The 57,671-nt window shown below is 60.0% G+C and carries 50 protein-coding genes and 3 pseudogenes (2 of these 53 cut by a window edge); 22 read left to right on the forward strand and 31 right to left on the reverse strand.

Annotated elements, in window-relative coordinates:
- A protein-coding gene (hemB, locus tag KGB28_RS31230; protein WP_223449292.1) for a porphobilinogen synthase crosses the window boundary here: on the reverse strand, positions 1-947 show its 5' portion. Its footprint begins 28 nt before the window's first position; only the first 947 of its 975 coding nucleotides appear in the window; its start codon is at positions 945-947; its stop codon lies beyond the left edge, outside the window.
- A gap of 243 nt (positions 948-1,190) precedes the next feature.
- Complete coding sequence (locus KGB28_RS31235; RefSeq protein WP_223449293.1) at positions 1,191-1,901, reverse strand: glutathione S-transferase family protein; 711 nt, start codon at positions 1,899-1,901, stop codon at positions 1,191-1,193.
- A gap of 368 nt (positions 1,902-2,269) precedes the next feature.
- On the opposite strand from KGB28_RS31235, the gene KGB28_RS31240 reads away from it, so the two are divergent.
- Positions 2,270-2,941, forward strand: coding sequence for a histidine phosphatase family protein (locus KGB28_RS31240; RefSeq protein WP_223449294.1), 672 nt, complete (start codon positions 2,270-2,272; stop codon positions 2,939-2,941).
- 138 nt (positions 2,942-3,079) lie between these two features.
- Here the strand turns inward: KGB28_RS31240 and mnmH are convergent, their stop codons facing one another.
- From mnmH to KGB28_RS31265, 5 genes are all read right to left on the reverse strand, one after another.
- Entirely contained in the window at positions 3,080-4,183 is a 1,104-nt protein-coding gene (gene mnmH, locus KGB28_RS31245; RefSeq protein ID WP_223449295.1) for a tRNA 2-selenouridine(34) synthase MnmH, read from the reverse strand.
- The gene (selD, locus tag KGB28_RS31250; protein ID WP_223449296.1) at positions 4,183-5,217 is read right to left on the reverse strand and encodes a selenide, water dikinase SelD; all 1,035 of its coding nucleotides are present in this window, start codon (positions 5,215-5,217) and stop codon (positions 4,183-4,185) included. Before selD ends, mnmH begins: the two co-directional genes overlap by 1 nt.
- A 90-nt stretch (positions 5,218-5,307) precedes the next feature.
- Positions 5,308-6,264 carry a zinc-binding alcohol dehydrogenase family protein gene (locus KGB28_RS31255; protein WP_223449297.1) on the reverse strand — a complete coding sequence of 319 codons (957 nt, stop codon included), beginning with the start codon at positions 6,262-6,264 and terminating at the stop codon, positions 5,308-5,310.
- 26 nt (positions 6,265-6,290) lie between these two features.
- Complete coding sequence (locus KGB28_RS31260; RefSeq protein ID WP_079246732.1) at positions 6,291-6,464, reverse strand: DUF1427 family protein; 174 nt, start codon at positions 6,462-6,464, stop codon at positions 6,291-6,293.
- A 106-nt stretch (positions 6,465-6,570) separates the two neighbouring features.
- Positions 6,571-7,350, reverse strand: coding sequence for an AraC family transcriptional regulator (locus KGB28_RS31265; RefSeq protein WP_223449298.1), 780 nt, complete (start codon positions 7,348-7,350; stop codon positions 6,571-6,573).
- Positions 7,351-7,497: 147 nt separating this feature from the next.
- On the opposite strand from KGB28_RS31265, the gene KGB28_RS31270 reads away from it, so the two are divergent.
- Positions 7,498-7,725, forward strand: coding sequence for a DUF6555 family protein (locus KGB28_RS31270; protein WP_223449300.1), 228 nt, complete (start codon positions 7,498-7,500; stop codon positions 7,723-7,725).
- A gap of 33 nt (positions 7,726-7,758) precedes the next feature.
- Positions 7,759-8,037: a hypothetical protein gene (locus KGB28_RS31275; protein WP_223449302.1), complete on the forward strand. Its 279-nt coding sequence runs from the start codon at positions 7,759-7,761 to the stop codon at positions 8,035-8,037.
- 27 nt (positions 8,038-8,064) lie between these two features.
- Here KGB28_RS31275 and KGB28_RS31280 read toward each other — a convergent pair whose 3' ends face one another.
- The 4 genes and pseudogenes from KGB28_RS31280 to KGB28_RS31290 all read right to left on the reverse strand — a co-directional run bounded on the left by KGB28_RS31280 (position 8,065) and on the right by KGB28_RS31290 (position 11,609).
- A complete protein-coding gene (locus KGB28_RS31280; RefSeq protein WP_223449304.1) occupies positions 8,065-8,226 on the reverse strand; it encodes a metallothionein in 162 nt (53 codons plus the stop codon).
- A gap of 183 nt (positions 8,227-8,409) precedes the next feature.
- Positions 8,410-9,231, reverse strand: a complete 822-nt coding sequence (locus KGB28_RS31945) for a methyl-accepting chemotaxis protein (protein WP_411740616.1) — start codon at positions 9,229-9,231, stop codon at positions 8,410-8,412.
- Positions 9,232-9,267: 36 nt separating this feature from the next.
- A pseudogene (locus tag KGB28_RS31950) lies at positions 9,268-10,233 on the reverse strand (cache domain-containing protein); the annotation flags it as partial.
- A gap of 59 nt (positions 10,234-10,292) precedes the next feature.
- Positions 10,293-11,609 carry a Na+/H+ antiporter family protein gene (locus KGB28_RS31290; protein ID WP_223449307.1) on the reverse strand — a complete coding sequence of 439 codons (1,317 nt, stop codon included), beginning with the start codon at positions 11,607-11,609 and terminating at the stop codon, positions 10,293-10,295.
- 126 nt (positions 11,610-11,735) lie between these two features.
- On the opposite strand from KGB28_RS31290, the gene KGB28_RS31580 reads away from it, so the two are divergent.
- Both KGB28_RS31580 and KGB28_RS31295 read left to right on the forward strand, forming a co-directional pair.
- Positions 11,736-11,861, forward strand: coding sequence for a hypothetical protein (locus KGB28_RS31580; protein ID WP_263297002.1), 126 nt, complete (start codon positions 11,736-11,738; stop codon positions 11,859-11,861).
- Between the two features lie 309 nt (positions 11,862-12,170).
- The gene (locus tag KGB28_RS31295) at positions 12,171-13,847 is read left to right on the forward strand and encodes an MFS transporter (protein WP_223449309.1); all 1,677 of its coding nucleotides are present in this window, start codon (positions 12,171-12,173) and stop codon (positions 13,845-13,847) included.
- A 147-nt stretch (positions 13,848-13,994) separates the two neighbouring features.
- On the opposite strand, the gene KGB28_RS31300 is transcribed toward KGB28_RS31295, so the two are convergent.
- The 4 genes and pseudogenes from KGB28_RS31300 to KGB28_RS31315 form a co-directional block, all read right to left on the reverse strand.
- Positions 13,995-15,311: a sensor histidine kinase gene (locus tag KGB28_RS31300; protein WP_150759591.1), complete on the reverse strand. Its 1,317-nt coding sequence runs from the start codon at positions 15,309-15,311 to the stop codon at positions 13,995-13,997.
- Entirely contained in the window at positions 15,308-15,976 is a 669-nt protein-coding gene (locus KGB28_RS31305) for a response regulator transcription factor (protein WP_150725790.1), read from the reverse strand. The genes KGB28_RS31300 and KGB28_RS31305 overlap by 4 nt, the downstream gene beginning before the upstream one ends.
- 3 nt (positions 15,977-15,979) lie before the next feature.
- Entirely contained in the window at positions 15,980-16,300 is a 321-nt protein-coding gene (locus KGB28_RS31310; RefSeq protein WP_223449311.1) for a PepSY domain-containing protein, read from the reverse strand.
- Positions 16,300-16,473 (reverse strand): annotated as a pseudogene (locus KGB28_RS31315) (peptidase); the annotation flags it as partial. The gene KGB28_RS31310 and the pseudogene KGB28_RS31315, both read right to left, overlap by 1 nt.
- A 204-nt stretch (positions 16,474-16,677) precedes the next feature.
- Here KGB28_RS31315 and KGB28_RS31320 point away from each other — a divergent pair.
- From KGB28_RS31320 to codA, 4 genes are all read left to right on the forward strand, one after another.
- Complete coding sequence (locus KGB28_RS31320) at positions 16,678-17,757, forward strand: patatin-like phospholipase family protein (protein ID WP_223449313.1); 1,080 nt, start codon at positions 16,678-16,680, stop codon at positions 17,755-17,757.
- Between the two features lie 75 nt (positions 17,758-17,832).
- Positions 17,833-18,189: a 6-carboxytetrahydropterin synthase QueD gene (queD, locus tag KGB28_RS31325; protein WP_008049817.1), complete on the forward strand. Its 357-nt coding sequence runs from the start codon at positions 17,833-17,835 to the stop codon at positions 18,187-18,189.
- A gap of 123 nt (positions 18,190-18,312) precedes the next feature.
- Positions 18,313-19,143 carry an alpha/beta fold hydrolase gene (locus KGB28_RS31330; RefSeq protein ID WP_223449315.1) on the forward strand — a complete coding sequence of 277 codons (831 nt, stop codon included), beginning with the start codon at positions 18,313-18,315 and terminating at the stop codon, positions 19,141-19,143.
- 215 nt (positions 19,144-19,358) lie between these two features.
- On the forward strand, positions 19,359-20,603 hold the full coding sequence (gene codA / locus KGB28_RS31335) for a cytosine deaminase (protein WP_223449317.1): 1,245 nt from the start codon (positions 19,359-19,361) through the stop codon (positions 20,601-20,603).
- Between the two features lie 119 nt (positions 20,604-20,722).
- Here the strand turns inward: codA and KGB28_RS31340 are convergent, their stop codons facing one another.
- Positions 20,723-21,715: a diaminopimelate epimerase gene (locus KGB28_RS31340; RefSeq protein WP_223449319.1), complete on the reverse strand. Its 993-nt coding sequence runs from the start codon at positions 21,713-21,715 to the stop codon at positions 20,723-20,725.
- A gap of 165 nt (positions 21,716-21,880) precedes the next feature.
- Here KGB28_RS31340 and KGB28_RS31345 point away from each other — a divergent pair, with 165 nt between their 5' ends.
- Positions 21,881-23,032, forward strand: coding sequence for an MFS transporter (locus KGB28_RS31345; RefSeq protein WP_223449321.1), 1,152 nt, complete (start codon positions 21,881-21,883; stop codon positions 23,030-23,032).
- A gap of 144 nt (positions 23,033-23,176) precedes the next feature.
- Here the strand turns inward: KGB28_RS31345 and KGB28_RS31350 are convergent, their stop codons facing one another.
- The 7 genes from KGB28_RS31350 to KGB28_RS31380 all read right to left on the reverse strand — a co-directional run bounded on the left by KGB28_RS31350 (position 23,177) and on the right by KGB28_RS31380 (position 32,265).
- Entirely contained in the window at positions 23,177-25,600 is a 2,424-nt protein-coding gene (locus KGB28_RS31350; protein ID WP_223449323.1) for a TonB-dependent siderophore receptor, read from the reverse strand.
- 98 nt (positions 25,601-25,698) lie between these two features.
- Positions 25,699-26,682 (reverse strand): FecR family protein, encoded by a 984-nt coding sequence (locus KGB28_RS31355; protein WP_223449324.1) that lies wholly within the window; start codon positions 26,680-26,682, stop codon positions 25,699-25,701.
- 40 nt (positions 26,683-26,722) lie between these two features.
- Complete coding sequence (locus KGB28_RS31360) at positions 26,723-27,223, reverse strand: sigma-70 family RNA polymerase sigma factor (RefSeq protein ID WP_057713991.1); 501 nt, start codon at positions 27,221-27,223, stop codon at positions 26,723-26,725.
- Positions 27,224-27,470: 247 nt separating this feature from the next.
- Complete coding sequence (locus tag KGB28_RS31365; RefSeq protein ID WP_223449326.1) at positions 27,471-29,057, reverse strand: GMC family oxidoreductase; 1,587 nt, start codon at positions 29,055-29,057, stop codon at positions 27,471-27,473.
- 68 nt (positions 29,058-29,125) lie between these two features.
- A complete protein-coding gene (locus KGB28_RS31370) occupies positions 29,126-30,010 on the reverse strand; it encodes a sugar phosphate isomerase/epimerase family protein (RefSeq protein WP_223449328.1) in 885 nt (294 codons plus the stop codon).
- Between the two features lie 210 nt (positions 30,011-30,220).
- Complete coding sequence (locus KGB28_RS31375; protein WP_223449330.1) at positions 30,221-31,228, reverse strand: glycoside hydrolase family 3 N-terminal domain-containing protein; 1,008 nt, start codon at positions 31,226-31,228, stop codon at positions 30,221-30,223.
- A gap of 2 nt (positions 31,229-31,230) precedes the next feature.
- Positions 31,231-32,265, reverse strand: coding sequence for a glycoside hydrolase family 3 N-terminal domain-containing protein (locus KGB28_RS31380; RefSeq protein WP_223449332.1), 1,035 nt, complete (start codon positions 32,263-32,265; stop codon positions 31,231-31,233).
- Positions 32,266-32,415: 150 nt separating this feature from the next.
- On the opposite strand from KGB28_RS31380, the gene KGB28_RS31385 reads away from it, so the two are divergent.
- Positions 32,416-33,186: a DeoR/GlpR family DNA-binding transcription regulator gene (locus KGB28_RS31385; protein ID WP_223449334.1), complete on the forward strand. Its 771-nt coding sequence runs from the start codon at positions 32,416-32,418 to the stop codon at positions 33,184-33,186.
- A 10-nt stretch (positions 33,187-33,196) separates the two neighbouring features.
- On the opposite strand, the gene KGB28_RS31390 is transcribed toward KGB28_RS31385, so the two are convergent.
- A complete protein-coding gene (locus KGB28_RS31390) occupies positions 33,197-34,366 on the reverse strand; it encodes a Gfo/Idh/MocA family protein (RefSeq protein ID WP_223449336.1) in 1,170 nt (389 codons plus the stop codon).
- Positions 34,367-34,781: 415 nt separating this feature from the next.
- On the opposite strand from KGB28_RS31390, the gene KGB28_RS31395 reads away from it, so the two are divergent.
- Positions 34,782-35,648 (forward strand): helix-turn-helix domain-containing protein, encoded by an 867-nt coding sequence (locus KGB28_RS31395; protein ID WP_223449338.1) that lies wholly within the window; start codon positions 34,782-34,784, stop codon positions 35,646-35,648.
- 26 nt (positions 35,649-35,674) lie between these two features.
- Here KGB28_RS31395 and KGB28_RS31400 read toward each other — a convergent pair whose 3' ends face one another.
- Together KGB28_RS31400 and KGB28_RS31405 are read right to left on the reverse strand one after the other, a co-directional pair.
- A complete protein-coding gene (locus tag KGB28_RS31400; RefSeq protein WP_223449340.1) occupies positions 35,675-35,908 on the reverse strand; it encodes a twin-arginine translocase TatA/TatE family subunit in 234 nt (77 codons plus the stop codon).
- A gap of 27 nt (positions 35,909-35,935) precedes the next feature.
- Positions 35,936-37,141: a thiamine pyrophosphate-dependent enzyme gene (locus tag KGB28_RS31405; RefSeq protein WP_223449342.1), complete on the reverse strand. Its 1,206-nt coding sequence runs from the start codon at positions 37,139-37,141 to the stop codon at positions 35,936-35,938.
- A 595-nt stretch (positions 37,142-37,736) separates the two neighbouring features.
- Between KGB28_RS31405 and KGB28_RS31410 the strand changes: the two genes are divergently transcribed.
- The 5 genes from KGB28_RS31410 to KGB28_RS31430 all read left to right on the forward strand — a co-directional run bounded on the left by KGB28_RS31410 (position 37,737) and on the right by KGB28_RS31430 (position 43,657).
- Positions 37,737-38,900: a PotD/PotF family extracellular solute-binding protein gene (locus KGB28_RS31410; protein WP_223449343.1), complete on the forward strand. Its 1,164-nt coding sequence runs from the start codon at positions 37,737-37,739 to the stop codon at positions 38,898-38,900.
- Positions 38,901-39,112: 212 nt separating this feature from the next.
- Positions 39,113-40,048, forward strand: a complete 936-nt coding sequence (locus KGB28_RS31415; RefSeq protein WP_223449345.1) for an ABC transporter permease — start codon at positions 39,113-39,115, stop codon at positions 40,046-40,048.
- Positions 40,049-40,079: 31 nt separating this feature from the next.
- The gene (locus KGB28_RS31420; RefSeq protein WP_223449347.1) at positions 40,080-40,871 is read left to right on the forward strand and encodes an ABC transporter permease; all 792 of its coding nucleotides are present in this window, start codon (positions 40,080-40,082) and stop codon (positions 40,869-40,871) included.
- Positions 40,872-40,876: 5 nt separating this feature from the next.
- Complete coding sequence (locus KGB28_RS31425; protein WP_223449349.1) at positions 40,877-41,956, forward strand: ABC transporter ATP-binding protein; 1,080 nt, start codon at positions 40,877-40,879, stop codon at positions 41,954-41,956.
- 114 nt (positions 41,957-42,070) lie between these two features.
- On the forward strand, positions 42,071-43,657 hold the full coding sequence (locus tag KGB28_RS31430; RefSeq protein ID WP_223449351.1) for a GMC family oxidoreductase: 1,587 nt from the start codon (positions 42,071-42,073) through the stop codon (positions 43,655-43,657).
- Between the two features lie 54 nt (positions 43,658-43,711).
- On the opposite strand, the gene KGB28_RS31955 is transcribed toward KGB28_RS31430, so the two are convergent.
- From KGB28_RS31955 to hisD, 3 genes and pseudogenes are all read right to left on the reverse strand, one after another.
- Positions 43,712-44,467 (reverse strand): methyl-accepting chemotaxis protein, encoded by a 756-nt coding sequence (locus tag KGB28_RS31955; protein ID WP_411740617.1) that lies wholly within the window; start codon positions 44,465-44,467, stop codon positions 43,712-43,714.
- Between the two features lie 102 nt (positions 44,468-44,569).
- Positions 44,570-45,826 (reverse strand): annotated as a pseudogene (locus KGB28_RS31960) (HAMP domain-containing protein); the annotation flags it as partial.
- A 180-nt stretch (positions 45,827-46,006) separates the two neighbouring features.
- Positions 46,007-47,290 carry a histidinol dehydrogenase gene (gene hisD / locus KGB28_RS31440; protein WP_223449354.1) on the reverse strand — a complete coding sequence of 428 codons (1,284 nt, stop codon included), beginning with the start codon at positions 47,288-47,290 and terminating at the stop codon, positions 46,007-46,009.
- A 396-nt stretch (positions 47,291-47,686) separates the two neighbouring features.
- On the opposite strand from hisD, the gene KGB28_RS31445 reads away from it, so the two are divergent.
- Genes KGB28_RS31445 through KGB28_RS31455 form a run of 3 tightly spaced genes read left to right on the forward strand, consistent with a single transcriptional unit; the run spans position 47,687 to position 51,824 of the window.
- Entirely contained in the window at positions 47,687-48,412 is a 726-nt protein-coding gene (locus KGB28_RS31445; protein WP_223449356.1) for a ThuA domain-containing protein, read from the forward strand.
- The gene (locus tag KGB28_RS31450) at positions 48,409-50,196 is read left to right on the forward strand and encodes a thiamine pyrophosphate-binding protein (RefSeq protein WP_223449358.1); all 1,788 of its coding nucleotides are present in this window, start codon (positions 48,409-48,411) and stop codon (positions 50,194-50,196) included. Before KGB28_RS31445 ends, KGB28_RS31450 begins: the two co-directional genes overlap by 4 nt.
- A 17-nt stretch (positions 50,197-50,213) precedes the next feature.
- A complete protein-coding gene (locus KGB28_RS31455) occupies positions 50,214-51,824 on the forward strand; it encodes a GMC oxidoreductase (protein ID WP_223449360.1) in 1,611 nt (536 codons plus the stop codon).
- A 60-nt stretch (positions 51,825-51,884) separates the two neighbouring features.
- Here KGB28_RS31455 and KGB28_RS31460 read toward each other — a convergent pair whose 3' ends face one another.
- On the reverse strand, positions 51,885-52,985 hold the full coding sequence (locus tag KGB28_RS31460; RefSeq protein ID WP_223449362.1) for a LacI family DNA-binding transcriptional regulator: 1,101 nt from the start codon (positions 52,983-52,985) through the stop codon (positions 51,885-51,887).
- A 56-nt stretch (positions 52,986-53,041) separates the two neighbouring features.
- Positions 53,042-54,169: an MFS transporter gene (locus KGB28_RS31465; RefSeq protein ID WP_223449372.1), complete on the reverse strand. Its 1,128-nt coding sequence runs from the start codon at positions 54,167-54,169 to the stop codon at positions 53,042-53,044.
- Between the two features lie 304 nt (positions 54,170-54,473).
- Between KGB28_RS31465 and KGB28_RS31470 the strand changes: the two genes are divergently transcribed.
- Both KGB28_RS31470 and tynA read left to right on the forward strand, forming a co-directional pair.
- On the forward strand, positions 54,474-55,748 hold the full coding sequence (locus KGB28_RS31470) for an MFS transporter (RefSeq protein WP_411740618.1): 1,275 nt from the start codon (positions 54,474-54,476) through the stop codon (positions 55,746-55,748).
- 219 nt (positions 55,749-55,967) lie between these two features.
- Positions 55,968-57,671 carry the 5' portion of a primary-amine oxidase gene (tynA, locus tag KGB28_RS31475; RefSeq protein ID WP_223449366.1) on the forward strand. 585 nt of this gene lie beyond the right edge of the window, so only the first 1,704 of its 2,289 coding nucleotides appear in the window; the start codon lies at positions 55,968-55,970; its stop codon lies beyond the right edge, outside the window.

Below are 57,671 nucleotides of genomic sequence, written 5' to 3' on the forward strand. Positions count from 1 at the left end.
GCAAAGTACGTAAAGATCAAGTCCGCCCCGGCCCGCTTGATCGCCCCCAGGCTCTCGCGCACAACACGGTCTTCATCGATGGCCCCGGCCTGGGCGGCAAACTTGATCATCGCGTACTCACCGCTCACCTGATAGGCCGACAGCGGCAGGCGCGAGGCTTCGCGGATGTCGCGGATGATGTCCAGGTACGCACCGGCCGGCTTGACCATCAGCGCATCGGCGCCTTCCTGTTCGTCGAGCAACGACTCGCGCACCGCTTCGCGGCGGTTCATCGGATTCATCTGGTAGCTTTTACGGTCGCCCTTGAGCGCACTGCCGCCCGCCTCGCGGAACGGGCCATAGAGCGCCGAGGCGAATTTGGTCGAATAGGCCATGATCGCCGTCTGGCTAAACCCGGCGTCGTCGAGCGCCCGGCGAATCGCCTGGACCTGCCCGTCCATCGCCGCCGAAGGGGCGATCACGTCGGCACCGGCACGGGCCGCCGCGACGGCTTGCCTGCCGAGGTTGATCAGGGTCTGGTCGTTGTCGACTTCATGGTTGTGCAGCACGCCGCAATGGCCGTGGTCGGTGTACTCGCAAAAACAGGTGTCGGACATCACGATCATTTCCGGCACCGCGTCCTTGGCGATGCGCGACATGCGCGAGACCAGGCCGTCATCGCGCCAGGTGTCGCTGCCGCTGCTGTCCAGGTGATGAGACACGCCGAAGGTCATCACCGACTTGATCCCGGCACGGGCGTAGCGCTCGATCTCGCCGGCCAGTTTCGACTCGGGAATGCGCATCACGCCCGGCATGCTTTTGATCGGCACGAAGTCGTCGATTTCTTCTTCGATGAAAATCGGCAGCACCAGGTCGTTCAGGCTGAATTCGGTCTCCTGGAACAGGCTGCGCAGGCTCGCATTGCGGCGCAGACGGCGTGGGCGTGCTTCGGGGAACTGACTGGACATGGGTATTCCTGAATTTCAGAGGACTAGGCGAAAGTCGCAGGGAGGCGAAGCTTATGCCCTGCGCGGCGCGGGACACAAACCCTGGGTGATCAACAAACTCTTGCAGGCTGGGCAACAATTCCTGCATCCAACACAGATCCACTGTGGGAGCGGGCTTGCTCGCGAAAGCGGTGTGTCAGTCACTGTAGATGTCGCCTGACACTACGCCTTCGCGAGCAAGCCCGCTCCCACAGGGGATGGGGTTCAACCTGAAACGGGACTTGGAATCTGCAACCCGCGCACCACCGCCGGCCGCGCCAGGAAACGCTCCAGCACCCGCGTGACGTTAGGGAAGTTCTGGATGCCTACCAGATCGCCAGCCTCGTAGAAACCGATCAGGTTGCGCACCCACGGGAAGGTAGCGATGTCGGCGATGGTGTAGCGCTCGCCCATGATCCAGTCGCGCCCTTGCAGCCTGCCGTCGAGCACTTGAAGCAGGCGCCTGCTTTCCTCGACGTAGCGGTCACGGGGGCGCTTGTCTTCGTAGTCCTTGCCGGCGAATTTGTTGAAAAACCCAAGCTGGCCGAACATCGGGCCAATGCCGCCCATCTGGAACATCAGCCACTGGATCGTTTCATAGCGCGCAGCCGATTCCTGGGCCAGCAGTTGCCCGCTCTTGTCGGCCAGGTAGATCAGAATCGCTCCGGATTCGAACAGCGCGAGCGGCTGGTCGTCCGGACCGTGGGGGTCGAGGATCGCCGGGATCTTGTTGTTGGGATTGAGGGAAAGAAATTCCGGGGACATCTGGTCGTTGGTGTCGAAGCCTACCCGGTGAGGTTCATACGGCAGGCCGATCTCTTCGAGCATGATCGAGACCTTGACGCCATTGGGGGTCGGCAAGGAGTACAGCTGAATCCACTCCGGGTACTGGGCAGGCCATTTGCGGGTGATGGGGAATGCGGACAGATCGGTCATGGGCGGGATCCACGAAGACATTGAGAGCGACGATCATAATGTAGATATCGGGTCAGCGAGCCCTTGACGCCATTAATCTGGCTGATAGGCGAGATCAAAAGAGATCACGACTGTTTCAACGCCATCCGGTGTAGGGTGTCCACAATTGTGCAACATCCTGTCGATAACCTTCGCTGCAAACCCATGAAGGTTACCGGTAAATTGCCGCGCACTCGGCCGGAATCGAACCAAACGGGTTCAGGGGACTCTGAGCACCACCCCTTTGAAAACGGACCGGCTTCAATGACATGGAAAACACCCGACGCAGGACAATCGTGGTGTAAAGGTTTGTCAGCCTTAACCGAATTGCGCTGAAGACACCTTTACTCATGAATCTGTTCAATTTTGCCAAACGCTTCAAACATCGCGCTTACCTTTTATTGCCCGCCCTCTTGGTGGTCAGCGCGTTGTTCCTGTCGCTGGAATCCGGCCTGAGTCGCGCCCAACCGATGGATGGCACCCAGACCCTGGTTTTCCTGCGCCACGGGGAAAAACCCGACGGTGGTCTGGGCCAGCTCAATTGCCAGGGACTGAACCGCGCCATCGACCTGGCCACGCTGCTGCCGGAAAAGTTCGGCAAGGCCAACTATGTGTTCGCGGCGAACCCGACCCGTAACGTCGAGGAAGGCGAGTTCGACAACTCCTACAGTTACATCCGCCCCCTGATGACCATCAGCCCCAGCGCCATCAAGCTGGGTCTGCCGGTGAACATCAATTTTTCCGCCAATGACACCAGTGACCTGGCCGATGAACTGCTCCACGACAAGTATCACAACGCGGTCATCTACACCGCCTGGTCCCACGGCTACCTGCCGGAGCTGATCAACAAGGTCGCCGGCGACGCCACCGGCAAGAAAATGACCATCACGGATGACTGGGAGTCCAGCGACTACGATTCGCTGTATGTGCTGACCCTGACCTGGCACAACGGCAAGGCCAGCTTGCAGAGCCATGTGTACAAGCAAGGTCTGGATAATGGCGCCGAAACCTGCCCGACCTGAGGTTTTGCGTTACTTGATCGGGCCCCTTCGCGAGCAAGCCCGCTCCCACATTCGATCTCCAGCGAACACAAATTTTGTGACCAGCGCTGATTAAATGTGGGAGCGGACTTGCTCGCGAAGGGGCCGGCAAAAGCCCCCTCAACCCTTCTGATTCACTCGCTCGCGCAGATACTCGAGAACCGCCCCCCGCTCCCCGGCAAACTCGATCCGTGCGTCTTTCTTTTCCCGCTGAAACGCGTACATCGGATCGTAATACTCACTCAGCAGTCCTTCGATCCAGCCCCGGTGCAGATCCACCGCGCCACTGCGGGCTTGCTCGGCCAACGCATCCTCCATCAAGACCAGCATGCGCCGATGACGCTCGCCACCCAGGCGCTTCTGCACATTGTTCAGGCTCGCCAGCAAGCGCTCGGAAAACAACGCAAAGCCGTCATCGCCATGCACGTCGATGAATTCGGCGCACAGATCCACCACGTAATCGCGCAGGATCCGCTCGACCCGACCTTCCAGGCTGTCTTCCAGCCACACCATCGGGAACTGCTGCATGCCCTGGTACAGCGGCAACGGCAGCGCACAACTGCCCACCGCACGGCTTTCGTCTTCCAATACGAACTGCTCGATGCCCCGGGCGCGTTTTTTCAGCACGTCGATGGCCAAGCGGTTCTCGAAGTCGATATTCGAGGGTTGGCCCGTGGCGCGCTTGCCGAAACTGGAACCGCGGTGGTTGGCATGACCTTCAAGGTCCACACTGTTGCCCAGTTGCGTAAGCACCTCGGTTTTGCCGGTGCCGGTCATCCCGCCCAACAGGACGAAATCGCACTGGGTCACGGCTTGATCGAGGGTGTCCAGCAGAAAGGTGCGCATGGCTTTGTAGCCGCCGCCCACCCGTGGATAGTCGATGCCGGCCTCGTCCTTGAGCCATTGCTGGACTATCTGCGAGCGCAAGCCGCCGCGAAAGCAATACAGCAGGCCATCCGGATGCGCCCGGGCAAAATCGGCCCAGGCCTGGATGCGTTCGGCCTTGACCGCGCCCGACACCAGTTGATGCCCCAGCACGATGGCCGCTTGCTGGCCGTGCTGCTTGTAGCAGGTGCCGACCCGCTGGCGTTCATGGTCATTCATCAACGGCAGGTTGATCACACCGGGAAACGCGCCCTTGTTGAACTCGACAGGCGCGCGGGCATCCATCATTGGCCGGTCGTTGAGGAAGATGTCGCGGTAATCAGTGCAGTCGACGAACATCAAGACACCTCGACTGCGTTGCTCTGTCGCTCGACCAGTTCACCGATCGGTTCCAGGTTCAGGCCCAGTTCGGCGGCCACCGAGAGGAATTGCTCGTTACCTTCCGGTGTCACGGCAATCAGCAGGCCGCCGCTGGTCTGCGGGTCGCAGAGCACGCGTTTGTGCAGTTCCTGAAGGCGTCCGAGCTTGCTGGCGTAGCTGTCGAAATTGCGCAGCGTCCCGCCCGGCACGCAGCCCTGTTCCAGGTAGTACTCGACCCCCGGCAGGCGCGGTACGCGGTCATATTCAATGCGCGCCGTGAGCTGGCTGCCGTCGGCCATTTCCACCAGGTGCCCGAGCAGGCCGAAACCGGTGACATCGGTCATCGCGGTGACGCCGGCGAGCTTGCCGAAACGGCTGCCGGGTTTGTTCAGGGTGCACATCCAGTCCCGGGCCAGGCCGATGTCGGCATGACGCAACTTGCCCTTTTTCTCGGCGGTCGTAAGGATGCCGATACCCAGGGGTTTGGTGAGATAGAGCAGGCAACCGGCGGTAGCGGTGTCGTTGCGCTTCATGTGGCGCTTTTCCACCAGGCCGGTGACGGCCAGGCCAAAGATCGGTTCCGGCGCGTCGATGGAGTGCCCGCCTGCCAGCGGGATGCCCGCCGCGTCACACACCGAACGCCCGCCGCGTATCACTTCCCGGGCAACTTCCGGCGCCAGCACGTTCACCGGCCAGCCCAGAATCGCAATCGCCATCAAGGGATCGCCGCCCATGGCGTAGATGTCGCTGATGGCGTTGGTGGCGGCAATTCGGCCGAAATCGAAGGGATCGTCGACGATCGGCATGAAAAAATCCGTGGTCGAGACCACGCCGCGTTCCTCATCGATGGCATACACCGCCGCGTCATCGCGCGAGGCATTGCCGACCCAAAGCTTCGGGTCGAGGTTCTGCGCCCCGCTGCCGGCCAGGATCACTTCCAGCACCTGGGGGGAAATCTTGCAACCGCAACCGGCGCCGTGGCTGTATTGGGTCAGGCGAATCGGCTCGCTCATTGGGGGTACCTCATTGGGTCAATGGGGCCGATTCTAGCAGAGCGAGGCACGCACAAGGCGTTGCACGGCCACGGACTTTGTGGGGGTGGGTTAAGGCAGCAGAATCACCTTGTCACCGCTGCCTTGATTCACTTCGGCATAGCGCTCCAGTCCTTCAGCCAATGGTGATTCGAACAGTCCCTGCGGCAACGGCAACAGGTCCTGATCGAAGAACCGGCCGAACTGCTCGAGCATCGCCGCACACGCCTGCACCCCGTACAGCAGCGAGTTGATTCCCACCACCGAGCCACCCTTGCGATACAACGCCAGGGCCGGCAACTGCACGCGACCGTCCACGGGCGCTGCAATGATCGCAATGCGGCCGAACGCGGCCAGGGCGGGTACCGAGGCCGACAGCCAGAAACCGGTGGTGTCGAAAATCACGTCGGCACCGCCGGCATAAACTGCGTTGACCTGAGCCCCGAGGTCTTCGGGTTTATCCAGTTGCAGGGTCTGATAACCCTGATCCTGCAAGTCCTTGACCTGCTCCGGACGCCGCGCGGCCGCCAGCACCTGGGCACCGCGCACCCTGGCCAAGGCCAGCGCGGCACTGCCGACCGCTCCGCCACCGATGACCAGCAATCGGGTTTCGGCCGTCACCAGGCTGCGTTCGAGTGCGTCCCACGCCGTGGTGTACGGCACACCGAGACTGGCAGCCTGGGCGAAGCTCAAATGCGTGGGTTTGAGCGCCACGCCGTTGGCCGGCAGCTTGACGAATTGCGCGTGGGAACCGTCGGCAAAAAAGCCCAGTTCCTTGCCCGTGCCCCAGACTTCCTGACCGATCAGCGCCTGTGGGCCGGCCACGACAACACCGGCAAAATCACGACCGGGAATCCGCGGCAAGGTGGTGTAGGGGAAACGTCCCAGCACGTTCTTCACATCGCTGGGGTTGAGGCCGGCAGCCTTGATCTCGACCAGCACTTCATCGGTGCCGGGCACAGGCGTAGGCACCTCGACGTAGCGCAGAGCCGAGAGTTCACCGGTTTTATCGAATTGCAGAGCTTTCATGGTCATATCCATCGAGTCGAAAAGGTTCAGGAGATCCAGCCAGCCACCAGCCCCCGCCCCATCGGCCAGAGCTTTTCGCCGGCGAGCATGCCGAGCAGGCCCACCAGCGCGATGGCCGGGGGTGCGGGGGAACGAAAATCCAGGGCGCCGTAGAGCAGACCGACGCCCAGACCGATGGCCAGTGACACGAGGTAGTTCATGGCAGACTCCGGGGGCAATTGAGGCATGCACCGAGTCTAGAGGGCGACGCCTGCGAGCATCGGCCAAGTGCTTCTGAATTTCGGCCAAAGCCTGGCCTCGGCGAATTCAGTCCTGGCGTTGCGCCGCAGGAAACTGCGAAGGGGCAACGCCCAGCTCACGGCGAAACATGTCGCTGAAGCTGCTCGGCGAATAGCCCAGCTCCCGGGCAATCGCGCTGACCGGTACGCCCTGGATCAACTCGGCCACCGCCGTCGCCAGTTGCACCTGACGCCGCCACTCGGCGAAGCCCATGCCCAAAACGTCCTTGAACAACCGCGCCAGGGTTCGCACGCTGGCACCGGCGGTTTCTGCATGCTGTTCGAACGGGATATCCAGCGACGGCGCCGACATGACCGCCTGACACAGGTTCATCAGCCGTCGGTCGGAATCGTCCGGCAGCGGGATTTTCAGCAGCGAACGCCTGGCCCGTTTGAGTTCCAGTAGCGCCAGGCCCACCAGTGCGTCGTAATACTCGGGCGACCCGTCGTTGCCCTGCTCCACCAGACCGACGATCAGCTCGCGTAGCAAGCCGCCGACCTCGATCACCTGAACGCTGTCATCCAGGGTCGCCGCCAAAGTAGGTCGCAGGTAGATATTGCGCATTTGCAGGTCCGAGACCACGCGTATTCCGTGGGGCACCCCCGGCGGCAACCACACCGCCCGCTGCGGCGGCACCACCAGTGCCTCGTGCGGCGTCTCGACCCACATCACCCCGCTCATTGCATACAGTAATTGCCCCCACACATGCTCATGGGGCTCGATGTACAACCCGCGCGGATAGGTGCGAGCCAACGGTTGCACTGGCACATCGGTGTCACTCAGGTCTGGGGGTGCGGCGAGGGCCATGGTCAATGTTCATTGGGGGTACGGGAAGTTTCCATGGTAACGGGGCGCCGAACTTGTCGCCAGCAACCGCCGCTTTCCGACAATCAGAGTGAATTTTCCTGATGGCAGGCGATCCTTTTATGTACAACAGGGAGGAACCGGGGTTTTATGAACAGTGCAAAATTATTCGTCATCGAGTACACCCTCCATGGCGATCCCAAGTCATTCATTATCCGCCTGGAAAAAATGGATAACGCAGAAGCCTGGCATTGGGCGAGCTGTGATGCCGGGGTGGGGCGAATCCCCCGATTCGGACGCGAGAAGGTGCAAAAGACCAGCAAGCCGATGGCTGAAAAATTCGGCGTGGAAAACGTCAAGTGGCGGCCGGCGAACTAATATCCGTTGACCATCAGGTTCGGGGGAAGGGACATGAGCGCAACACCCGTCTACAGCCCTGCGCAGCTGGACTACGGTCTGGACACGCCGACCGGCCGCATCACCAAAAGCACCGAGTGCCGGATCGGGCTGGAACAGGTCGAAAATGACCCATTCTGCTTCGCCATTCGCGTCCCGGCGCCACTGCCGGAAGATCTGGAGCAAGCCAGGACCCTGGTGCTACGGGTCGAAGGGCGGCGCTTGCAAGGTACCGTGCGCCACAGCGAACGTCTGGAGGATGACAGTCTCAGGCTGGAAGTGGAGCCGGACTAGGCTCCACTTTGACGTGTGCCGTGGTTTTCAGTGGGCACACTTGCAGCTTTGGGAAGCGCACTCCTCGCCGTGCTCGTGATGCTTGGCACAGGCTTCGCAGCAATAGTGCTTGCCGTGACGGGCAATCGGATGTTCACCGAGTTTGCAGGAACATTTCGGGCAATCGCAGATACTTTCGCGGTCAATCATGGGTCTGACTCCTCTTGTGTGGTCGCCAGTGCTCAGATGCACACCGTAAGTGTAGGAGCTGCCGCAGGCTGCGATCTTTTGTGGCGAGGGAGCTTGCTCGCGCTTGAGTGCGCAGCGTTCACAAGTTTTTTGGGCCGCTGCGCAGCCCAGCGCGAGCAAGCTCGCTCGCCACAAATGTTTTAATCAGATACGGAATTGACCCACCAGACTGCCCAGGCGCTGACCGAGGTCGGCCAGGCTGCGGGACGTTTGCGCGCCGAGTTGGGTTTCGTCGGCGACGCTGTCCACCGCCACGGCAATCTGATGCACGCTGCGGTTGATTTCTTCGGCCACGGCGGTCTGTTCTTCGGCGGCGCTGGCGATCTGTGCGTTCATCGAATTGATGGTCGCGATCAGCTGCGCCATGGCGTCCAGCGAAGCCCCCGCCTCGTTGGCCTGGGCCGAGGTGCCATCGCCGGCCTCGCTGGAGCGACGCATCGCCTCCACCGCCGACCGGGTGCCGGCCTGCAAGCGGTCGATCATGCCCTGGATTTCCTGGGTGCTGATTTGCGTGCGGCTGGCCAGCGCCCGCACTTCATCGGCCACCACCGCAAAGCCGCGCCCGGCCTCGCCGGCGCGGGCGGCTTCGATGGCCGCGTTGAGCGCCAGCAGGTTGGTCTGCTCGGCAATCGAGCGGATCACCCCGAGCACGCTGACAATCGACGACACGTCTTTTTGCAGGCTGTCGAGGGACACGCCGCTGCTGCGGATGTCGTCCACCAGGGCATGGATCTTCTCGATGCTGCCGGCCACCACGCGCTTGGCCGCCTGCCCTTCTTCGTCGGTCTGCTGGGCGGCGACCGCGGCGCTCTGCGCGCTCTTGGCCACTTCCTGGGCCGCCGCCGACATTTGGTTGATCGCCGTGGCCACCTGATCGGTCTCATGGCGCTGACGCTCCATGGCCTGGTCCGAGCGATTGGCCTGGTCGGACACCTGATTCACCAGCCCGGTCAGTTGCGAGGTCATTTCGGTGATCTGCCGTACCAAACCGTGGATCTTGTCGACGAAACGGTTGAACGAGCCGGCCAGTTCACCGAGTTCGTCCTGGCTGGTGATGGTCAGGCGACGGGTCAAGTCGCCCTCGCCCGCCGCGATGTCGTCGAGGTTGGCTTTCATCAAATGCAGCGGACGCAGAATGGTGTTGGCCAGCAACATCCCGGCGGCAGCGATCACCAACAGCACCACGACCGCCACGCCGACGATGCTCAGCACCATGCCTTGCATGCGTTCCTGGACCTTGGCTTCGACCACGGCCACTTGTGCTTCGATGCCATCGAGGTTGACCGAGGTGCCGACCGCCATGTCCCACTTCGGCAGGTATTCGGTGTAGCCGAGCTTGGGCACCAGCACCTGGGTATTGCCGGGCAATGTCGAGCTGTATTGCAGGTAGTGCGTACCGTCCCTGGCGACTTTCACCAGGTCGCGGTTGACGTAAACACCGTTCGGGTCGCGGTTGTCCTTGAAGCTCTGGCCCACGCCCTCGGGGCTGCTGGCCTTGAACAGGCGCACGGTGTTGGAGTCGTAGCCGAAGAAGTAGCCGTCCTTGCCATAGGTGATGCTCGACAGCAGCTTGATCACCTGGGCCCGCGCCGCCTCATCGCCAGGGGCGGCCGCGTCGTAGAGCGGTTTGATCGTGGTCATGGCCACGGCCACGTAGCTTTGCAGGGTCGCCTTGGCATCGCCGAGCAGGCGCTCGCGGGTCTGCTCGACTTCCTTGCGCGCCTGATCCTGAAGAATGAACAGCGTGGTCAGGCTGATGACCAGCGCAAACAGCAACACCGGGAGGACGGCAAGGGACAGGACTTTGGCCTTGAGGCTCATGCGCATGACGTTCACTCTTTTGATTTTGTTGGCGTGGTTAAAAGCTTTAACGGCACGCCGGGTCAAAAGTTGAACGCGGTCAGTCAGACCACTGTAGATCCCTTGTGGGAGCGGGCTTGCTCGCGAAAGCGGTGTGTCAGACAACATTTATAGTGACTGACACGCCCTCTTCGCGAGCAAGCCCGCTCCCACAGGGGGTCCGGGGATTACAGGACCATTGCGGCCACCCAGCCGAACGCCAGCAACGGCAGGTTGTAGTGCAGGAAGGTCGGGACCACGGTGTCCCAGATGTGATGGTGCTGGCCGTCGATGTTCAGGCCGGAGGTCGGGCCCAGGGTCGAGTCCGAAGCCGGCGAACCGGCGTCGCCCAGGGCACCGGCCGTGCCGACGATGCACACGATCGCCAACGGGCTGAAGCCCAGTTGCACGCACAGCGGCACGAAGATCGCCGCCAGGATCGGCACGGTGGAAAACGACGAGCCGATGCCCATGGTCACCAGCAACCCCACCAGCAACATCAGCAAGGCGCCAATGCCTTTGCTGTGGTCGATGTACGACGCCGACGACTCGACCAGCGTCTGCACCTCACCGGTGGCCTTCATCACTTCGGCAAACCCGGAGGCGGCGATCATGATGAAGCCGATCATCGCCATCATTTTCATGCCTTCGGTGAACAGGTCGTCGGTGTCGCGCCATTTGACGATGCCCGACACCGAGAAAATCAGGAAACCGGCCAGCGCACCGATGATCATCGAATCGAGCAACAACTGAATGATGAACGCCGCTGCAATGGCCACGCCGGCCACCATCAGGCTCAGCGGGTTGTATTGCACCGCCACTTGCTCGACCTGTTCGATCTTTGCCAAGTCGTAGACACGCTTCTTGCGGTAGCTGACAAACGCAATCAGCAGGCCCGCCACCATGCCCAGGGCCGGAATGCCCATGGCGTGGGTCACATTGATGCCGCTGATGTCCACACCGCTGCGGGCGACGTTGGCCAGCAGGATCTCATTGAGGAAAATGTTGCCGAAGCCCACCGGCAGGAACATGTAGGGCGTGATCAAACCGAAGGTCATGACACAGGTGATCAGGCGACGGTCCAGTTGCAGCTTGGTCAACACGTAGAGCAGCGGCGGCACCAGCAACGGAATGAATGCGATATGGATCGGCAGGATGTTCTGCGAGGCGATGGCCACGACCCAGAGCAGGCCAATCAGCAGCCATTTGACCTGGCCACCGCCATTGGCGTGCTGGCGATCGACCATCGCCAGGGCCTTGTCGGCCAGCGCATGGGCCATGCCGGACTTGGCAATGGCCACGGCGAAAGCACCGAGCAAGGCGTAGGACAACGCCACCGTCGCCCCGCCGCCGAGGCCGCTGTTGAAAGCCTTGAGGGTCGCCTCGATCCCCAGGCCACCGGTCAAACCACCTACCAGCGCACCGACGATCAGGGCGATCACCACATGCACGCGGGACAGGCTGAGGATCAGCATGATGCCGACCGCGGCAATGACTGCATTCATTTCGTTACCTCGTGACAAACGGAAAGAGTCCGTCCGGCAGTCTGCGAAAGCCGCCAGCGGATAAAAGGAATGGGTTTTATTAGAGGGCGCGCACTTTGCCGCAGAGTCGGCGCGGTGTCAAAGCTCGTGGGGACTCTGAGTGTGCAGTGGATTGCGATCTCCAGTGCTGCCGAAGAGCAAAGCGCGGTGGCCGAGGAGATCAACAGCCTGGCGAACCAGCAGCAGAGTTTGATGGATCAGTTCCGCGTTTAAGCCTTGCAAAATCCCCATGTGGGAGCGGGCTTGCTCGCGAATGCGGTGTGTCAGGCGCAATCTTTGCTGACTGACCCACCGCATTCGCGAGCAAGCCCGCTCCCACATTTGTTTCTGTGCGCTGCTCAATCAAATGATGGCGAGTGGATATCTGCCGGACCTTGATTATGCTTCACGGAACCTTGCAGCGTTTTCTGGCGTCAACCTGAATGCAAGCCCCGTAATCCGATGACATCAGCCCCAGGGCCTGGGTACGGTAAGTGTTGGTGGGAACTCCGGCCTACAACAAGAGCAAGACGGAGAATACTCATGGCAGCAATCGACAATGCAACCACGGGCAGCACGCCCAACCGCGGCCTCACCCGGGAGGAGCGCAAGGTCATTTTCGCCTCGTCCCTGGGCACCGTGTTCGAATGGTATGACTTCTACCTGTACGGCTCCCTCGCGGCGATCATCGCCAAACACTTCTTCGCCGGCGTCAACGAGACGACCTCCTTCATCTTCGCCCTGCTCGCCTTCGCCGCAGGCTTCGCCGTACGGCCCTTCGGCGCCATCGTGTTCGGTCGGCTGGGCGACATGATCGGGCGCAAACACACGTTCCTCATCACCATCGTGATCATGGGTATTTCCACGGCCGTGGTGGGTTTGCTGCCCGGCTATGCGAGCATCGGCGTCGCCGCGCCGATCATTCTGATCAGCCTGCGCCTGCTGCAGGGCCTGGCGCTGGGCGGTGAGTACGGCGGCGCAGCGACCTACGTGGCCGAACATGCACCCAAGGGCAAACGCGGCTTTTTCACCTCGTGGATCCAGACCACAGCAACCCTCGGCCTGTTTCTTTCACTGCTGGTGATCCTCGCCTGCCGCACCGCCCTGGGCACTGAAGCCTTCGAAGCCTGGGGCTGGCGGATTCCATTCCTGCTGTCGATCCTGCTGCTGATTATCTCGGTGTACATCCGCTTGCAGCTCAACGAGTCGCCGGTGTTCGTGAAAATGAAGGCCGAAGGCAAGTCTTCCAAGGCGCCGCTGACTGAATCCTTCGCACGCTGGGAGAACCTGAAGATCGTGATCATGGCCCTGCTCGGCGGCACCGCCGGCCAGGCGGTGGTCTGGTACACCGGGCAGTTCTATGCGCTGTTCTTCCTATTGCAGACATTGAAGATCGACCCGCAGACCGCCAACCTGCTGATTGCCGGCTCACTGCTGATCGGTACGCCGTTCTTCGTCATTTTCGGCAGCCTGTCCGACCGCATCGGGCGCAAGGGCATCATCATGGCCGGCTGCATCATCGCGGCACTGACTTACTTCCCGATCTTCCATGCGTTGACCCAATACGGTAACCCCGACGTGTTCATTGCGCAGGAGAAGAATCCGGTCACGGTAGTCGCCAATCCCGGCCAGTGCTCGTTCCAGTTCGACCCGGTGGGCAAGGCCAAATTCACCAGTTCCTGTGACCTGGCCAAGACCGTGCTGGCCAAAAAGGCCATCCCCTACAAGAACGTGAGCGCCGAGCCGGGCGCCGTTGCGCAGGTGCGCATTGGCGAGAAAGTGATCGAGAGCTTCGAGGGCACCGGCATGCCGGCTGCCGACTTCAAGGCCAAAAACGACGCCTTTACCGCCACCCTCGTCACCGCCCTCAAGGACGCCGGCTACCCCGAGAAGGCCGACCCGGCCAAGACCAACTACCCGATGGTGCTGTTGCTCCTGACCATCCTGGTGATCTATGTGACCATGGTCTACGGGCCGATTGCGGCCTGGCTGGTCGAACTATTCCCGGCACGCATCCGCTACACCTCGATGTCGCTTCCCTATCACATCGGCAATGGCTGGTTCGGTGGCTTCCTGCCGACGGTGGCGTTCGCCATGGTGGCGGCCACGGGGGATATCTACTACGGGCTGTGGTATCCGATTGTCATCGCAGTGATGACGGCCATTCTCGGCACGTTCTTCCTGCCGGAAACCAAGGATCGGGAGATTCATCACACATAAACCTGGTAAGCGCCCTCTCTCTCAGGAGTAACTCAATCTCTGTGGGAGCGGGCTTGCCCGCGATAGCGGTGGCACAGTCAATGATGATTTTGAATGTGATGGCCTCATCGCGGGCAAGCCCGCTCCCACAGGGTTCCGGGTGTGACTTCAGGTGTGTCTGGGCAACTCGATGACGACCTTCAACCCGCCCCACTCGCTTTCCAGCAACGACAGTTTGCCGCCCCAGCTATCGACGATGTCACGCACGATACCCAGCCCCAAACCATGCCCATGGGTTTGCTCATCCAGCCGCGTACCTCGGCCAAACACCTGATCGCGACGCTCTTCGGGAATGCCTGGGCCGTCATCTTCCACGCTGAGTTCAAAGCCCTCTGCAGTCTCGGCCACACTCAGGCGAACCTCGGCATCCGCCCATTTACAGGCGTTATCCAGCAGGTTGCCCAACAGCTCCAGCAGGTCTTCACGATCCCAGGGCAACTGCAGGCCGGCCGGTGCGCGATAGCTTAGCGCCAGGTGGTCGCCATGGATCATGTTCAGGGTTGCCAGCAACCCGGGGAGTTCGCCATCGCAATCAAACAGTGCGCCCGGCAACGCATCGCCGGACAACCGCGCACGATTGAGTTCGCGATTGAGCCGTTGCTCGACCTGTTGCAGTTGTTCCTTGAGGGTCTTGCGCAGTTGCGGATGCGCGTCGAGTTGCTCGCTTGAAGCCAGGCTCAACAGCACCGCCAGCGGGGTTTTCAAGGCGTGGCCGAGGTTGCCCAGGGCATTGCGTGAGCGCTTGAGGCTGTCCTCGGTGTGGGCCAGCAAGTGATTGATCTGCGCCACCAGTGGCTCCAGTTCCACTGGCACCTGATCGTCAAGTTGCGAGCGCTGGCCCTGTTGCAACTGCGCGATCTGCTCGCGAGCCTGCTCAAGCGGACGCAAGGCCCGGCGCACTGTAATCCGTTGCAGCAGCAGAATCAGCAGCAGCGCTGTCAAACCGAGGCCAAACCCGAGTTGTTGCATGCGCCGGAAGCTTTCGCGTATCGGCGTGTAATCCTCGGCGACACTGATGGAAATCGGCACGCCCGAACGTCGATAGTCCGTGCGCAACACCAGCAACTGTTGCCCTTCCGGCCCCAGTTGCAGGTTGCCGTGCAGGCCGGGGTGATCAAGCGCCGGCAGTTCCTGATCCCATAAGGAGCGGGAACGCCAGTGGCCGTCGGTGAAATCGATGCGGAAATAATGTCCGGAGAACGGCCGCTGATAAGCCGGTGACAGGCGTCGCTCATCCAGTTGCAAGCCTTGCGGCCCGCGCACCAGTGCCGCCAGCAGGTTCTCGCTGTCATTGCGCAACCCGGCTTCGAGGTAGCGCTGCAACCCCATTTCAAACAGCCACAGGCTGGTTTGCGCCAGCACCAGGCCAACGACCACCATCACGCTGATCAGGCCCAGGCTCAAGCGGCGCTGGATCGATCTCACCGGGCTTGCCCGCCGAACAGGTAGCCCTGGCCGCGACGGGTTTCAATCACACTTTTGCCCAGTTTGCGGCGCAAGTGGTTGACGTGGACTTCCAGCACATTGGAATCGCGCTCGGTTTCACCGTCGTAGAGGTGTTCGGCGAGGTGGCTTTTGGAGAGGATCTGCTCGGGGTGCAGCATGAAATAACGCAACAGGCGAAACTCCGCAGCGGTCAGCTGAATGTCCGCACCGTCGCGCACAACGCACTGGCGACCTTCGTCCAGATGCAGCCCGGCGGCCTTGAGCGTTGGCTGGTTGACCTGGCCATGGGAGCGGCGCAGCAACGCCTGGATGCGCAAAAACAGCTCTTCGGGATGGAATGGCTTGGTCAGATAATCGTCGGCGCCGGCCTTGAGGCCTTCGATGCGTTCGGCCCAGGAATCCCGGGCCGTAAGGATCAGCACCGGCGTCGCCAGACCCGCCGCGCGCCATTGCGCCAGCACCTCAAGCCCCGGCACGCCCGGCAAACCGAGGTCGAGGATGATCAGGTCGTAAGGTTCAGTACTGCCCTGATACACCGCATCGCGACCATCGGCCAGCCAGTCCACCGCATAACCCTGGCGGTTGAGGCCGGCCAGCAGTTCGTCGGCCAGGGGCACATGGTCTTCCACCAGCAGCAAACGCATGGATCAGTCTTCCTTGTCTTTGAGTAAACGGCCGGTGGTGGCGTCGATGCCCAATTCTCGGACCACGCCTTCAGGGGTCAACAACTCGACTTCATAAATGTAGACGTCGTGTTTTTCTTCGAGCTCGGCTTCCAGCAGTTTCGCACCGGGGTAGCGATCCATCGCCTGCAGCAGCAGTTGCTCCAGCGGCAGGATCACACCCTGTTGACGCAGGCGCAGGGCTTCATCCTGATCCAGGTCGCGGGCCATCACTGCCGAGCAAAATGCCAGAAGCAACAGCACCATCCGGCTGCCGGTGCATCGATTGAGTAAAAACACCTTCATTACCAATCCTGATGATCCTTGAGATCCTGCCCGCTGACAGCGTCTAATTCCAGATCCCGGTCGATGCCCTGCTGCCGATCACCGGGATACCTGGTCGGTGCGAGTGGTGTGAGCTTCTCGAAAGCCACAATGGTACCAGCGTCGCGCTATCTCAGCGTTGCATCGGGGTCCAGGCGAGCCACCTTAACCCGCTGAACTTAATTGAAGCTGAATTGCCATCATTGCTGACACCCCAGCCCCCTGTGGGAGCGGCGGTGCGGCGATCCGACTTGCTCGCGAAGAGGCCCTACCAGTCACTATCTCTGTTGAATGTCAGGCCGCTTTCGCGAGCAAGCCCGCTCCCACATAATCCCCGCTTGCCATACATCGAGAGCGCAATGACCGCCATCCACATCAAGTTCCCTTCCCTGACCCTCAAGGCCGGTCCACGAGCCTTTGCGCGCATCCGTGACAACGGCTTGAATGCCGCCGATGTCGGCACCCTGCCTGGCGCTGCCGGCGGTCCGAAGGCGCTGGGGATTCAGGGTCTGGACCTGGCGCTGTTCGGCGAGTGGCTGCCGGCGGCACCGCGGGAGCGCTCGCTGATTGGCGCATCAGTAGGTTCCTGGCGCTTCGCCAGCGCTTGCCTGCCGGACGCCGCCGAGGGCATCCGGCGTCTCGGGCAGCTGTACACCGAGCAACACTTTGCCAAGGGCGTGACCATGGCGCAGATCAGCCAGAGCTCACAGCGCATGCTCGATGACCTGCTCGACGGTCGCGATGCCTCGATCCTCAGTAACAACGATTACCGCCTGAACATCATGGTGGTCAAAAGCCACGGCCTGCTGGCCGACGATCATCGCGGCCGCCTCGGGCTGGGCCTGTCATCGGTCATCGCCGACAACCTGCGCGGCCGGGCGCGGCTGGCACGGCACTTCGAACGCCTGATCATCCACGACCCGCGCCTGGCGCCGCCGGTCGATGCCTTGACTGACTTCCCGTCGCGCTTCGTCGCCCTCAATGCCGGCAATTTGCGCCAGGCCCTGCTGGCATCGGGCTCGATCCCGATGGTGATGGAAGGCGTGCGTGACCTGCCGGGCGCCGGCGCCGGCACCTTCCGCGACGGCGGCCTTTTGGACTATCACCTGGACCTTCCCTACAGCGGCAACGACATCGTGCTTTACCCGCACTTCACCGACCGGGTGATCCCCGGCTGGTTCGACAAGACCCTGCCGTGGCGCCGCGCCTGCCCGGCTCGCTTGCAGAATGTGCTGTTGCTGGCACCGTCAAAGGAATACCTGGCGCGCCTGCCCTACGGCAAACTGCCGGACCGTAACGACTTCAAGCGCTTCATGGGCGATGCCCCGAGCCGGCAGAAATACTGGCGCACGACCATGGACGAAAGCCGCCGCCTGGGCGACGAATTCCTCGAACTGGCCGCCAACGGTCGCCTCGGCGAGCGCTTGCTGACCCTTTAGTCAGGACAAACTGGTAAACTCGCCGCCTGCCCGAATCGCTGCGGCGAACGCCACCTGAACAGAGCTGAAATCACTGTGGAAATCTTCAAGGAATTTACTTTCGAATCCGCCCACCGCCTGCCCCACGTACCGGATGGCCACAAGTGCGGGCGCCTGCACGGTCACTCGTTCAAAGTGGCAATCCACCTGAGCGGCGACCTCGACCCGCACACCGGCTGGATCCGCGACTTCTCGGAAATCAAGGCGATCTTCAAGCCGCTGTACGAGCGCCTGGACCACAACTACCTGAACGACATTCCCGGCCTGGAAAACCCGACCAGCGAAGTGTTGGCCAAGTTTATCTGGCAGGAAATGAAACCCCTGCTGCCGGAGCTGAGCGCAATTCGTATCCACGAAACCTGCACTAGCGGTTGCATCTATCGCGGCGAGTAATCTTCAGACAACACTGCTCCCACAGGGGATATGCGTTTCGTCAGTGACATGAAAAACAGCCTTCATCGGCTGTTTTTTTATGCCTATGCTTTTTGCCTCTTCCCCCGCCAAGAGGACAAGCCCATGACTGACTGGCCGCTGGATCAGGTCTTCGACTTCAACGGACATCAGGTGCGATACGCCGTGCGCGGCGACGGCCCGCCGCTGGTGTTCGTGCATGGCACGCCCTTTTCTTCTTTCGTGTGGCACCGGATCGCGCCGTATTTCACGGCGACTCACCGCGTCTACTACTTCGATCTGCTGGGCTACGGGCAGTCGGCACAACCCGACGACGATGTCTCGCTCGGTGTGCAAAACCAATTGTTGGCGCAGTTGCTGGAGCATTGGCGCCTGGATCGCCCCGACGTGGTGGCCCACGACTTCGGCGGCGCCACGGCGCTGCGCGCGCACCTGCTCAATGGCAAGGATTACCGCAGCCTGACACTGATCGACCCGGTGGCGTTGACGCCGTGGGGTTCGCCGTTCGTGCAGCATGTGCGCCAGCATGAAGCGGCGTTCAGCGGACTGCCCGATTACATCCAGCGCGCCATCGTGCCGACCTATATTCGCGGGGCGATCAAGCGGGAAATCCCGGACCACGAACTCGCGCCGTACGTGAAGCCGTGGCTGGGGGAGCCGGGGCAAGCGGCGTTCTACCGGCAGATCGCACAGATGGACGAGCGCTATACCTGCGAGGCCGAGGGCCTGTACCCGACGATTCGCTGCCCGGTGCAGACTCTCTGGGGTGAAGACGACCAGTGGATTCCCATCGAACGCGGGCGGACCTTGCAGCAGATGATTCCCGGATCGCAGTTTTATCCGATACCCAACGCCGGTCACCTGGTTCAGGAAGACGCGCCCGAAGCGGTAGTCGCCGCTCTTATGCGGTTTTTACCCCTGCAACAATCTACCTGAACAAACCCAATCCCCTGTGGGAGCGGGCTTGCTCGCGAAGAGGCCGTGTCAGTCACCATCAATGCTGACAGTCACACCGCCTTCGCGAGCAAGTCGGATCGCCGCACCGCCGCTCCCACATTTGAACGGTGGTGATCAATGTCACTGGCGGGATTCGCCGCAGGCGAGCTAACGTAAGGATATTGCCTACACGATTCACCAAAAGGACTCGCCCGATGCACATCATCAATGCCCGTCTGCGCAACCAGGAAGGCCTGCATGAGTTGTACCTGGAAAACGGCCTGATCAGCAGCATCGGCCGTCAGATCGAAGCCCCGACCCTGGGCCCTGGCGATCTGGATGCCGGCGGTAAACTGGTGGTGCCGCCCTTTGTCGAGCCGCACATCCACCTCGACGCCACCCTGACCGCCGGCGAGCCGCGCTGGAACATGAGCGGCACGCTGTTCGAAGGCATCGAGTGCTGGGGCGAACGCAAGGCGACCATCACCCAGGAAGACACCAAGGCCCGGGCGAAAAAAACCATCCAGACCCTCGCCGCCCACGGCATCCAGCATGTGCGCACCCACGTCGACGTCACCGATCCGCAACTGACCGCGCTCAAGGCCATGCTCGAAGTACGCGAGGAGAGCCGGCACCTGGTCGACCTGCAAATCGTCGCTTTTCCCCAGGAAGGCATCGAGTCCTACCGCAATGGTCGCGAATTAATGGAAGAAGCCATCCGCATGGGCGCCGACGTGGTAGGCGGCATTCCGCATTTCGAATACACCCGCGATCAGGGCGTCAGCTCGGTGAAGTTCCTCATGGACCTGGCCGAACGCAGCGGTTGCCTGGTGGACGTGCATTGCGACGAAACCGACGACCCGCACTCACGTTTTCTCGAAGTGCTCGCCGAAGAGGCCCGCAGCCGCGACATGGGTTCGCGGGTCACGGCCAGCCACACCACGGCCATGGGCTCCTACGACAACGCCTACTGCGCCAAACTGTTTCGCTTGCTCGGGCATTCGGGGATCAGCTTTGTCTCCTGCCCCACCGAAAGCATCCACCTGCAAGGTCGCTTCGACAGTTTCCCGAAACGCCGGGGCGTGACCCGGGTCAACGAGTTGCTGGAAGCGGGCATGAACGTGTGCTTCGGCCAGGACTCCATCGTCGACCCGTGGTATCCGCTGGGCAACGGCAACATTCTGCGGGTGCTCGAAGCCGGCCTGCACATCTGCCACATGCTCGGTTATCGCAACCTGCAAAGTGCGCTGGACCTGGTGACGGACAATAGCGCCAAAGCCATGAACCTCGGCGACCGCTACGGCCTGGAGCGCGGGCGGCCGGCGAACCTGCTGATTCTGTCGGCGGAAAGCGATTACGAGGTGATCCGCAGCCAGGGGTTGCCGCTGTACTCGGTGCGCGATGGCAAGGTGTTGATGAAGCGGACGATGCCGGTGGTGGAGTTCAGTGGGCTGAGCTGAGTCTGGTGTTGACGGGGCTGGCCTCTTCGCGAGCAAGCCCGCTCCCACAATTGACCGAGTTGTCCAGACAAACGCGGTTAAATGTGGGAGCGGGCTTGCTCGCGAAGGCTATTTTGAAGTCAATCGATTAACCGAGCCGTACCAAACAGGCTGACCCGACTCAATTCCCCCAACTCCTCCTCCAGCAAGATCGGCGCCGTGCCACCCGGCATCGTCACCCTCACCTCCCCGGCGCTGACCCAACCTGCCCGCCAGGCCGCACAGGCCACCGCGCTGGCGCTGGTCCCCGACGACGCCGTCGGCCCCTCGCCCCGCTCGAACACCCGCGCGGCGATGTGTCCTTCGGACAAGCGCATTGCCCATTGCAGATTGATCCCCGCCGGACAAGGTTTGCCTGCACCGACCGGCATGGCGTAGGCGATTCGCGTCAGCTCCTCACCCAGCGCCGGCTCACGCATCTGCTCGTTGCTCGGCAGATCCCCGGCGCTTTCCACCAGCGTCACGCAATGGGGATTGCCGACCCGCGCGAACTGGCTGCGCGACCATGCGCTATTGAGTGCCGACAACTGTTTAACGTGGCTGAGTTCGCGACCATTCAACAGCACCGTTTCAACGCCGACAGCACTAACCGCCGACGGCCCGAACCCGGGCTGTCCCAGGTCGAGCCAGAAACCCATTACGCCCTCGACTTCTGCGGCCTTAACCGAAGTCTGCCCCGGCGAAGGCGTATCAGCCTTGTCGTGATGAACCCTGAGCAGACAGGCTTCGTCGCCGGGTAAAAGCCCTTGATCGCTCAATGCCTGGGAAAAAATCGTCAGCCCGTTGCCACTGCGCTCGGCCAGGGTGCCATCGGTGTTGACGATCAACAGATCAAAGGGAGGCGACGACTGAAACGGCCCGACCAGCAAACCGTCGCTGCGATGATCCTTGCTGCCGGACGGTTGAGTGCCTGGGGCCCAGCTGCAGCAAGCCTCGATGGCGGCCACCGCCCAGGCGTCAAGGGTTTGCGCTGCCTGGCTGGCTTGATCGGGCAGGTCGATGCCCTGGCGGCGCAGTTCTTCGGGCGCTACCACGATGTAAATATTGCCCCGTGCATCGTACCGCTGCGCCATGGCGCCCTCCGCGTGTCATTGGAATGGCTCAACATATCGCGAAAAACCGCGGCACTGTGCAAGGATGTCGCCCTGTTTGACCGTAAAACTTTCCGGGCACTGATCGAACCCTCACAGGCCGATCACTGTCCGTTGAGAACGCGACGCTTTTTGCCAAGGATTGTTATGACCAGCCTCAACAGCCAAACCACTTTCGTTCCCGGCCGCCTGGAACAGATGTCCACGCGCATCGCCTTTTTCATCGCCGGGGTCGGCATCGCCGCGTGGGCGCCGCTGGTGCCTTATGCCAAGGCCCGGGCCGGACTGGATGAAGGCACCCTGGGATTGTTGCTGCTGTGCCTGGGGGTCGGTTCGATCCTGGCGATGCCGTTGGCCGGGATCCTGTCCACACGTTTCGGCTGCCGGCGGGTGACGGCTGGCGGGACCCTGCTGATCTGTGTCGCCCTGCCGCTGCTGGCGACGGTGTCGTCGATTCCGGCGCTGATCGCCGCATTGTTCATGTTCGGCGCAGGGCTCGGCACCGTGGATTCGACGGTCAACCTGCAAGCGGTGATCGTCGAGCGCGCCAGCGGCAAAAACATGATGTCGGGTTTCCATGGCCTGTTCAGCCTGGGCGGGATTGTCGGTGCGGCGGGTGTCAGCGGGTTGCTTGGCCTGGGGATTTCACCCCTGGGGGCCACGCTGGTGGTGATCGTGTTGCTGCTGATCGCACTGGTCAAGGCCGTACCGCATCTGTTGCCCTACGGCAGCGAGAGTTCGGGGCCGGCCTTTGCGGTGCCCCATGGCATCGTCCTGTTCATCGGCGGCATGTGCTTCATCGTGTTCCTCGCCGAAGGCGCGGCGCTGGACTGGAGCGCGGTGTTCCTGACACAGGAACGTGGCATCGACACGGCATATGCGGGGCTCGGTTATGCGGCGTTTGCCCTGACCATGACGGCGGGGCGTTTGACCGGTGACAAAATCGTGCGACGCCTGGGCGCGACGCGGGTGATTGTATTCGGCGGGCTGACGGCCGCTTCAGGCTTGTTTCTGGCGACGTTCGCGCCAAGTTGGGAGGCGGCGCTGGTGGGTTATGCGCTGCTGGGGGCCGGTTGCTCGAACATTGTGCCGGTGCTGTACACCGCGGTCGGCAAGCAGACGGTCATGCCCGAAAGCATCGCCGTGCCGGCCATTACCACCCTGGGTTATGCGGGCATCCTGGCAGGCCCCGCCGTCATCGGCTTCGTCGCCCATGGCAGCAGCTTGAGCTTTGCCTTTGCCTTGATGGCGGTGTTGCTGGTGGCGGTGGCCGTTGGTGGGAGAGTGTTGAAGGTCTGAAAAGCTTCCACCGGTAAGCCCCGTGCCCAATGTGGGAGCGGGCTTGCTCGCGAAGAGGCCGTGACAGTCGCCATCAATGTTGACTGTCAGACCGCTTTCGCGAGCAAGCCCGCTCCCACAGGGTTCTTGGTACACCTAGGTCTATCAGAACCCGACACTGGCCTGCACAAAGAACGTGCGCGGCGCACCGACGTACATGCCTGAGTTGTTATCGCTGGAACGGGTGAAGTACTGCTTGTCGAAGATGTTCTTCACCCCCGCCCCCAGTTTCAGGTTCGACACCTGCGGACCGAAGTCATAGCCACTACGCACGTTCCAGGTCACGTAACCCGGGATGTCGCCGAACTGGCCGTCAGCGGTGCCTTCGGTGATGTAGTTGCCGTTGAAGCTACCATCGGCGTTCACGCCGGTGCCCGGCGAACGCTGCTTGGACTGGGCGAACGCATCGAGGTTGTAAGTCCAGCGGTTGACGTCGTAACGCAGGCCGGCGGTGGCCACCTGGCGGGAGTAGAACGGCAGGTCACGGCCCTTGAAGCCCGGGATCTCACCTTCGTAGGTGGCGCGGGTGTAGGTGAAACCGGCGTTGGCGGTCAGGCCGTCCAGCATCGGGTTCAGCGCGGCCATGTCGTAATGCACCGAGGTTTCGATACCCTGGTGCTTGGTCGCACCGAGGTTGGTCCAGCCCACGTCATTGCTGATGTATTGCAGTTCGTCGTCGAAGTCGATGTAGAACAGCGTCACTTCCCCGCCCCACACGTCATCGTTGTAGCGCGTACCGATTTCGTAGGTCTTGGCCTTTTCCGGCTCCAGGCCGTTGGCGGGCTCATCACCGATACCGCCCTGCCCCAGCTGGAAATACTGCAGCGCGCCGAACGAGGTTTCGTAGTTGGCGAACAACTTCCAGGCATCGGACATGTGATACATCACGCTCAGGGCCGGCAGCGGCTCGTTGCTCTCGATGCTGCGTTTTTTCTCCGGCACCCGTTTACCGGCATTATCGAGCACCGGACGGTCGTGCCAGTCGGTGCTGATGTGCTCGAAGCGAATACCCGGGGTAACGGTCCAGTTGCCAACGTCGATCTTGTTGTCGACGTAGACCGAATTGGCCTCGGTTCCACCGGTGCGGTCCTGATAGACATGACCGTCCGCCCCCGGACGCACGACCGGCTCGTTGTTGACCAGCGCCACACGACTGGCCTCTTCGTGCATGGCTTCCTTGAGGTAGCGATAGCCGACGCTGACTTCCTGGGTGGTCGGGCCCACATCAAACACATGGGACACCCGTGGTTCGATACCGTAGGTGTAGTAGCTGCGCGGATAGGAGTTGAGTGTGCTCAGGTCGCGGGAGGCAATGGTGCTGCCACGGAAACTGTCGGTGTAGTAGGTCAGCACTTCGGCCTGGGTGCGATCGTCGATCTGCCGCACCCACTTGAACGACACATCCTTGCGGCGGCCGCTGAAGTTGTCGTAGTCGCGCACCGACTGGAACGGGTCAGCGTCGTACTGCGCCTGGGTCAGGCCGCCGGGCATGTCGGCCTTGGCGTCGTAGTAGTGGAAGTTGAGGCTGAAATCGTCGACATCGGTCGGCGCCCAATGGGTCTTGAGGATCACGTCGTCGATGTCGTTGCCGTTGTTGCTTTCACGGTAACCGTTGCCGTTCACCCCGGAGTACAACAACGCCACGCCCATGCCGTTGTCGGCGGTTCCGCCCATGAATGCGGTCTCGATGTGCTTCCAGCCACCGTGCTGGGAGGTTTCCAGGGTGGTGCCGATTTCCGCCGAGGCTTTTTCCGGGATCGCGCGGGTCACGAAGTTGATCACGCCGCCGACGTTTTGTGGTCCGTAGCGCACGGAGCCAGCACCGCGTACCACGTCGATGCTATCGAGGTTGCCGGAGGAAATCGGTGCCATGGACAGTTGCGGCTGGCCGTAAGGCGCAAACGCCGCCGGGATGCCGTCGATCAGCACGGTGGAGCGTGGCGACAGACGCGAAGTCAGGCCACGCACGCCGACGTTGAGGGAAATGTCGCTGCCACCGGTGCCGTTGGCGTCCTGCACTTGCACGCCCGGGACACGTTTGAGTACGTCGCCGACGTTCATCGCGCCCTGCTCGACCATGGCTTCGCGGCGCACCACCGTGCGTGCGCCGGGGTGGTTCTGCACCACGGCGGCATCGGCGTCGCCGAGCCAGTCGCCGACCACCTTGATGTCAGTCACGCCCAGTTCCAGTGGGCCGTTGGCCGCCGAAGCGGGCGCTGGCATCAACGTCACCGAACCTTCATCGATCTGGTATTGCAGGCCGCTGCCTTGCAGCAACTGGCGCAGCGCGTCTTCCGGGGAAAGGTTGCCATCCACCGCCGGGGCCTGCTTGCCGGCAACCAGTTCAGGGCTGAAGAACACCTGAAGCGAGGTTTGCTGGCCCAATTGACTCAGGGCTTGTCCCAAGGGTTGCGCCGGGATGCGGATGTTGTCGGCGGCAAAGGCCTGGGGCAGCGCAATATTGACCGCCAGCGCGAGGGCCAGCGGCAACCAGGGGAGTTTGTTGTTTTTAGCGGTGGAGTTTTTCACGTCGAACGTAATCCTGTGGATCGCAAGAGTGTGCGCTTGTTAATGCAAACCAGTTGCAGTTGAACAGGAAGACGATGAACTCGAAAAAAACCTGAATTTTATTTTGAGATTATTTCCTGGCTGCCATCGCCAAGGGTACGCACGGCCACCGGCAGGATGCTCGGCAAGGCCTTGAGCAGCGCGTCGGTATTGTCGGATTTGAACACGCTGGTCAGGCGCAGATCGCCCACCGCTGCGCTGGCGACCTTGAGCGGCTTCTCGCGATAGCGCGAGACCTGCTCGGCGACATCGGCCAGGCTGGCGTTGTTGAACACCAGTTTGCCGCTGCGCCAGGCGGTCATTTCCGCCGGGTTGACGGCATAGGCGGCGGCAACTTTGCCCTGGGCATCGACGTGGGTGCCAAGGCCTGCCGTCAGACTGATGAAATCGTTGTCGGCGGCGTCGTGCCCTTGAACCTTGACGGTGCCCTGCTCCACCACCACCCGGGTTTCGCTGGCGCCATGGCGTACATCGAATCGGGTGCCGGTGACCGTGACCTTGCCGCTGCCCGCCGCGACCACGAATGGTCGGCTGGTGTCGTGCTCGACGCTGAACATCGCTTCGCCTTCGCTCAGCTCAACGTGGCGCTGGCCCTTTTCAAAGCGCACCTGGATCCGGCTGCGGCTGTCCAGATCCACCGCCGAGCCGTCCGGCAACGCCACATGGCGGCGCTCATTCAGGGCTGTTGAAAACTCGGCGGTGTAAGGCGCCGGATGATTGAAGCCGCTGAACAGGCCCAGGCCAAGCGCTACCGCGACCACGCTGGCGGCCACCGCGTAACGCAGCACCGGACGACGCTTTTTCAGGACTGGCGGGGTTTCACACAGGGCCCGCAAACGCGCCGCCGGCACCAGGTCGGCGGCGCTCCACAAGCCCTGGATCACTTCGAATTCGTTTCGGTGTTGGGGATGCTGGTCCAACCAGATCTGAAACCGGCGACGCACTTCGACATCGACGACAGGCTCCTGCAAACGCACAAACCACTGCGCCGCGTCATCGCGAACCGCTGTTTGCCCGCACGCACAATCACGAGTATCCATCATGGAAGTTCCTGTTTGGCTGGGGAGGAGAAGGCGCGGCCGGTCATGACTGCAACCCGTCCAGTCGATCGCGCAGGTGCCGAAGCGTGCGGATCATATACTTTTCCACCATGTTCTTGGACAGCCCCAGCCGTTCGGCGATTTCGGCCTGGGTCAAGCCCTCGATTTTCTGCCAGACAAACACCTTGCGGCAGTTGACCGGCAGCTCGGTGAGCGCCCGTTCGATGGAATCCGCCAGCTGGATCGCGTGCATGAAATGCTCCGGGTCGCCGGTCGGCGACTCACTGAGATCAATCGCCTCGGACTCCATGGCGCCCCGCCGGTCCTCGCGCCGATAACCATCCACGGCAATGTTGCGCGCGGTCTGGTGCAAATACGCCCGGGGCTGTTGCACCACAGCCGAATCGGACTCAAGCACCCGCACGAAGGTGTCGTGGGCCAGGTCCTCGGCCTGCTGACGATTCCTCAGGCGACGGGTCCAGGTGCCAACCAACTCTTCGTAATGCTCGAAAAAGCCGTGTCTGCGGGGCAGCTTGAGGGTCATTGCGGTGTGCTGTGGAGGCGGGGCGTTAATAGTAATGCGTCCTATTAACTTGAAGCAATGGTTTGCGGCTCTACGGCAAATGGAGGTATTCGAAAAGCTGGCAAAAACGGCAAATAAACCATCGGATTTTGTAAGAACCTGATCACCAGCTACGCCTGAAGGAAAAAAAGCGCGGCAGCAACAGGTGACGCACCTGTGACTGCCACGCCTTGATCAAACGCTATTGGATGCCTGGCTGGATATTGACCTATTGGCCACTTCTGATCATGTCGGCGGCCCTTTCGCCGATCATGATGCACACCGCGTTAGGGTTCCCTGAAATCAGGGTCGGCATAATTGATGCATCGGCAACGCGCAGTCCTTCGATGCCATGCACTTTGAGATCCGGAGCAACAACCGATTGCTCATCTACACCCATGCGACAGGTGCCGGAAGGATGTAGCGCCGCGTGGGCTTCTTCGTGGCAGAACTTTTTCATAGCCTCTCGAGACGTGACCGCCGCGTCCGGCACATGACGCCTGGCAAGGTAGGGTTTGAAGGCGGCCTGGGACATGATCTCCTCACCCACCAGGCAGCCCTCCACCAGACTTTCAATGTCATAAGGATCGGAGAAGTAGTTAGGCACGATTCGCGGAGGCGACATCGGGTCTGCCGAGTAAAGTTCGACATACCCTCTGGACCTGGGACGGATCTGCCCCAGGTTCAAGGTGCATCCATTGCCCCCGGGAACCGAGTCGACGCCCTCTTCAATGCCCGCGCCCACGACCATGAAATACTGGATATCGGGATTGGTGGCAGCCTTGTCTCCCCACCAGAAAGCACCACCTTCAATCAGATTGGACGCCGCCGGACCTTGCCTGAACAGGGCGTACTGCAAGCCCGCCATCATTTTCCAATGCAGCTTCTTGTACTTGTCGTAGCTGTGCGGCCCGGTCAGCTCATAGACCAGCGACACTTCGATATGGTCCTGAAGGTTCTGACCCACGCCGGGTAAATCCTTGACCACCTTGATGCCATGCTTTTCAAGCTGCGCGGCAGGGCCAATACCGGACAACATCAACAATCGGGGTGAGTTGATGGCGCCTGCCGATAGTACGATCTCCTTTTGCGCATGCATGACCCGTCGCACGCCGTTCTCGACGTATTCAACGCCAATGGCTTTGCTTCCCTGGGTCAAAATGCGGATCACGCGACAGCCAGTCTTCACCGTCAGGTTCTTGCGTGACTTGGCGGGTGCCAGGTAGGCCACCGCCGCACTGCTGCGAAACCCATTTTTGGCGGTGATTTGATAAAGCCCGCAGCCTTCGGGTTTGCCAGAGTTGAAATCTTCGTTATACGGCAGGCCGTACTGCTGGCAAGCGCGAAGCCACACTTTGGTCAATGGATGGATATTGATAGGGTCAGAAACACCCAAGGGGCCGCCGACGCCATGGACATCGTTACAGAAACGCTCGTTGTCTTCGGCTTTTTTGAAGTAAGGCAGTACGTCGTTGTAGGACCACCCCGTTGCGCCCTGCTCGACCCAGCTGTTGTAGTCGGCGGGCACACCGCGGATGTAAATCATCGCGTTGACTGAACTCCCACCGCCCAGCACGCTGGCCTGGACCATGGTTGGCGTTTCGGCTCGGCGTTGATCTTGCGTCGGCTCCCACGCATACCGTTTCAACAGCGGACCTTGCGCTGTCTTGTAGTAGGCCCCGGGGATATGAATGTAGGGGTTGCGGTCACGAGGCCCCTCTTCAAAAAGAACAACGGACGCAGACGCATCTTCGCTGAGCCTCGATGCCACCGTGCAGCCTGTCGAGCCGCCTCCGATTACGATGAAATCCACCATGACGACTTAAGACCTTTTATGAGGTACACATTGTAAGAACGGGGTTTTTAATCCCGGTGAGCGGTGCTTTATCGCCCAACAAGGTCGGTTAAAAGCGCCTTCAGATCTTTCGCGACCTCATAACTGTTTTGTTGCTGCTGTTTCTTGCAAAACAACTCGCAGCTCCACCACCCGTCGTAACCGGTGGCCTTTACCGCGGCCGTCCATTCGGCAAGGTTCAATACGCCGCTGCCTGTCGGTATATCCCGCAGTATTTCTTCATTGGGAATACCACCGGCAAAAGGCAGCGAGTCACACACATGCACGCCATAGATAACGTCTTTGTTCATGCGCGCAATGTCTTCGGGCTTAACGCCGGACGTATAGCAATGCCAGTAATCGATCACCATCTTGACGTTGTCGCGTTCGGTGCGATCAATCAGCTGAAGTTGATGCTCCAGGGTATTCAACGGTGTCCATGACAAAGCTTCGAGGTAAAGCAGAACGTCGTATTGCTTTGCCAGGTCTGCAAGTGTCGCCAGATTCCTGGCAGTCAACGCGTATTGCTCAGACTCGCCCAACCCCAACAAACCGCTGTAATGAGCGCTCGTGCCCTGCTTCTGGAAATCAATCACCGCCTGAACGTTGATAGGCCCGGTGAGCACTTGAACGCCCTTGGCACCGGCGAGGTTGGCGAGTTGAAAAAGCCGCTGCGCCTCCTTCAGCAAATCATCGCGCTCAGCACCCTGGCGTTCGATATCCCTCAGGTAGCCGATCCCCGTGACAGGTATATCCTTGAGCAACGCTTCAAGTTCCGATTCGCTATGGCCTGCTTGCAAATAAGCTTCCAGTTTGCCGCTGTAGATCTCCAGCGCATCGAAACCGACGATCTTTGCAATGTCGATGTCCATCGCCAGCGTCGAATGTTTTGCGACTGTGGAATGCAGGGCCAGGATGTTGTTTTGAGTGTTCATATAAAGCTCCTACCGTTGATTCCCAGTGTAGAGCGATAGGGTTCCGGTAGTTATTTCGCACTCGCAGGAAATGCGGCGCAACCTGACGCAGTTGCTGCGTCAGGTTTGGACAATTTGCGACATCGACGATGAATCCACACCAGCCTGCAGGAGCCGGCTTGCCAGCGATTGCGGACATTTCATTCAGCGTTATCGCGACCAGGCCCGCGTCTACAAGCGATTGGCCAACGCAGAGACGGCTATCGCAGCGGCATCGAGCCGCCGCTGCGGTAAAACTCCCTGAGCGACAGCCACGGTGATTGCGCGAACAATCTGCGGTATCTCGGGCATTGCCTTTGCGGAAATCAGCAATAGATCCGCCCCGGCATTCAGCGCCGCAACCGCCACCTCGCCGAGCGATGAGTTTCCGATCGTCGAGCGGTGGTCCAGGTCAATGGTCATGACCAATCCCTTGAACCCCAGCTCCTGGCGCAGCAAACCGATCAGCTCAGGTGAAACGGACGCCGCAACGGGCGGTTCGCAGGCAGCAAAGATGGCCGGTCCCATCATCACCGCGTCCGCCCCGGCGTCGACCCCGGCTTGAAACGCAGGCCAGTAGGCGCGCAGCTGATCCATTGACTCGCAGACGACCGCCACTTCAGTCGCCGGTTGGCGCAGCAACACCGGATGCCCGGGAAAATGCTTCAGCGTGCTTGCCATCCCGGCACGCCGCACACCGCGCACGTAGGCGCCCACCATGGCGGCGGCGCGGTCTATGTCATTGCACAGCGTTCGCCCCTGCAGCCAGACATTAGTGCCGCCCACCACATCGGCCGTCGGTGACAGGAGCACATTCACACCGGCATTTCGCACCGCTGTTGCGACCCGAAAGCACGCATCTTCAAGCTCGACAACGTCCATGGCTCGGGCCAGCCCGGGCGCAGGTAGCGCAGGTGTTATGCCTTGCAGGCGGTGGACGGCAGAGATGTCGGCATCGGCCGCCAGCAGCATTGGCCCTGCCAGTTTTCTTGCCGTACCTGTCAACTGTTGCCATTTCTCCAGGGTTTCCGATTCCAGCCGGCTCGCGCTCATTTTGCCGCTGACATACTCCTGCGCGGTTTCGCCAAACAACAGGCTGCGTCCGCCGCTGTCCAGAAACCTGCGCACGTCATCATTCATGTCCAGATCGAGCAAAACCGGAAACAGGACGCTGAATGCCTTGCTTTCAATTGAGCTCATGATTAATCCCGGCAGCCGTTGTACTGATCGTTGTTCGCCGCAGCCAGTTCGCGAACCCTGAGGGCCGCGTCCAACAGAATCCGACGATCCAGAACACCTTCGTGAACAGCCGCCACAATGGCTTCGGCGATGGCATCAAGACCCGACTCACTGGACACGAGCAACAAGTGCGCGCCGGCCGCCAGCGAAGCAACGGCGGTGTCCGTGATGGAGCGCCCCCTGAGAATGGAAACCGCATCAAGGTCATCCGAAATGATCAAGCCCCCGAACCCGAGGGTGTCACGCAAAAGCCCAATGACTCTGGACGAGGTTGAGGCCGAGTGATCGGGGTCGATTGCGGGAAAAATCGCGGGCCCCGGCATCACCGCTTTCACGCCGGTAGCGATGACTTCGTTGAACACTTCGAAGTTGTCATCAAGCAACTCCAGAGGTCCGGGCACCATGGCTTCGGCAATTGCCGGGTCCTGCTCGGTGACGTAATGGCCGGGAAAGTGTTTAGCGGTCGCGATGATACCAGCGCGTTGAACGCCACGAATAAATGCACATGAAACCCGGCTGACTTCAACAGGGTCGGCCCCCAGGTGGCGATTGTGCAGCCATGGGTTGGCCCCGGTCACGACATCGACGATCGGCGCCAGAAACAGATTGACCCCCAGACCGCGCGCTACCTTGGCCATTTCATAGCAACGTTGCTCGATGTCCTGCGCACTGAGGTCGTGGAGTTGCTCTCGGGATGCGACGGCCGGGACCAGCCGGTGAAGGCGCTCGATACCGCCGAGTTCCTGATCGACCGCGATCAGCACCGGGGCACCGGCCAGTGACGCGGCTTCACGGGCAATATCGACAAAGTCGGCCTGCGACTCGGTGCTCTTGCGCGCAGGGTCCATGTCTCGGCCCACGTACTCATCCCGGGTTTCCCCCAACAAAACAGACACGCCCCCCCGACTCAAACAACGACGGACATTGTCGTCCAGGCGCAAATCCCCAAACGCGGGCAGCAGGACCGAATACGCCGCTCTATGCAGTTCGCTTGTCATCGATTTTCCTCAACACCGTTATTTTGAGCAAAAAGCTCAACTTTATTGACGCATGACGGGGTGCCACGCATGATACCGATCAACTCCGAGCACAAAACACACACTAAATGCTCGTTTGCGCTCACTCTATACCGAGAACGGATTAAGTCAATGCTCACTCATGAAGCTTTCCCCGGAGAAAGACAGAACCTGATCGCGCAACGGCTGGCGATCCATGGCCGCGTCCTGGCCGGTGATCTCGCTCAGGAGTTCAACGTTTCCGAGCACTCGATCCGGCGCGATCTCGCGGCGCTGGCGGAGGCGGGAATCTGCAAGCGCGTCTACGGCGGCGCCATTTCCGTGGCACCTGTTCGCGGCGATCATGACGGGCAACATCAGCAGGCTGAGCGGAAAAACTCCCTCGGGCTGGCCGCTGCGGCACTGATCAAAGCCGGCCAACACCTCTTCATCGATGGCGGTACCACCAACGCCTCCATTTCGAGCGCAATCGATCACAATCTTGCAATTTCGATCACAACCAATTCGCCAGCCATTGCGCTTGAACTGGAAAAGCTGCCTTTAGCCGATGTGATCTTGCTGGGCGGGCGCCTGCATAAGGCGACCGGCAGCACCGTCGGCCTGACGGCCATTCAGCAGTTGTCGAATTTCAATTTCGACCTGTGCTTTCTGGGCGCCTGCGCGATTGACGCCAGCAAAGGAGTGACGGCTTTCGACATGGACGATGCGGAATTCAAGCGCACCGTGGTTTCCCGAAGCGGGCAGATTGTGGTCGCCGTGACTAATGAAAAACTGTCGAGCATCGCGCATTACCAGGTCGCGTCCTGCGAGGAACTGGGTGTGCTGGTGGTGGAAAGAGACGCCCCGGCTGAACGGCTTGACCCCATCCAGGCCAAGGTTTCAAACATTGTGGTCGCCTCTTGACCTCCTGGATCTACAACTGCGCAAAAGGCACCCAGGCACGTCGTTGACTGGACTCGACACACGCCTGGGACAACACCACTCCCCGCACGCCCTCGTGAATATCCGGTAACGGGACGGTGGTCGCCGTGCGCCAGTCCGCCCCGGCATCGAGTGCTTCGGCGAAATCGGCATAAAGCACCGCCAGTGCCTCCAGATAGCCTTCCGTATTGCCGGCCGGCAAACTGGTGAACGTCAGCGTTTGCGCCGCATTGTCGCTCTGGCCACGGCGGTAGATGCGGTCGGCGCCATCAATTGGCGTAAACAGCAGCGTTTCCGGTGACTCCTGACACCATTCAATGGAAGCCTTGCTGCCGACGATCTTGAAACGCAATCCGTTGCGATGACCTGGCGCCGCGAAACTGGCCCATAGCAACCCCTCGGCGCCCCCCTCGAATTCAAGTTGCACCACACAGGTGTCGTCCAGTCCCCAGCCGGGTACGACCGTGCTCAATTTGGCATTCAGATTCGTACAGCGTCGCCCGGACAGAAACTCAAGCATGTTGAAGGCGTGCGTCCCTACATCGCCCAATGCGCCCGTCGGGCCTGCTTTTTCGGGGTCTCCACGCCACGCGAGGCTCTGGCTCAAACCCTCTACGCCTGCCGCCAGCCATTCCAGCAGGTACTCGACATACATGAAGCGGACTTCACCCAGTTCCCCGGCCTGGATACGGCTACGGGCATCCCTGACCATGGGATAGCCTTGATAGGTGTAGGTCACCGCGAAAAAAGTATTGTGCCGGTCGGCTAGGCTGGCCAGTTCATAGGCCTCTTGCGGACTGTTGACCAGCGGCTTGTCGCATATGACCGGGATCCCCGCCCGTAGAAATAACCGGCACGGTTCAAAATGCAGGTGATTGGGCGTGACGATCACAACCGCATCAATCGGATCCGGACGGCGCGACTCAGCGACGGCCATCGCCTCGAATGACAGATAAATGCGCTCTTGCTCAATGTTGAAGGCCGCCCCCGCCTCGCGGCATTTGTCCGGGTCCGAAGAGAAAGCGCCGGCGACGATATCGAAGCGATTGCACAGGCGCATCGCAGCCCGATGATAGCTGGCAAAATAAGCACCTTGCCCACCGCCAACCATGCCGACCTTGAAGCGCCGTTGCCCTGGAATGTCGCCTGTTAACCTTGCCATAGCTCAAATGCTCCCGTGAATGACATGTGGAGTATCAAGGGCGAACCTCCATTTCTCCATTTCGCACAACATCGATACATGACGCGCACTGAAGCACCGAATTGAATTGGCCATGTAATGTGGTGTGGGGATCTCAAAATGATGTTACCCGGCATAGCCAATGTGTTACCGGTTGGCGGTGGCGAGTAACCCGAGTCGACGAAGGCTAGACTGTTACATAGCATTGACAGGCAATATGTGAACATTCGGACCCGGCATGGAACATGCTTGGAATTAAATACAATATGATCAAGTGTTTACGGTGGCATCAAGTTATAAGCGGTTATTCAAGAATAACTACCATATAACCTTCTCCCCCCAATTACGCTTAGCCAGACAGAGATAAAAAATGCCCCGCTCAGGAGATCACGTCACCATGCCGTTAACTGCCGCCACCTCGCATCCCGAGCGACAACAGGCTCGCGGTGACTTGCAGGCCAACGTGCAAAAGAACCTGAGCACGCTCGTTGAGTCCTGCCGATCGGTCGCAGACATGTGTCGCAAAGTCGATGTCAATCGACAGCAGTTCAACAAGTATCTGGTGGGGCAACATGTTCCTTCACAGAAGATTCTGCAGAAGATCGGTCGTTACTTCATGATGGAAGCCGAAGATCTTTTTCGCCCTCCCGCCGAGTTCAAGAAGTTTTATGAAGGGTATGAGAACGAATTACCGACGGACTTGCGTGCCTCGGCGCAATTCAATCACTTCCTGCCTTTGGCAAAACAGTCGGCCGATTTACTCGAAGACTATCTGGGCGTCTATTACCGCTATCACAACTCATCGATCTACAAAGGCAGAATCCTGCGCTCGGTCACGTGCCTGTATCGAGCCGATTCGATGGTCCAGTACGTCACGGTAGAACGTTTCCCCTTGCTCGATGGCAGCGGCAAGATTGGCTACTCGTTCACCTATCACGGTTTTTGCCTGCTCCTTGGGGACCGCCTGTTCCTGGTCGACTTTGAAGGCAAGCAGCGTAACGAGATGACCTTTTCGATCCTGACCCCGCAGCATCGCCGGCCGATCCGCTTCCTCTATGGATTGGTCACCGGCGTGGCGTCGTCTTCATTCCGCCAACCCTTTTCCACGCGCATGGCAATGGGGCTGGTGGACAAAGGCAAGATCCGCAAACACCACCTGCGCAATGCAACCGCCGTGCTGCCCAGCGATCAATCCTTGCCGATGGAAGTGCGTGAATACATGACCGGCGACAACGCCACTATCGTGTGGGGCGGTCAGGACTGAGGCGGCTGAGGCCGTCTGCGCGATGCTCAGACCTGGCGATGCTGGCCGTCGATGACCGGCGGCGCATCAACAGCAGCGCCAGCCTGCTGCACCGAGGCCGATGGGCGTTCACTGTCCGCGTCCTCGTCATTCATGGCTTTGCGAAACCCCTTGATGGATTCGCCGACTTCGGTGCCCAGGTTCTTCAGTTTCTTGGTGCCGAAGACCAGCACAACCACCACGAGAATGACGATCCAGTGTTTCCAGTCCAGAATGCCCATTGCGTGATTCCTCTGCTGACGGTTTGATTAATTGACGCGCGAGCCGCGGGCGGTGATGACCTCCACCAGTGACGGCCCTTTGCTGTTCAGCGCCTTGATGAACGCTGGATTGAGTTGCGAAGCATGTTCGACTCGCCACGCTTCAAGGCCAAAATTCCTGGCAATGCTCGCGAAGTCAGGCGAGTAAGGTTTACCGTCCGGCAAATTGAATTCTCCGGCCCGATGCTGCTCGTTGAGCGAGTCTTGCACATCGCTCAACGACACATACCCGCTGTTGTTGAACACCAGGAACACCACCGGAAGACTGTGCATTACACACACCGCCATCTCCTGCATCGACTGCAAGAAGTCCCCGTCGCCCACAGCACACACCACCTGACGCGCCGGCATGGCAAGCTTCGCACCAATCGCCGCCGGCACCGCCCAACCCACCGTACCGACACTTGTGGCGCAGAGATGGCATCGGGATTGATAGGCAGGAAAAACCTCTCTGACGACTTCCTGAATGCTCCCCGCCCCCACCACCACAATTGCATCCCTTTCAAGGACTGACCTCAATTCGGTCAAGGGTCTTTGAACCATCAAGGGCGGGGCATCGTTGGCACTGTCCTTGATCGGGCATAAGGCTCGATCCTTCACTGTCGCAGGACGAGCAGCGCCGAGCATTGAACCGGCTGCACACTCGGCCAAACGGGCATCCGTTCGTTGCAAGTCGTTGTTGGCCCGCAAGGTAGCAGGCGACAGACTGACTTCAATAGAGGTGTTCTGAACAGCCGTCGGAATACTCAGGCTGACCGGGCCGAGGCGACTATTGAACATCGTATCGAACGACTGACGCAGGACCTGCGGCAACTGTTCAATCGCCGAAACTCGAACATGCTCTTTCGAGACGCCGGGAGGCATTGTTTCGGGCCAGTGACCGGCACTGCCACCACTGATGACAAGCATGGCCGATGAATCCGCCAGCGCGGTCGCCATTGCGCCCAGAGCCTTGGAAACAGCCAGCGGAACCGGCAGCAGGACAGCCATGGGACGACCGCAGGCGCGGAAATAGCCGTCGGCAAGATGGACTGCGTTCTGCTCCTGTATGACTTGAATGAACGGGATGTCGGTGCCTGTCGTCAGCAACGCGTCCACCAGGGCCCACGAGCCTTCACCTGACATGCCGGCCACATAACCGACCCCGTTCGCTTTCAACGCTTTCGCAACAATCTGGCCACCAGTGAGTTTCACAGGACACTCCAATCAAACAGACGCAGGCGTCAGGGCAAATGCACCTCGCCGCAATTGAGGACTACTTCTGGAGTATTCGCCCCGGGAAGACGTGGCTCAATTTCGCACCCCACGCAAAAGAGACGCACGTTGACGCAGCTGATCGATACCCCGCCCCGGCTCAAGAGCAACTATCGTCAGGGAGAGACTGCTGCGCCGATTAGGTCACTTTGCTGCGTCAGAGTGCGTCGCTTTTAAAGGTGCTGCGAAATTGAGTGCTCTGCCCGCCAGGCCAATACTCGATCCATGAAAACAACAAGCCGAGCCTATCAAGCGCCGGGCGCGTCGCTTCAAGTCTTTGCCTTGCAACCTGAGCAAAGCGGCGTCGCCCAGCCAAGGAAGAGTCAATCGGAACAGTGGAGGCCAACCGCGCAATGTGCTCACAACCAGACATTGAGCGCAGCCAACCTCCCCAGCTCATGGAAAAAATGCTGGCCATAACACTGCCGATCTACATGACTGCATACAAAAGGATGTGCCCGGCATCACCCGCCGAGCCAGCGCCATTGCAAGTCGCTAATCGTTTGCTCACTACCACCCTAGGCAGGAACTCGAAATGAAAAAAGAAATAGAGACGGGTTATGGACCAACCGGCATTGACCTGGATTCGATTAGCTTGAAGCGGCGCACATTCTTGCTCGGGGCTGCGGCATCTGCAGCAGGGTTGTACATGGGCTCTTTCATGCCCGGCGCATTTGCCGCCGCCGCGGGTGGCCACCTGGAGATTCTGGGCTGGGAAGGTGAAACCGGCGACGCAGAGCTGGCCGAATGGCGCAAGCAGCGAGGCATCACCGTACGTTCAAGCTATGCCAGCAACCAGGACGACATTACGGCGCGACTGGCCGGCTCCGATCCCGTGCAGCTTGACCTGACCATGTACGCGTTGGGTTACGAGACCATCTATCAGGAAATGGGCCTGCTCAAGGCGATCGATACCTCGAAGATCCCCAACTACTCGGCAGAAAACACCGTCCCCCTGTTCTACAAAGGCAGCCGCTGGTACTGGGATGGCAAGCAGTGGGGCATCCCGCTTTTGTGGGGCATGAACACCATTGTCTACAACCCCAAGCGCATCAACAAACCGGTTGAGTACAAGGACCTGCTGGACCCGAAACTGAAGGGCAAACTGACCTTCGTGGATGACGGCACGTCCAACTGGTCACTCATCGCGATCATTGCCGGCTATGGCGACAAGTTCCCCAACCTGACCCGTGCCGAATTCGACGATGCTTTCGAGAAACTCAAACCGTACCGTGATCAATGCCGTGTCTTTGCCGCCTCGTCCGGAGACGCTGTCTCCCTGCTGGTGTCGGGCGAAGTGGATGCGGTGTTCTCGGCGTCGGCCAACACCCCTAGCGAGACCAAAAAGCGTGGCGTAGAAGCGGCGTTGTCGGTCCCCAAGGAAGGTGCAGCCCTCTGGTGCGATGCCTTGTTCATCCCGAAAACGGCAAAGGACATACCGCTGGCGCTGGAGTTCATCAACAAGACACTCGAGGCTGATACGCAGGCCAAGATGGCTACCACCATGTTCTCCGGTGTAGTCAACGCCAAAGCCGTACCGCTGCTCCCTGAGGAGCTGAGAACCACCTTCGACTACGCCAACCTGGACAGCTTTTTCGAGAAATCGAAACTCTACGGCCAGCCCCCCCTGAGCTCCGACAAGTATGTGACCTATGCTGAATGGATCGATCAGTGGGCAAACTTCAAAGGCTCGTTCTAGAGCCATCGGCAATCCAGTGCATTGAAAGGACTGTTTGAGGGAACTGTACCGGAGGGTGCGTGTTTGCAAGCACGCGCCTCTCTGCTCGATGGAGGCGATGGAACGGCCTGTCGATGCCGTTCGTACAGTTCAGAAAGAGCACACCTCACACCGTGCATGCGCTCGCCAAGGCGCCCTCGTCATCGATACAAAAAAGCAAAGGCAAACTCATCATGAACGTAGTCAACAACAGCGAGCCCATCATTCTTGACGAAGGGGATTCGCAGACTGGTAAACACGTGAAAATCGACAAAAAGACCCTGAGCGGTTATTGGCTGGCGTCGCCTCCACTGTTGTTCCTGGTCGTGTTCTTCCTCATTCCGTCGGTACTGCTGCTGGTCGCGAGTTTCTGGACTGCGAAGACTTTCAGCATGGAGCCCGCCGCGACGCTCGCCAACTATGCGAAGGCCCTGAGTGCCAGCGGGTTCTACGACTCGTTGTGGATTGCGCTGCAAAACGGTTTCTGGACCGCCATGCTGTCAACGATCATCAGCGCCCCGGTCGCCTATTACATTGTCTACCGGACTCGCTCCAACGCCGTGCTGTACCTGGCGTTGATCTCTTGGTTCTCGAGTTACCTGGTGCGGGTCTATGCCTGGCGCTCGATCCTGGGCACCAACGGTGTGATCAACTCCACACTGATGCACCTCGGGCTGATCGATCAACCGCTGGACTGGCTGGTGTTCAGCAAGTTTTCGGTGGTGTTGACACTGGTCCACATCATGCTGCCCTTCACCCTTCTGCTGCTGGTGTCGGGCTTGCGCGACATCAAGAAGGACTACCTCGAAGCCGCTGCGGACCTGGGCGCCGGCGGCGCCACCATCCTGTGGCGCGTGATCATGCCGATGGCCCACAAGAGCATCGTCAGTTCGTTCATGTTCACTTTCGTCCTCGCCGCCAGTGACTACGTCACCCCTCAGTTACTGGGTGGTCGAGACGCCATGACCACCGGCCTGGTGATCGCCAACCAGTTCCGCTCCGTCGGTAACTGGCCGCTGGGAGCGGCGATGGCCTACCTGCTGCTGATCGTCTTCATGCTGGTTTATGCGCTGCTGCTGGGTGTGTTGCGGGCGGCCAACCTGGCGCCCGGTAAACGCTACCACGACTGAACGCCGCCAATAAAAATGCAAGGTGACCGCCATGATCAGACTATTCACTTACGTTTACATGCTCTTCCTTTATGCGCCCATCGCGATTATCGCGCTGTTCAGCTTTCACTCGTCGGCCTCGTTGTCGTTCCCGTTCGAAGGCTTCTCCACGCAATGGTATGAAGCGCTGTTCAGCAGCCCGGACTTCATGACGGCCCTGACCAACAGTGCGATCGTCGCCGCGGGCTCGGCCATCCTCACCACGCTGCTGGGCACATTCTCGGCACTGGCGCTGATGCGCATGAAAGGCCGCGTCAAATCCGTCTTTGCCTTCATGAACTTCGCCCCTATCGCCTTGCCCGGCCTGTTCCTGGGAATCGCGCTGGTGATCTTCTTTTCGTTGATCGGCCTGCCCCGCTCACTGCTGACGGTGATCATCGGCCATACGCTGTTCACCTTTCCGTTTTTTGTCGAATCCGTGCGTTCACGCCTGGAGTACTTCGATCTGTCTTTCGAAGAGGCAGCGCGTGACCTTGGTGCCTCACCACTCAAGGCATTCTGGCTGGTGACACTGCCCATAATCGGCCCGACGATTGCCGGTGCCGCGATCCTGGCGGTAGCACTGTCCATGGACGAATTCCTGATCACCGTATTCGTCACCGGCAGCGACACCACGTTGCCCCTGATGATTCTTTCGATGATGCGCCGCGCTGTCAGCCCAACCATCAATGCCGCCTCGGTATTCATGCTGGTCGTGACCATCGCCATCATTGTCATCGCCGGCCTGGTCATGACCCTGCGCCGTCGCCGCCTCGAACTTGAACGCGCAGAAACTGCAGAGTAATCGCCATGACCAACAGCATTGAACTGACCGGAATATCCAAGAGCTACGGCAACCTGACCGCCCTCGGCAAAGTCGACCTGACCGTAAAGCGCAACGAAATCCTGACATTGCTGGGCCCAAGCGGCTGCGGCAAGACCACCCTGATGCGCATCATCGCCGGCTTCGAAGAGCCCACCACTGGCAAAGTGGTGATCGATGGCAAGGACTCCACGTCCCTGGCGCCTGAACACCGCCCGGTCAACATGGTGTTCCAGAAATACGCGCTGTTCCCTCATCTGGATGTCTTCGACAACGTGGCGTTCGGGCTACGCCTGAAGAAGAAACCGAAAGACGAGATCAAGCGTGAAGTGACCAAGGCTCTGGAACTGGTCCAGCTGGAGGGCTTCAAGAACCGCTGGATCTCCGAGCTCAGTGGCGGGCAGGCGCAACGCGTGGCGCTGGCCCGGGCGCTGGTGAATCGCCCCGCCGTGCTGCTGCTCGACGAACCGCTGGCGGCGCTGGACCTGAAGATCCGCCACCACATGCTCAATGAGATCAAACGGATCCACGAAGAGACATCGACCACCTTCGTTTACGTCACCCATGACCAGGACGAAGCGATGATTCTCTCCGACCGCGTGGTGTTGCTGAACAAGGGTGGCATCGAGCAGATCGGTGGACCGCAAGAGATGTACTGGTCGCCGCGCAGCTTGTTCGCCGCGAAGTTTTTTGGCGATACCAATATCGTCAACGGCACCTACGGGATGGGAGATACCAGCAGCGGCTATGTCGACCTGCCGTTCGGCCGCTACGCGCACACCGCCAAGAACAGCCTGGGCGCCGGACCGGTGAATGTGTCGATCCGTCCGGAAACCATCGGTCTTGAGCCTGCACTGGGTAATCCGCTGGCTGACGGCGCATTTGCCGGAAAGGTGAAGGACACTTCATTCATCGGTAACCGGGTCATTTACCGGGTGGCGGTGGCTGGTGGCACCCTGGACCTCAAATGCCAACAACTGCCCACCCCTGGCAGCCATGCACTGCCACCCGGATCGGATGTGGCGCTCACCTGCAAACCCGACAGTTTTGTGGTGATACCTGCTTGAACAATCGCCCCTGCCAGATACGGCAGGGGTTTATCAGCAACGTCAGCGCCGGCTCATCAACTCTTTCACAGGAGCATGATCCGGCGTTTTTTTTGATCAGGGCGGTACACAACAGTGGTCGACTATATCGTGGTCGGGGGCGGTTCAGCCGGGTGCGTCATTGCGGCACGTCTCAGTGAAAATGCACAGGCTTCGGTGGTGCTGCTGGAAGAGGGACCGAGAGACAGTCACCCGTTTATTCATCTGCCGGTCGGCTTCTACAAGACCAGCCAGGGCAACCTGGTCGAACGCTACCCCTGGGAGCCACCAGCGGACTATATAGGCCCTGCCAATCCGACCATGGTGCAGGCGCGGGTACTCGGCGGCGGGAGTTCGGTCAACGCTATGGTTTACCTGCGCGGGCAACCGGCCGACTACGACAGCTGGGCGACAGGTGGCGCCCAGGGTTGGGCCTACAAGGACGTACTGCCCTTCTTCAAGAAATGCGAGACCAACGATAGATTCAGCAACGACGCTCATGGCACGCAGGGCCCGCTTGGCGTCAGCGATCAGCGTTATACCCACCCTTTGACCAAGCTCTGGCTGCAAGCCTGCCAACAAGCCGGGCTGGCCTACAACGCCGACTTCAACTCAGGGGTGCAGGACGGCTGCGGGCTTTATCAGATCAATGCCAGGAACGGTCTGAGGTCAAGCACGTCGGTCGCTTACCTGAAGCCTGCACGAAAGCGCCCCAATCTGACGGTTAAAACCAACTGCCGGGTCTTGCGGGTCCTGGTCGAACATGGCCGCGCGACAGGGGTTGAATACCTTGAAAACAATCAGCACCGGGTACTCAGGGCCGAACGCGAAGTCATCGTCAGTGCCGGGGCGATCAACTCCCCGAAACTGTTGATGCTGTCGGGCATTGGCCCTGCCAGTCACTTGCGCGAGAAAGGCCTCGAGGTGATGCATGACTTGCCCGGGGTCGGCCAGAATCTGCAGGACCACATCGAGGTCTCACTGATCAATGAACTGCGTCGCCCATTGAGCTATGACAAGTACAAAAAACCGCACTGGAAACTCGCCGCCGGGTTGCAGTACGCGTTGTTTCGAGAAGGACCGGTGACCTCCAATGTGGTCGAGGGTGGCGCGTTCTGGCGTACATCGCTGGCCGAGAACCGTGCAGACGCGCAGTACTGTTTCATGGCTGGTGCCGGCGTAGAAGCTGGCGTAGGTTCCGTGCCCGGCGGCAACGGCTGCACCTTGAACGTGTGCCAGACCCGTCCCCGCTCGACAGGTGCCGTGCAACTTCGCAGCGCCGACCCGCTGGACTTTCCGTCCATAGAACCCAACTACCTGACCGATCCGTTCGATGTGGAATGCATGATCCAGGCGACGGAGTTCGGCCGCCACATCATGTCCCGGAGTGCGATGGCCGGGCATATTCTGCGTGAGCACGTACCCGCCGAACCGCTGCGCACCCGTGATGACTATCTGAAGTTCGTGCGTCAACAGGCCCACGCTGCGCTGCACCCGGTAGGCACCTGCAAAATGGGCGTAGACGAGATGGCTGTGGTAGACAACGAGCTGCGGGTATACGGGATCGAAGGCCTGCGAGTCGCCGACAACTCCATCGCCCCGAGCCTGTGCTCCAGCAACACCAACGCGCTGGCGATCATGATCGGCGAGAAAGCGGCTGATCATATCCAGCGCGCTCGTTAGTCCGGGGCCCTGAAGCGTCCTGCAGGAACGAGCGGGCTCGCTCCTGCAGGCTATTCAGACCCTGAAGTTGTTCATCAACACCTGCTGCTGGTTCGCAAGGTCGTTCAAGGATTGGCTGATGCGGGCGGATTGATCCGCCTGTTCCACCAATGCACCCGTCACGTCCCTGATAGCCGAGACAGTACGGTTAACCTCTTCGGTTACCGCGCTCTGCTCTTCGGCGGCGCTGGCGATTTGCAGGTTCATGTCCGTCATGATCTCGATGTTCTGGCTGACATGGGCCAATGCATCGACGGCCTCGAGTGCTTGCGCAGCGCTGGCATCTGCCTGGCGGTGCTGACTCTGCATGGCGCCCACGACATCGCGCGTACCGCTCTGGAGACTTTCGATGACGCCTTGAATTTCACTTACCGAATCCTGTGTGCGCTGGGCCAGATGTCGAACCTCGTCCGCCACCACCGCAAACCCTCTGCCCGTCTCCCCTGCTCTCGCCGCCTCGATTGCAGCGTTCAACGCCAACAGATTGGTCTGCTGGGCAATGGTGCGAATCACATCGAGCACGCTACCGATTTTCTCGCTGCTGTCGGCAAGTTGACGAACACCGGTCATGGCACCGCTCATGTGATGGGCCAGCGACTGTATGGAATGCGCAGTGGTCTGGATCGTATCTTTGCAGGATCGGGCGGCGACATCGCCATTGCGTGCGGCGGTCGCGGCCATGGACGCATTGCGCGCCACCTCTTGAGAGGTCGCGCTCATCTCATGGGTGGCCGTCGCGACTTGCTCGACCTCGCGCAATTGCTGCTGCATGCCGCTACTGGTCTGGGTGGCAATCGAAGACGCCTGGTCGGCGGTGGATCGCGTCTGCGATACGCTCTGGCCGACTTGCGCAATAATCGGCTGCAGCTTATCGAGGAAACGATTGAACCACCCCACTAGCACGCCCATTTCATCGCGGCGCTCAGCCTTGAGCCTCTGGGTCAGATCGCCCTCGCCATGGGCGATGTTTTCAAGCATTTCGGACACCCGACGAATAGGCCGCGTGACGCTCACCGCCAACAAGCCCATCAGCAATGTACCGGCCAGGGTGACACCGATTCCGGTCGCCACCTGCACGATCACAGACCGTCGGTTTGACTGGTCCAGCACCTGTTGCAACGCCGCGACCGACGCCATCAACGTGGCACGCGGTACTTCGATGACCGTCATCCATTGGCTGGCATTCGGAATCGGCGAAAACGGCACGACGAGCAGGATATTAGCGTTATCAGCTGCATCGATCGCCAGGGTTTTATCCGACCTGGCCCCTTCGAACATATCAGCCGCCTGTCGCGGAAAAATGTCCTTGATGGATTTCCCCAACGAAGCGGGCTCGCCGCTTCGACCCATCACGGCCCCGGCGGCACTGATGAAGGTCAGTTGCCCCTGGCCTTCGAACATCGAGGCACTGGCTTTCTGCGCAATGTTTTGCAAGCTGCTCAAGGGCAGATCAATGCTGACCACGCCGATGAATTTTCCGCCGTCCAACAACGGTAGCGCGATGCTGGAGGTCAGTGTCGGAACACCGTTGAGCTCAAAGGAATAGGGTTCGATCAAACAAGCCTTGCGGGTTTTCTTCGGGCAGTTCCACCACGCTTTTGCAGGATCGCCGTCGTCCTGCATCTCCTTTTCTTCGAGGATGAAGTTCTGCATCGAAGAAACGTACACCGCAAAGCGGCCACTGGCATTGCCGGTGAAGTCGGCACCGTTGACAGAGCTCTCGTCAGCACCATCAAGTGCATTGGGATCAAAGGAGATGCCTACACCAAGTATCTCCGGCGTGGTTGCCACCTGGGCCCGGACAAGCCGGTACAGATCGCCACGCAGTTGCTTGGGAGCCAGGCCATTTTGTCGGGCCTGGCGGCGCATCATGACGATCTGGGTCGCCAGGGAGCGAGTGAACATCAGACTGGCGAGGAACCGCTGCTCAATACCACTGGCCTGCAAATGCCCCGTCGCCTCCAGGTATTGCATGGACGCCCGGGACAACGAATCCGTGCTGGAGTCACTGACCACGGCCGCTGTGTCGCGCATCTGATGAATCGAAAACCCCACCAGGCAAAGCACCATCGCAAACAGACAACTCCCGGCAGCCAGCGTAATTCTTGTTTTTATCGACAAGGTTCCCATCGCATCGCCTCACTAAAATTCAGCCTGGAACAACGAGTTTTTTCGAGCGGTTAAAAAAAAGGCCCCCCGGATGGGGAGCCTGAATACACTTGGAAAGACGGTAAGAGTGACCAGCAGCAGCGAGAAACGACCCTTTTTCCCGCTACCCGCTTGCCAAGTGCAGCAATTGGCCAACAGCCCTCAAGCGGGCTTCTTGTAACGACGAATGCGGATATCCGCCTGTTCCTTGTGCCCGGCGAAACCTTCCATGCCGCACAGACGCGAGCAGTATTCGCCGACCAGTACGGACGCTTCATCCGTCAGGACACGTTGATAAGTGCAGGTCTTGATGAACTTGCCGACCCACAGGCCGCCGGTGTAACGCGCGGTCCCTGTCGTGGGCAATGTGTGGTTGGTGCCGATCACTTTGTCGCCGTAAGAGACGTTGGTTCGCTGACCGAGAAACAACGCGCCGTAGTTGGTCATGTGTTCGAGGAAATACAGTGGATCGCGGGTCATGACCTGAACGTGCTCGGAGGCAATGCGGTCGGCTTCCTGCACCAGTTCGTCCACGGTGTCGCAGAGGATGATTTCGCCATAGTCACGCCAGGCGATCGAAGCAACTGGCGCGGTCGACAGAATGGCCAACTGGCGTTCGATTTCAGCCGGCAGGGTTTCTGCCAGTGCCGGGCTATTGGTCAGGAACACAGCCGGGGAGTTGACGCCATGCTCCGCCTGGCCGAGCAAGTCGGCAGCGATGATTTCGACGTCGGAGCTGTCATCGGCAATGACCAGGGTTTCGGTCGGGCCGGCGATCAGGTCGATACCGATTTTACCGAACAATTGGCGCTTGGCTTCCGCCACGTAGGCATTGCCTGGCCCGACGATCATGTCGACCGGCTTGAATGCTTCGGTGCCCAAGGCAAAAGCGGCAATCGCCTGTACCCCACCGACGCAATAGATTTCGTCGGCACCGGCCAGGTACATGGCGGTGACGATGGCCGGGTGTGGCTTGCCATCAAAGGGCGGAGCCGCTGCAACCACACGTTTAACACCTGCGACTTTGGCCGTCAGCACGCTCATGTGCGCCGATGCCAACAACGGATACTTGCCGCCAGGAATGTAGCAACCCACCGAGTTCACCGGAATGTTGCGATGCCCCAGGATCACGCCCGGCAACGTCTCGACTTCAACATCGTGCATGGATGCCTTTTGCACTTCGGCAAAACGGCGCACCTGGGCCTGAGCAAACTTGATATCGCCGATTTCCTGTTCGGAAAGACTGGCGACACACGCCGCGATTTCTTCATCGGTCAGGCGGAAGGACACCGGTTCCCAGTTATCGAATTTCTTCGAGTACTCACGAACGGCGGTGTCTCCGTTTCCGGCGACGTTGCTGATGATTTGCGCCACCGTATCGCGGACTTGAGAGGCAATCTCGGCTTGAGCTTCAACAGGTTTACTTTTTTTCAGATAACGAATCATCAATATGCTCCAGGTGGTTCTTGAGGGCACGCGACATGCCCTCAGCATTGACGACCATCTTTTCTCACCCTCCTGCCCCGGGCAATTTCGCAGCCTCCTGATTGATGACGCAATCTGACGCAGCACAGACGCAATGTTGAAGCACTCACGCAATCAACTAACGTTATTCGTATAACCTTTTCTTATTAAAACCTTCCAGCCTGGATTGCATGCGCATTAGCGAGGATCTAAAACCCGCGGCCCACAAGGCTTATCAGTGCCTGAACACAAGGTTTTCCGGGCACCCGGATGAAAATGATCAAACAGGCATTGACTTAGGGATTTTGAGTGATAGCTTAAATAAGCGGTTATACGTATAACCTAATAATCACACCCAACTTGAAGAGGTGACCAACCGTGAGTCGAGTCTTGTATCTATTCGGTGGCTGGCCCGGCCATTACCCCTATGAAATTGCCGCATGGGCTCGGACCGTTTTCCAGGAGCTGGATTTCGATGTCGAGGAGTCGAACGATATCTTCACCCTGGACCGGGACTTGACCGGCTATGACCTGATCGTGATCGGCTGGAACAACGCCGTCACCACGGAAACGCTGACCGCCTCTCAGGAAAACCGCCTGCTCGAGGCGATCGAAAGCGGCACCGGGCTGGTCGGTTGGCACGGTGCGGGGGCGGCTTTCCGTGCAAGCCTCAAGTATCACTGGGTGCTGGGCGGATCGTTTCTTGAGCATCCGATGGGTGAAGGCTTTCCTCATCCATACCAGGTCAACGTCATCGATCACACCCATGAAGTCACTCAAGGCGTCGAGGACTTCGAGGTTCGATCCGAGCAGTACTACATGCAGGTTGACCCGAACATTCATGTACTCGCCGAAACCACCTTCGACGGTAACCCGTTCCCCTGGATCAAGGGCCATCGCAGCCCGGTCGCCTGGGTTCGCCAATGGGGTCTGGGCCGGGTTTTCTATCACTCGATCGGACACGACACCAGCAATCTCGCCGACCCGAATATCCGCCGCCTGACCAGGCAGGGCCTGAACTGGGCGACGCGCGGGCGCGCAACAGCTACCGGGAAATCCGACGCATCCACCCTCGTCTCATCAACCCAAGGAGTCCTGTCATGACTAAATTGACCGGCAGCCAGATCGTGGCTCAAACCCTGAAAAACTATGGTGTCGAATATGTCGCCGGTATTCCTGGCCACGGCATCTGGACACTCACCGACGCCTTCCTGGAAGAAGACTCGAAACTCAAGTTCATCCAGGTCTTCCACGAGCAGAGTGCGGTTCACCTCGCGGACGGTTACTACCGGGTCAGCGGCAAACCGATGGCGGCTGTCACCTCCATCGGCGCCGGTGCCGCCAACACCGTGATCGGCATGGCAACGGCCTTCACCGACTCCACCAGCCTGATGCTGATCACTGGCGGGCCACCCACGCACATGCGCGGCCACGGTTTACTGCAGGAGCTGGAGCGCTACACCGACAACGACTTCCCGAAAATCGCCGAAGCGGTCACCAAGCGTCATTGGGTGGCGACTCGCGTCGAAGAATTGCCGTTCATGATGCATCGGGCCTGGAGCTCGATGGTCACCGGGCGTCCAGGCCCGGTTCATCTTGAAATCCCGATGGATGTTCAGGCCGAAGCGGCTGAAGTGACCCTTCACGCCCTGGAAGAGCGCACCCCTATCGGCAAATGCTTCCCGGATCCGGCGGCAACCGCCCGTGCGGTTGAAGAGTTGAAAGCCTGCAAGCGCCCAGTACTGGTCATCGGCGGCGGCGTCATCACTGGCGAGGCAAGCGCCGAAGTGTTCGCCCTGGCAGAAGCCTGGCAAATCCCTGTGGTCACTACGTGGAACGGCAAAAGCGGTTTCCCGGAAGATCACCCGCTGTTCGCTGGCAGCGTCGGCCAGACCGGCACGATGTGCGGCAACAAAGTAGCGTCTACCGCTGACGTGATCATCGCCGTGGGTTGCCGCTTCACCGACTGGTCGTCATCCAGTTACGCCAAGGGCGTGACCTTTGCGATTCCGCCGTCGAAGCTGATTCATATCGACATCGATCCGCACGAAATCGGCAAAAACTATCCGGTCACGGTGGGTATTTGCGCCGACGCGAAATACGCGCTGGCGCATATCGTGGAAGGCTTGAAAGGCCAGACCGTCGATCGCCAGGAGTACATGAGCGACCTGCGCGGCTATCAGGACGAATGGGAAACCAAGCTGGCCGGCCGTCGTGACTCCGATCGCTTCCCGTTTACCTCTCAACGTCCTTTGGGAGCGCTGCGCAAGGTATTCCCGCGCGACACCATCGTGGTGGTCGGGTCCGGCAACACCCAAGGCGCGGTCAAGCAGACCTTCCCGGTCTATACCCCACGTACGCACCTGACATCGGGCGGTTTCTCGTCGATGGGCTGGGCTGTTCCTGCCGCTATCGGGGCCAAGCTGGCAGCACCGAATCAACCGGTGGTGTGCATCCTGGGCGATGGTGACTTCCTGATGACCTCTCAGGAAATTGCGATCTGCGTGACCAACAACATCCCTGTTGTGTTCATGATCCAGAACAATGCCGGGTACATGTCGATTCGCGGTGGCCAGCGCAAGCAAACCAGTCGCCATATCGGCACCGAGTTCAACCACCCGGACGGCACGCCTTACAGCCCGGACTTCAAGGCCGTCGGCGAGGCCTTCGGCCTGAAATCCTATCGCGTGGAGCGTCCCGAAGACCTCGAGCCGATCCTGCAGGAAGCCCTGGACCTGAACGCACCGGTGCTGATCGAAATCCCGACCGACCGCGACGCCGCAGGTCCTTGGGTGCCGGGCTGGTGGGACTTCCCGATTCCCGAGTACATCACTGACGAACGTCAGGACGAATACTGGGAAATCCGGAACTCCGAACAACACCTGTAAAACCTGGAGCGGCTCAAATGAGTGATGCATTGATTACGCATCATGCAGAGCTGAATCCACAACCGGGGGCGCCGCGCGAACCGCGCGCCCTCGACGTGGTGACACCTGATGCAGATGGCAATATCAACTGTGATGTAGTGATTATCGGCTCGGGCATGGGCGGCTCGACCTTTGCCCATGCACTGCGCGATAGCGGGCTGGACATCATTATCGCTGAGCGCGGTGATTTCCTGCCCCGTGAAATACAGAACTGGAGCGCCGAATCGGTATTCGCCGAAGGCCGTTACCGCAACGCCGAACAGTGGCTGGATCAATCCGGTCAACCGTTTTCCCCCGGTGTGTTTTATTACGTCGGCGGCAATACCAAGTTCTATGGCGCGATGCTCCCGCGGTTTCGCGAAGTGGACTTCGGCGAAATCCAGCACGCCGAGGGCATCTCCCCCGCATGGCCGATCAGCTACGCAGAACTGGAACCCTGGTACGCCGAAGCTGAAAAACTCTACCGGGTTCATGGCCTCGCCGGCAGCGACCCCAGCGAGCCCTGGCGTTCGGGCCCGTTTCCCCAGCCTGCGCTCAAACATGACCCTGCACTGGTCCCGCTGGAGCAAAGCATGCGTCGTTCCGGGCTCAAGCCCTTCGTGATGCCGGCTGCTGTGGATTACGGCGACGGTGGTGGCTGCGTTTTGTGCTCGACCTGCGATGGCTATCCCTGCCTTGTCGATGCCAAGGCCGATGCTGAAGTGTCGGCATTGAGACCGGCATTGCGCAGCGGTTCCATCAGGCTGATGACCCGCACCACCATCAAGCGACTGGAAACGGCCAGCGACGGCCGCACGGTAACCGAGGCCCATGGCCTCTTCGAGGGGCGAGCGGTGACACTGCGGGCCAAACGATTCGTTCTGGCCTGTGGCGCCGTGAATAGCGCAGCCCTGCTGTTCAAGTCAGCGAACGCTCGACACCCTGAAGGCCTTGGCAACCGTTCGGGGCAATTGGGTCGCAACTACATGGTCCATAACAGTACGTTCATGCTGGCGGTGGACCCGCGACGCAAGAACAAAGTGATCTTCCAGAAGACCCTGGCCATCAACGACTGGTACAGCGCCAGCCCGGGCAATTCGTTTCCCTTGGGTAATGTGCAGATGCTGGGAAAGATCCGCGAGCCCATGATCACCTCGATGCGCCCGTGGTTGCCGAAGTTTGCCTCGCGGTACATCACCGACCACAGCGTCGACTTGTACCTGACCTCGGAGGATCTGCCGACACAGGAGAACCGGGTCACGTATGACAAGGCGCGTGACGCGATCAAGGTCCACTGGACACCCAATAACCTTAAGGCTCATGAAGGCCTGGTGAGCAAGACCAGTAAAGTCATGCGTGAGGCTGGCTATCCGGTGATCCTGAAAGCGCGGATGGGCATCGCCACCAACTCGCACCAGTGCGGCACCGCCGTCATGGGCAAGGACCCTGCATCCAGCGTACTGGATCTGAATTGCAAGTTGCATGACCTGGATAACGTCTGGGTCGTAGACAGTTCTTTCTTCCCGTCTTCGGCGGCGGTCAATCCGGCGCTCACGATCGCCGCCAATGCCCTGCGAGTGGCGGCGAACTTCAAGCGCCAGGCAAGTTGAACGGCAACACAAACCGGAAAACAGCTGCGGCGCAACGTTGCGCCGCAGCCCTGCCTGGACTCAAGCGTCTGATGGCTGCACGCTGAGTGTCGAGGTTCGCACAATCAATTTCGTGGCGAAAATTTTCTGCTCGGGCTCAAGCCGGGTGCCGGCCGGCGCATTCAATTGTTCGGTCAGAAGTCGCGCGGCGTATACGCCCTTCTCCACCATCGGCTGGCCAATGGTGGTCAAACCGAGCTGGACGGCCTCGGGAATATCGTCGAAGCCAATCACCGATAGCGCCTGCGGGACTTTGCGATTGAGCGCGTGAGCCGTTTTCATGCAAGCAATCGCCATCACATCCGAACAGGCAACGACCGCCGTGACATCGCAGGAGGTCAGCAGCGTAAACGCAGCAGCCTGCCCGGACGTCGAATCCAGCCCACCGGCCTCGATTATGCTCAGCTCCTCGAATGCCAGGCCTGCCTCGGTCGCCGCTTCCACATAACCGGTGAGGCGCTCCCTGACAATGCGCTCACTGGCGCTTTTGAAACGCTGCTGATCTATCGGACCGCGATAACCGTCCGGATTGAGACGGTCAATGATGATGCCGATCTTGCGGTGCCCCAGATCCAGCAGGTGCTGCATCTGCGTACGGGCAGCACCTCGATCGTCAATCCCGACAAAGAAAGAGTCTGCCACCAGAGGCGAATCGATCACCACAAATGGAATGTTCTGCTTGACCACCGCCAACACGGCTGGGTGATCATCGGGCAAGGTCGAGATAATCAAGCCATCCACCAGCCCGCGCAGGGCGAGACTGCCGTGATTCTCTGCCTGGGCTCGGCCGACAAGCCGGTTGTTATTGAGCGGGAACAACGTCAGCGCGACGTTCTCCAGTTCACCCACTTCACTGATACCGCGCAACAAGGCAATGGTGCAGGGGTCGGCGAACGCCAGGGACAACTTGTCCATCATCATCAGCCCGATCGCGCCGATCTTGCCCGAGCGAAGGCTTCGCCCCAGAACGTTGGGCCCCGGGTAGCCCAATGAAGCAGCCACCTCAAGGATATGCTCACGCTGGGCTTGCGACAGCTTGGAGGGACGATTGTAAGCGTAAGACACCGCAGGCTGGGAGACCCCCGCCGCCAGTGCTACATCTTTCATTGAAACCGATGCCATCGCTTGCTTCCCAATCTTTTTGAAACCTCATGCGAGGTCTGTGAAAAAACATGCACTCAGTGTAACCGTTGACGGGAAACCTTCGGAACCAGTCCGGTGGCACTGACCATGATTGCAACCATTAATGCGGCGACGGCGAGCAGCGCCGCAGACAGGCTGGTCGCGTGAGCGAAAAACCCGATGACTGCCGGGCCCATCAGGATGCCGAGGTAACCGAGGCTGGTTGCCGCGGCAATCGCCAACTCACCGGGCATCGTCTGTTGAGCACCGGCCAGCGATAGGTAGACCGGCGCAATGTTCGCCAATCCAATGCCTATCACGGCGAATCCCAGCAGATTCAGAAGCCAGTCCGTCACCAGGACGACTATCAGGAACCCCAGAATGACAATCAGGCCGCCACCGATGAGCACCGCGCGCGAACCGAGCCTGAGCAGAATCCGGTCACCGCTCAGTCGACCCAGGGCCATCATCACCGCGAACGCTGCGTAGCCCAGGCCTGCAATGGAATGCCGAACGCCACGCACCTCGGTCAGAAACACCGCGCTCCAGTCCAGAATGGCGCCCTCGGCAAGAAAGGCGAACAGGCACAGCAAGCCCAGCAGCAAAACCTTGCGTGTAGGCTTGACGAAGATCGGACTGCCCTCATCGCCGCTTCGCCCGAGCATCTGACGCCCGTATGTCAGGACAAAGGCGAGCAATGCCGCCATCACCGCACTGCTTGCCAGCAAAGGCGTTGCACCGAGCCATAACAAGGCGGTCATCCCGGCAGCACTGACAATCGTTCCGAGGCTGAACAAACCATGAAAACCGGACATGAGCGAGCGACCGGTAGCACGCTCGACCATGACACCCTGAACGTTCATCGTCACGTCCACCGCCCCGCACCCTGCACCGAAGACCGTCAGGGCGAGCATCAAACCTGCGAATGAATGAGTCGTTGCCAGCATGGGCAATGTCAGCAATATCAGCGCGATGCCTATGTGCATGGTAAAGCGGCAGCCCTTCCTCGCATTCAGGATGCCGGCGAGCGGCATCATCACCAGCGAGCCCAGGCCAAGGCAGAGCAACAGCAAGCCTAACGCGCCGTCGTCGACCCCGGCCCGACTGCGGGCATAGGGAACCAGGGGGGCCCACGCGCCCATGCAAAGGCCTGACAACAGAAACGTCAGCCGATAGGCCGCCATATCAGGTGTGGCGCACGGCAATACCAACTCTTGAGACGACACGGAAACCTCTGTGTTCGGGTCACTGGAGTTATACGTATAACCTAAAACAATCGATAAGGCCAACAGCTCAACACCACGCAGGCTGCCCGCGCAGGGCCTGACGTGTAATTTAATGCCATGAAGTCGGCCACCAAGTCTAAAAAAAGTTGACAGCAAGCTTGCTGCAAATGTTATTTTTAATTAGTTATACGTATAACCCCAATCAAATCAAACCCTCAATTGCATGAACACCCAACAAAAACAAAAGGGACAATGCAGCGTGATTAACAACCTTCAGAACACACAGATCCCCACCCGCATTCGCAAGGCGCGCATCGCGACTTTCCTGGGCTTCATGATGATTGGCGCCCTGATGTACATCTGGTCGACGGGTGTGAGTGTCTTCAGGGTGCAACTGGGTTTTACCGGTGAATCGGGAGACGCGAATTTCGGCTTGATCGCGCTTGGCGTTGGTGTCGGCTCAGCAACAGGCGCGCTGTGGGTCGGCCGCTTGCTCGACACCTTTGGTGCGAAGCCGGTCATCACGGTGTGTGCACTCGCTTATCCCCTTTCCATCATCCCGCTCGGATTCGTCAGCGGTTTCTGGTTCGCCTTGTGCTTCGGCGTTGTGCTCGGGCTGCTGCGAGGGGCACTGGACACGGCATTGAATGCCCATGGTGTGCAAGTCGAACGTTTCTACCAGCGCTCGATCATGTCTGGCTTCCACGCGCTCTATTCACTGGGCGGCTTTCTGCTGGGGATGGTGTGCAGCTGGTTGACCGGCCTCTACACCGACAGCGTGCAAGTGCCCTACACCGTACTCGGCGTGGCCCTGTTTATCGTGGGCTGGTTTTTCAGCCGGTGGTTGCTGGGCAAACATGATGTTCCCGAGCCTTCGGCCAGCGACTGGCAGACAGGCGCCCATTCGCCCGATGAAGCGGGCAAGGGGCCATCGGCAAAAACGCTGCTGGTCATGATTGCTCTGGGTGTCTTGCTGCTGGGCAGCATGATGGGTGAAAACGCCATTGCCGACTGGGGCCAGGAATACATTCGTCGCCAGTTCTCGACGAGCACCTCGATGGCCGGCATGGCGGTCTCCATCTTCGTCGGCGCGGCGTTCGTCGGACGTCTTTTCGGTGACCGGCTGGCCGCGGCTTTCGGCAATTCACAAGTGGTTTTCGGCTGCGGGACGATATGCGTCCTCGGCATGATCATCACCATCATTGGCGGCACCGCGGTGACGGGCATCGTTGGCTTCGCATTGTTTGGCCTCGGCCTGTCGTGCATCGCGCCACTGATGATCTCTGCCGCCGGGCGCCGAGATCCGAAACATGCAGGTCGCAATATCGGCATCGTCAACTGCATCGGTTTTTCCGGAATGCTGGTGGGCCCTGCCGTCATTACCGTGATTGTCAGCCATTTCGGCCTGGGCAAGTTGATGTTTTTCCCGCTGATCATGCTCGCCCTGCTGGCGACATTGGGCCCCCTGCTGATGCGAGCGCCTAAACCTGTCACCACCGAAAAACAGCGCTACACGCGCAGCGCCGCACCTCAATAAAATGCAGCTCTCTTTTCGGACAACATCAACTTAACTGAAGAATCCTGGGCGATTCCGCTTTCAAAAGCAGGTTGTCCGCTTGCCAAGCTGCATTTCGTCAGGAAAGCTCAATTGCGGCACGGAACCAAAGAAATCTGGCAGGCATTCAAAAGCAGCCGTTGACTGGTTGTAACAAAGTGCAGGAATGCCCGTACCCGGCTTTTCCCCAGGAATTCACACATGTTCAGCCCCAAAGCGTCGCCCAAAAGAACACCGCTTGCCCGCCTGGCCCTGGCCATCACCCTGAGCACCCTCGGTCTGCCTTTCTGGGCGGGCAATGCCCAGGCCCACGGCGGTCACGCCGAAATGGTGCCGCTGCAAGCGGGTCTTGAGGAATTTGGCGCCACGGTGAAATGGGACGACTACGCCAATCTGTTCACCATCGCCAAGGACGGGGTCTACCTCAAGGTCAAGCCCGACAGCAAAGTGGCGATGCTCAACGGCAAGCGTATCGAGCTGACGGTGCCGGTGGTGTTCAAGGACCATACGGCGTTCATGTCCAAGGACTTTATCAACCAGGTGTTCCAGTCCGGGCTGGACAAGACCTTTGTCGTCGAGACCCGCCCCAACCCGCTCAATCCCCTGAGCGCGGCTGAAATCACCACGGCCGTGGACATCGTCAAGAAATCGAAAAACTACAAGCCCGGCTTCCGCTTCACCGAAGTCTCGGTCAAGGAGCCGCCGAAGGATCAGGTGTGGAACTTCGTCTTCACCGGGCAGAACGTCACCCAGCCGCGTGAGGCCTCGATCGTGGTGCTCGACGGCAAGCACGTGATCGAAGCCCTGGTCGACCTCGACAAGAACGAACTCAAGTCCTGGAAGCCGATCGAAGGCGCCCACGGCATGGTCCTGCTGGACGACTTCGCCACGGTGCAGACGGCTGTGGAAACCAGCCCGGAATACGCCCAGGCCCTGGCCAAGCGCGGCATCAACGACGTGAAGAAGGTCGTGGCCACGCCGTTGACCGTAGGTTACTTCGATGGCAAGGACGGCCTGGCGCAGGACAAGCGCTTGCTGAAAATCGTCAGCTACCTCAACACCGGTGACGGCAACTACTGGGCGCACCCGATCGAGGGCCTGGTGGCGATTGTCGACCTGGAACAGAAGAAGCTGATCAAGATCGAAGACGAAGCGCTCATTCCGGTGCCGATGAAACCGACGCCGTATGACGGGCGCGGACGCCAGGGCGTGGCGGTCAAACCGCTGGAAATCATCGAGCCCGAGGGCAAGAACTACACCATCAGTGGCAACAGCATTCACTGGCAGAACTGGGACTTCCACGTTCGCCTCGATTCGCGGGTCGGGCCGATCCTGTCCACTGTCACCTACGACGACAAGGGCAAGAAACGCAAGATCATGTACGAAGGCTCGCTGGGCGGCATGATCGTGCCTTACGGTGACCCGGACGTCGGCTGGTACTTCAAGGCCTACCTCGACTCCGGCGACTACGGCATGGGCACCCTGACTTCGCCGATTGCCCGTGGCAAAGACGCCCCACAAAACGCCGTGCTGCTGGACGCGACCATCGCCGACTACACCGGCGCACCGACCGCGATCCCGCGCGCCATGGCGGTGTTCGAGCGCTACGCCGGCCCCGAATACAAACACCAGGAAATGGGCCAGCCCAACCTCAGCACCGAGCGTCGTGAACTGGTGGTGCGCTGGATCAGCACCGTGGGCAACTACGACTACATCTTCGACTGGGTCTTCCAGCAGAACGGCACCATCGGCATTGACGCTGGCGCTACCGGCATCGAAGCAGTCAAGGGCGTGAAGTCCAAAACCATGCACGAAGACACCGCCAGGGAAGACACGCGCTACGGCACCCTGCTGGACCACAACATCGTCGGCACCACGCACCAGCACATCTACAACTTCCGCCTC

Source organism: Pseudomonas sp. BF-R-19, from assembly GCF_019956445.1.
Classification (GTDB): domain Bacteria; phylum Pseudomonadota; class Gammaproteobacteria; order Pseudomonadales; family Pseudomonadaceae; genus Aquipseudomonas; species Aquipseudomonas fluorescens_BH.

Coding starts and splice junctions, on each gene's coding strand:
- KGB28_RS31235 (WP_223449293.1), bottom strand. CDS start 1,901: ATGACCGATCTGTCCGCATTCCCCATCACCCGCAAATGGCCTGCCCAG.
- KGB28_RS31240 (WP_223449294.1), top strand. CDS start 2,270: ATGAATCTGTTCAATTTTGCCAAACGCTTCAAACATCGCGCTTACCTT.
- mnmH (WP_223449295.1), bottom strand. CDS start 4,183: ATGTTCGTCGACTGCACTGATTACCGCGACATCTTCCTCAACGACCGG.
- selD (WP_223449296.1), bottom strand. CDS start 5,217: ATGAGCGAGCCGATTCGCCTGACCCAATACAGCCACGGCGCCGGTTGC.
- KGB28_RS31255 (WP_223449297.1), bottom strand. CDS start 6,264: ATGAAAGCTCTGCAATTCGATAAAACCGGTGAACTCTCGGCTCTGCGC.
- KGB28_RS31260 (WP_079246732.1), bottom strand. CDS start 6,464: ATGAACTACCTCGTGTCACTGGCCATCGGTCTGGGCGTCGGTCTGCTC.
- KGB28_RS31265 (WP_223449298.1), bottom strand. CDS start 7,350: ATGGCCCTCGCCGCACCCCCAGACCTGAGTGACACCGATGTGCCAGTG.
- KGB28_RS31270 (WP_223449300.1), top strand. CDS start 7,498: ATGAACAGTGCAAAATTATTCGTCATCGAGTACACCCTCCATGGCGAT.
- KGB28_RS31275 (WP_223449302.1), top strand. CDS start 7,759: ATGAGCGCAACACCCGTCTACAGCCCTGCGCAGCTGGACTACGGTCTG.
- KGB28_RS31280 (WP_223449304.1), bottom strand. CDS start 8,226: ATGATTGACCGCGAAAGTATCTGCGATTGCCCGAAATGTTCCTGCAAA.
- KGB28_RS31945 (WP_411740616.1), bottom strand. CDS start 9,231: ATGACCTCGCAACTGACCGGGCTGGTGAATCAGGTGTCCGACCAGGCC.
- KGB28_RS31290 (WP_223449307.1), bottom strand. CDS start 11,609: ATGAATGCAGTCATTGCCGCGGTCGGCATCATGCTGATCCTCAGCCTG.
- KGB28_RS31295 (WP_223449309.1), top strand. CDS start 12,171: ATGGCAGCAATCGACAATGCAACCACGGGCAGCACGCCCAACCGCGGC.
- KGB28_RS31305 (WP_150725790.1), bottom strand. CDS start 15,976: ATGCGTTTGCTGCTGGTGGAAGACCATGTGCCCCTGGCCGACGAACTG.
- KGB28_RS31310 (WP_223449311.1), bottom strand. CDS start 16,300: ATGAAGGTGTTTTTACTCAATCGATGCACCGGCAGCCGGATGGTGCTG.
- KGB28_RS31320 (WP_223449313.1), top strand. CDS start 16,678: ATGACCGCCATCCACATCAAGTTCCCTTCCCTGACCCTCAAGGCCGGT.
- KGB28_RS31330 (WP_223449315.1), top strand. CDS start 18,313: ATGACTGACTGGCCGCTGGATCAGGTCTTCGACTTCAACGGACATCAG.
- codA (WP_223449317.1), top strand. CDS start 19,359: ATGCACATCATCAATGCCCGTCTGCGCAACCAGGAAGGCCTGCATGAG.
- KGB28_RS31340 (WP_223449319.1), bottom strand. CDS start 21,715: ATGGCGCAGCGGTACGATGCACGGGGCAATATTTACATCGTGGTAGCG.
- KGB28_RS31345 (WP_223449321.1), top strand. CDS start 21,881: ATGACCAGCCTCAACAGCCAAACCACTTTCGTTCCCGGCCGCCTGGAA.
- KGB28_RS31355 (WP_223449324.1), bottom strand. CDS start 26,682: ATGATGGATACTCGTGATTGTGCGTGCGGGCAAACAGCGGTTCGCGAT.
- KGB28_RS31360 (WP_057713991.1), bottom strand. CDS start 27,223: ATGACCCTCAAGCTGCCCCGCAGACACGGCTTTTTCGAGCATTACGAA.
- KGB28_RS31365 (WP_223449326.1), bottom strand. CDS start 29,057: ATGGTGGATTTCATCGTAATCGGAGGCGGCTCGACAGGCTGCACGGTG.
- KGB28_RS31370 (WP_223449328.1), bottom strand. CDS start 30,010: ATGAACACTCAAAACAACATCCTGGCCCTGCATTCCACAGTCGCAAAA.
- KGB28_RS31375 (WP_223449330.1), bottom strand. CDS start 31,228: ATGAGCTCAATTGAAAGCAAGGCATTCAGCGTCCTGTTTCCGGTTTTG.
- KGB28_RS31380 (WP_223449332.1), bottom strand. CDS start 32,265: ATGACAAGCGAACTGCATAGAGCGGCGTATTCGGTCCTGCTGCCCGCG.
- KGB28_RS31385 (WP_223449334.1), top strand. CDS start 32,416: ATGCTCACTCATGAAGCTTTCCCCGGAGAAAGACAGAACCTGATCGCG.
- KGB28_RS31390 (WP_223449336.1), bottom strand. CDS start 34,366: ATGGCAAGGTTAACAGGCGACATTCCAGGGCAACGGCGCTTCAAGGTC.
- KGB28_RS31395 (WP_223449338.1), top strand. CDS start 34,782: ATGCCGTTAACTGCCGCCACCTCGCATCCCGAGCGACAACAGGCTCGC.
- KGB28_RS31400 (WP_223449340.1), bottom strand. CDS start 35,908: ATGGGCATTCTGGACTGGAAACACTGGATCGTCATTCTCGTGGTGGTT.
- KGB28_RS31410 (WP_223449343.1), top strand. CDS start 37,737: ATGAAAAAAGAAATAGAGACGGGTTATGGACCAACCGGCATTGACCTG.
- KGB28_RS31415 (WP_223449345.1), top strand. CDS start 39,113: ATGAACGTAGTCAACAACAGCGAGCCCATCATTCTTGACGAAGGGGAT.
- KGB28_RS31420 (WP_223449347.1), top strand. CDS start 40,080: ATGATCAGACTATTCACTTACGTTTACATGCTCTTCCTTTATGCGCCC.
- KGB28_RS31425 (WP_223449349.1), top strand. CDS start 40,877: ATGACCAACAGCATTGAACTGACCGGAATATCCAAGAGCTACGGCAAC.
- KGB28_RS31955 (WP_411740617.1), bottom strand. CDS start 44,467: ATGCAGCAGCAATTGCGCGAGGTCGAGCAAGTCGCGACGGCCACCCAT.
- hisD (WP_223449354.1), bottom strand. CDS start 47,290: ATGATTCGTTATCTGAAAAAAAGTAAACCTGTTGAAGCTCAAGCCGAG.
- KGB28_RS31450 (WP_223449358.1), top strand. CDS start 48,409: ATGACTAAATTGACCGGCAGCCAGATCGTGGCTCAAACCCTGAAAAAC.
- KGB28_RS31455 (WP_223449360.1), top strand. CDS start 50,214: ATGAGTGATGCATTGATTACGCATCATGCAGAGCTGAATCCACAACCG.
- KGB28_RS31460 (WP_223449362.1), bottom strand. CDS start 52,985: ATGGCATCGGTTTCAATGAAAGATGTAGCACTGGCGGCGGGGGTCTCC.
- KGB28_RS31465 (WP_223449372.1), bottom strand. CDS start 54,169: ATGGCGGCCTATCGGCTGACGTTTCTGTTGTCAGGCCTTTGCATGGGC.